General features: G+C 73.1%; 48 protein-coding genes and 1 other RNA gene (1 of these 49 running past the window's edge). 11 read left to right on the forward strand and 38 right to left on the reverse strand.

The features are described from left to right. Nucleotides 1–390 precede the first annotated feature (390 nt). Nucleotides 391–1,482, forward strand: coding sequence for a galactokinase (galK, locus tag VGE38_RS13605; protein ID WP_331143089.1), 1,092 nt, complete (start codon nt 391–393; stop codon nt 1,480–1,482). Between the two features lie 23 nt (nt 1,483–1,505). Here galK and VGE38_RS13610 read toward each other — a convergent pair whose 3' ends face one another. The 3 genes from VGE38_RS13610 to VGE38_RS13620 are packed head-to-tail and all read right to left on the reverse strand — an operon-like array spanning nt 1,506 to nt 4,832. After that, the gene (locus tag VGE38_RS13610) at nt 1,506–2,567 is read right to left on the reverse strand and encodes a CDP-glycerol glycerophosphotransferase family protein (RefSeq protein WP_331143090.1); all 1,062 of its coding nucleotides are present in this window, start codon (nt 2,565–2,567) and stop codon (nt 1,506–1,508) included. Beyond that, complete coding sequence (locus VGE38_RS13615; RefSeq protein ID WP_331143091.1) at nt 2,564–3,370, reverse strand: HAD family hydrolase; 807 nt, start codon at nt 3,368–3,370, stop codon at nt 2,564–2,566. Before VGE38_RS13615 ends, VGE38_RS13610 begins: the two co-directional genes overlap by 4 nt. After that, nucleotides 3,357–4,832 carry a mannitol dehydrogenase family protein gene (locus VGE38_RS13620; RefSeq protein WP_331143092.1) on the reverse strand — a complete coding sequence of 492 codons (1,476 nt, stop codon included), beginning with the start codon at nt 4,830–4,832 and terminating at the stop codon, nt 3,357–3,359. Before VGE38_RS13620 ends, VGE38_RS13615 begins: the two co-directional genes overlap by 14 nt. Before the next feature lie 219 nt (nt 4,833–5,051). Between VGE38_RS13620 and VGE38_RS13625 the strand changes: the two genes are divergently transcribed. From VGE38_RS13625 to VGE38_RS13635, 3 genes are read left to right on the forward strand one after another with little or no spacing between them, the layout of a single operon-like run. Further along, a complete protein-coding gene (locus VGE38_RS13625) occupies nt 5,052–6,146 on the forward strand; it encodes a zinc-dependent alcohol dehydrogenase (protein ID WP_331143093.1) in 1,095 nt (364 codons plus the stop codon). 10 nt (nt 6,147–6,156) lie between these two features. After that, nucleotides 6,157–6,732: a hypothetical protein gene (locus VGE38_RS13630; RefSeq protein ID WP_331143094.1), complete on the forward strand. Its 576-nt coding sequence runs from the start codon at nt 6,157–6,159 to the stop codon at nt 6,730–6,732. A gap of 11 nt (nt 6,733–6,743) precedes the next feature. Next, entirely contained in the window at nt 6,744–7,298 is a 555-nt protein-coding gene (locus tag VGE38_RS13635; protein WP_331143095.1) for a GNAT family N-acetyltransferase, read from the forward strand. A gap of 196 nt (nt 7,299–7,494) precedes the next feature. On the opposite strand, the gene VGE38_RS13640 is transcribed toward VGE38_RS13635, so the two are convergent. The 16 genes from VGE38_RS13640 to VGE38_RS13715 all read right to left on the reverse strand — a co-directional run bounded on the left by VGE38_RS13640 (nt 7,495) and on the right by VGE38_RS13715 (nt 30,654). Then, the gene (locus tag VGE38_RS13640) at nt 7,495–9,084 is read right to left on the reverse strand and encodes a hypothetical protein (RefSeq protein WP_331143096.1); all 1,590 of its coding nucleotides are present in this window, start codon (nt 9,082–9,084) and stop codon (nt 7,495–7,497) included. A gap of 77 nt (nt 9,085–9,161) precedes the next feature. After that, on the reverse strand, nt 9,162–9,965 hold the full coding sequence (locus VGE38_RS13645) for a hypothetical protein (protein ID WP_331143097.1): 804 nt from the start codon (nt 9,963–9,965) through the stop codon (nt 9,162–9,164). 163 nt (nt 9,966–10,128) lie between these two features. Continuing rightward, nucleotides 10,129–10,485, reverse strand: a complete 357-nt coding sequence (locus tag VGE38_RS13650) for a hypothetical protein (RefSeq protein ID WP_331143098.1) — start codon at nt 10,483–10,485, stop codon at nt 10,129–10,131. 108 nt (nt 10,486–10,593) lie between these two features. After that, nucleotides 10,594–11,064: a DUF6973 domain-containing protein gene (locus VGE38_RS13655; protein WP_331143099.1), complete on the reverse strand. Its 471-nt coding sequence runs from the start codon at nt 11,062–11,064 to the stop codon at nt 10,594–10,596. Beyond that, nucleotides 11,061–11,969: an oxygenase MpaB family protein gene (locus VGE38_RS13660; protein ID WP_331143100.1), complete on the reverse strand. Its 909-nt coding sequence runs from the start codon at nt 11,967–11,969 to the stop codon at nt 11,061–11,063. The genes VGE38_RS13655 and VGE38_RS13660 overlap by 4 nt, the downstream gene beginning before the upstream one ends. A 54-nt stretch (nt 11,970–12,023) precedes the next feature. After that, entirely contained in the window at nt 12,024–13,076 is a 1,053-nt protein-coding gene (locus VGE38_RS13665; protein WP_331143101.1) for an Ig-like domain-containing protein, read from the reverse strand. A gap of 44 nt (nt 13,077–13,120) precedes the next feature. After that, complete coding sequence (locus VGE38_RS13670) at nt 13,121–13,645, reverse strand: GNAT family N-acetyltransferase (protein WP_331143102.1); 525 nt, start codon at nt 13,643–13,645, stop codon at nt 13,121–13,123. A gap of 91 nt (nt 13,646–13,736) precedes the next feature. Further along, complete coding sequence (locus VGE38_RS13675; RefSeq protein WP_331143103.1) at nt 13,737–16,595, reverse strand: AfsR/SARP family transcriptional regulator; 2,859 nt, start codon at nt 16,593–16,595, stop codon at nt 13,737–13,739. A gap of 44 nt (nt 16,596–16,639) precedes the next feature. Next, entirely contained in the window at nt 16,640–20,110 is a 3,471-nt protein-coding gene (locus tag VGE38_RS13680; RefSeq protein WP_331143104.1) for an ATP-binding protein, read from the reverse strand. Next, on the reverse strand, nt 20,107–20,847 hold the full coding sequence (locus VGE38_RS13685) for a DUF4194 domain-containing protein (RefSeq protein ID WP_331143105.1): 741 nt from the start codon (nt 20,845–20,847) through the stop codon (nt 20,107–20,109). Before VGE38_RS13685 ends, VGE38_RS13680 begins: the two co-directional genes overlap by 4 nt. Continuing rightward, nucleotides 20,844–22,343: a DUF3375 domain-containing protein gene (locus VGE38_RS13690; RefSeq protein WP_331143106.1), complete on the reverse strand. Its 1,500-nt coding sequence runs from the start codon at nt 22,341–22,343 to the stop codon at nt 20,844–20,846. The genes VGE38_RS13685 and VGE38_RS13690 overlap by 4 nt, the downstream gene beginning before the upstream one ends. 119 nt (nt 22,344–22,462) lie before the next feature. Then, entirely contained in the window at nt 22,463–23,209 is a 747-nt protein-coding gene (locus VGE38_RS13695) for an IclR family transcriptional regulator (RefSeq protein ID WP_331143107.1), read from the reverse strand. Nucleotides 23,210–23,390: 181 nt separating this feature from the next. After that, nucleotides 23,391–23,972 carry a TetR/AcrR family transcriptional regulator gene (locus tag VGE38_RS13700; protein WP_331143108.1) on the reverse strand — a complete coding sequence of 194 codons (582 nt, stop codon included), beginning with the start codon at nt 23,970–23,972 and terminating at the stop codon, nt 23,391–23,393. 46 nt (nt 23,973–24,018) lie between these two features. Beyond that, nucleotides 24,019–27,021, reverse strand: coding sequence for a bifunctional [glutamine synthetase] adenylyltransferase/[glutamine synthetase]-adenylyl-L-tyrosine phosphorylase (locus VGE38_RS13705; RefSeq protein ID WP_331143109.1), 3,003 nt, complete (start codon nt 27,019–27,021; stop codon nt 24,019–24,021). A gap of 46 nt (nt 27,022–27,067) precedes the next feature. Further along, entirely contained in the window at nt 27,068–28,405 is a 1,338-nt protein-coding gene (gene glnA, locus VGE38_RS13710; RefSeq protein WP_331143110.1) for a type I glutamate--ammonia ligase, read from the reverse strand. A 161-nt stretch (nt 28,406–28,566) separates the two neighbouring features. Further along, nucleotides 28,567–30,654: an NAD(+) synthase gene (locus VGE38_RS13715; RefSeq protein WP_331143111.1), complete on the reverse strand. Its 2,088-nt coding sequence runs from the start codon at nt 30,652–30,654 to the stop codon at nt 28,567–28,569. Between the two features lie 120 nt (nt 30,655–30,774). Here VGE38_RS13715 and VGE38_RS13720 point away from each other — a divergent pair, with 120 nt between their 5' ends. Both VGE38_RS13720 and VGE38_RS13725 read left to right on the forward strand, forming a co-directional pair. Continuing rightward, on the forward strand, nt 30,775–31,539 hold the full coding sequence (locus tag VGE38_RS13720; protein ID WP_414690956.1) for an ABC transporter ATP-binding protein: 765 nt from the start codon (nt 30,775–30,777) through the stop codon (nt 31,537–31,539). Next, on the forward strand, nt 31,539–34,103 hold the full coding sequence (locus tag VGE38_RS13725; RefSeq protein ID WP_331143112.1) for an ABC transporter permease: 2,565 nt from the start codon (nt 31,539–31,541) through the stop codon (nt 34,101–34,103). The genes VGE38_RS13720 and VGE38_RS13725 overlap by 1 nt, the downstream gene beginning before the upstream one ends. A 12-nt stretch (nt 34,104–34,115) precedes the next feature. Here VGE38_RS13725 and VGE38_RS13730 read toward each other — a convergent pair whose 3' ends face one another. After that, entirely contained in the window at nt 34,116–34,871 is a 756-nt protein-coding gene (locus VGE38_RS13730) for a class I SAM-dependent methyltransferase (RefSeq protein ID WP_331143113.1), read from the reverse strand. Between the two features lie 140 nt (nt 34,872–35,011). Between VGE38_RS13730 and panB the strand changes: the two genes are divergently transcribed. Further along, complete coding sequence (gene panB / locus VGE38_RS13735; protein WP_331143114.1) at nt 35,012–35,872, forward strand: 3-methyl-2-oxobutanoate hydroxymethyltransferase; 861 nt, start codon at nt 35,012–35,014, stop codon at nt 35,870–35,872. Between the two features lie 69 nt (nt 35,873–35,941). On the opposite strand, the gene VGE38_RS13740 is transcribed toward panB, so the two are convergent. Then, on the reverse strand, nt 35,942–36,871 hold the full coding sequence (locus tag VGE38_RS13740; RefSeq protein WP_331143115.1) for a hypothetical protein: 930 nt from the start codon (nt 36,869–36,871) through the stop codon (nt 35,942–35,944). A 187-nt stretch (nt 36,872–37,058) separates the two neighbouring features. Between VGE38_RS13740 and VGE38_RS13745 the strand changes: the two genes are divergently transcribed. Beyond that, nucleotides 37,059–38,201 carry a PQQ-dependent sugar dehydrogenase gene (locus VGE38_RS13745; protein ID WP_331143116.1) on the forward strand — a complete coding sequence of 381 codons (1,143 nt, stop codon included), beginning with the start codon at nt 37,059–37,061 and terminating at the stop codon, nt 38,199–38,201. A 3-nt stretch (nt 38,202–38,204) separates the two neighbouring features. On the opposite strand, the gene VGE38_RS13750 is transcribed toward VGE38_RS13745, so the two are convergent. The 3 genes from VGE38_RS13750 to VGE38_RS13760 all read right to left on the reverse strand — a co-directional run bounded on the left by VGE38_RS13750 (nt 38,205) and on the right by VGE38_RS13760 (nt 39,176). After that, a complete protein-coding gene (locus VGE38_RS13750; protein ID WP_331143117.1) occupies nt 38,205–38,465 on the reverse strand; it encodes a hypothetical protein in 261 nt (86 codons plus the stop codon). Continuing rightward, entirely contained in the window at nt 38,462–38,662 is a 201-nt protein-coding gene (locus tag VGE38_RS13755) for a hypothetical protein (RefSeq protein WP_331143118.1), read from the reverse strand. Before VGE38_RS13755 ends, VGE38_RS13750 begins: the two co-directional genes overlap by 4 nt. A gap of 97 nt (nt 38,663–38,759) precedes the next feature. Continuing rightward, nucleotides 38,760–39,176 carry a tetratricopeptide repeat protein gene (locus VGE38_RS13760; protein WP_331143119.1) on the reverse strand — a complete coding sequence of 139 codons (417 nt, stop codon included), beginning with the start codon at nt 39,174–39,176 and terminating at the stop codon, nt 38,760–38,762. Nucleotides 39,177–39,386: 210 nt separating this feature from the next. Between VGE38_RS13760 and rnpB the strand changes: the two genes are divergently transcribed. The 3 genes from rnpB to VGE38_RS13775 all read left to right on the forward strand — a co-directional run bounded on the left by rnpB (nt 39,387) and on the right by VGE38_RS13775 (nt 41,501). After that, nucleotides 39,387–39,771, forward strand: an RNA gene (gene rnpB / locus VGE38_RS13765) — RNase P RNA component class A. A gap of 122 nt (nt 39,772–39,893) precedes the next feature. Continuing rightward, nucleotides 39,894–40,493 carry a hypothetical protein gene (locus tag VGE38_RS13770; protein ID WP_331143120.1) on the forward strand — a complete coding sequence of 200 codons (600 nt, stop codon included), beginning with the start codon at nt 39,894–39,896 and terminating at the stop codon, nt 40,491–40,493. 69 nt (nt 40,494–40,562) lie between these two features. Further along, nucleotides 40,563–41,501: a S1C family serine protease gene (locus tag VGE38_RS13775; protein ID WP_331143121.1), complete on the forward strand. Its 939-nt coding sequence runs from the start codon at nt 40,563–40,565 to the stop codon at nt 41,499–41,501. A gap of 29 nt (nt 41,502–41,530) precedes the next feature. Here VGE38_RS13775 and VGE38_RS13780 read toward each other — a convergent pair whose 3' ends face one another. From VGE38_RS13780 to VGE38_RS13845, 14 genes are all read right to left on the reverse strand, one after another. Continuing rightward, entirely contained in the window at nt 41,531–42,577 is a 1,047-nt protein-coding gene (locus VGE38_RS13780; protein ID WP_331143122.1) for an NAD(P)/FAD-dependent oxidoreductase, read from the reverse strand. Between the two features lie 29 nt (nt 42,578–42,606). After that, a complete protein-coding gene (locus VGE38_RS13785; protein WP_331143123.1) occupies nt 42,607–43,524 on the reverse strand; it encodes a DMT family transporter in 918 nt (305 codons plus the stop codon). Beyond that, the gene (locus tag VGE38_RS13790; protein WP_331143124.1) at nt 43,521–44,954 is read right to left on the reverse strand and encodes an aldehyde dehydrogenase family protein; all 1,434 of its coding nucleotides are present in this window, start codon (nt 44,952–44,954) and stop codon (nt 43,521–43,523) included. The genes VGE38_RS13785 and VGE38_RS13790 overlap by 4 nt, the downstream gene beginning before the upstream one ends. Further along, nucleotides 44,951–46,117 (reverse strand): Glu/Leu/Phe/Val family dehydrogenase, encoded by a 1,167-nt coding sequence (locus VGE38_RS13795; RefSeq protein WP_331143125.1) that lies wholly within the window; start codon nt 46,115–46,117, stop codon nt 44,951–44,953. The genes VGE38_RS13790 and VGE38_RS13795 overlap by 4 nt, the downstream gene beginning before the upstream one ends. Beyond that, entirely contained in the window at nt 46,114–47,718 is a 1,605-nt protein-coding gene (locus tag VGE38_RS13800) for a thiamine pyrophosphate-binding protein (RefSeq protein WP_331143126.1), read from the reverse strand. The genes VGE38_RS13795 and VGE38_RS13800 overlap by 4 nt, the downstream gene beginning before the upstream one ends. Before the next feature lie 3 nt (nt 47,719–47,721). Beyond that, complete coding sequence (locus VGE38_RS13805) at nt 47,722–48,525, reverse strand: SDR family oxidoreductase (protein WP_331143127.1); 804 nt, start codon at nt 48,523–48,525, stop codon at nt 47,722–47,724. Beyond that, entirely contained in the window at nt 48,522–50,642 is a 2,121-nt protein-coding gene (locus tag VGE38_RS13810) for an acetate--CoA ligase family protein (RefSeq protein WP_331143128.1), read from the reverse strand. Before VGE38_RS13810 ends, VGE38_RS13805 begins: the two co-directional genes overlap by 4 nt. Further along, entirely contained in the window at nt 50,639–51,808 is a 1,170-nt protein-coding gene (locus VGE38_RS13815) for an acyl-CoA dehydrogenase family protein (RefSeq protein ID WP_331143129.1), read from the reverse strand. The genes VGE38_RS13810 and VGE38_RS13815 overlap by 4 nt, the downstream gene beginning before the upstream one ends. Before the next feature lie 70 nt (nt 51,809–51,878). Beyond that, nucleotides 51,879–53,021 carry an ABC transporter ATP-binding protein gene (locus tag VGE38_RS13820; protein WP_331143130.1) on the reverse strand — a complete coding sequence of 381 codons (1,143 nt, stop codon included), beginning with the start codon at nt 53,019–53,021 and terminating at the stop codon, nt 51,879–51,881. Nucleotides 53,022–53,047: 26 nt separating this feature from the next. Then, a complete protein-coding gene (locus VGE38_RS13825; protein WP_331143131.1) occupies nt 53,048–53,872 on the reverse strand; it encodes an ABC transporter permease in 825 nt (274 codons plus the stop codon). After that, nucleotides 53,869–54,804 (reverse strand): ABC transporter permease, encoded by a 936-nt coding sequence (locus VGE38_RS13830; RefSeq protein ID WP_331143132.1) that lies wholly within the window; start codon nt 54,802–54,804, stop codon nt 53,869–53,871. The genes VGE38_RS13825 and VGE38_RS13830 overlap by 4 nt, the downstream gene beginning before the upstream one ends. Then, a complete protein-coding gene (locus VGE38_RS13835; protein WP_331143133.1) occupies nt 54,801–55,754 on the reverse strand; it encodes an ABC transporter substrate-binding protein in 954 nt (317 codons plus the stop codon). The genes VGE38_RS13830 and VGE38_RS13835 overlap by 4 nt, the downstream gene beginning before the upstream one ends. Nucleotides 55,755–56,025: 271 nt before the next feature. Beyond that, nucleotides 56,026–56,622, reverse strand: a complete 597-nt coding sequence (locus VGE38_RS13840) for a TetR/AcrR family transcriptional regulator (RefSeq protein ID WP_331143134.1) — start codon at nt 56,620–56,622, stop codon at nt 56,026–56,028. A gap of 122 nt (nt 56,623–56,744) precedes the next feature. Then, on the reverse strand, nt 56,745–57,272 hold the 3' portion of the coding sequence (locus VGE38_RS13845) for a TetR/AcrR family transcriptional regulator (RefSeq protein ID WP_331143135.1). The gene runs 120 nt beyond the window's last position; 528 of the gene's 648 nt are visible here — the last part of the coding sequence; its start codon lies off the right edge, out of view; the stop codon is at nt 56,745–56,747.

The following is a 57,272-nucleotide window of genomic DNA, read 5'->3' on the forward strand; positions in this document are numbered from 1 at the left end:
TGGTCGAGCAGTGAGGCCGCCCGCGGCCGAACGTGTCGAGACCACCGCAACCCCGGCACCCGCTGTACCCCACGTCCCAGCACCACCCACCGAGGTCTCGACACGCCTCGCCTAACGGCTCGGCGGCTCGACCAACGAACCCCCGCTGGTCGAGCAGTGAGGCCGCCCGCGGCCGAACGTGTCGAGACCACCGCAACCCCGGCACCCGCTGTGCCCCAGATCCCAGTTCCACCCACCGAGGTCTCGACACGCCTCGCCTAGCGGCTCGGCGGCTCGACCAACGGGAAAAGGGCGGCTCGACCAACGGAGAACGCGGCTCGACCAACGGAGGCGCGGCTCGGCCGCTCGACCGGCGCGGGCACCAGCCGGGGTGTCACGTAGGTTCGCGGCATGACTGTGCGCTGGCGGGCCCCGGGTCGGGTCAACCTGATCGGGGAGCACACCGACTACAACGCGGGGCTCGCGCTGCCGTTCGCCATCGAGCAGGGGTGCACGGCCACCGTCTCGGTGGCGCAGCACGGGTTCACCGTGACGTCCGCCCAGAACGGCGAGCAGGTGACCGTCGACGATCTGCACGAGCTTCCCGACGGTTGGGTGCGCTACGCGCTCGGGCCCGCGGCGGTGCTGGCGAGCCGCGGTGTCGACGTACCTCCGCTCCGGGTCGAGATCGACAGCGACGTCCCGCTCGGCGCGGGCCTGTCGTCGTCGGCAGCCGTGGTCTGCTCGGTCACGACGGCGCTCGATGACCTACTCGGGCTCGACCTCTCCCCCGACGACCTGCTCGCGGTCAGCCGCGCCGCCGAGAACGATGTCGTCGGCGCACCCACCGGCGGCCTGGACCAGCTGGCGTCACTGCGCTGCGAGGCAGGTCAGGTGCTGCGCTGCGACTTCGCCGACTTCTCCACCGAACTGGTGCCCTTCGATCCTGCCGCGCACGGGCTGACCGTGCTGGTCGTGGACACGCGGGTGGAGCATGGCCACGCGGGTGGCGAGTACGCCGCCCGGCGCCATGCCTGCGAGCAGGCCGCCACCCGGCTCGGGCTCGGCTCACTGCGCGAGGTCACCGACCTGCCAGCGGCACTGGTCGCGCTCGACCGGCCCGAGGACGGTGAGCTACGGCGCTGCACCCGGCACGTGGCGACGGAGAACGCCCGGGTCCAGGAGGTGGTCGAGCTGCTGCGCGCCGGCGACGTACCCCGCATCGGGCCGCTGCTGAGCGCGTCGCACGCGTCCCTGCGCGACGACTTCCGCGTCACGGTCCCGGAACTCGACCTGGCCGCTGCGACCTTGGAGGAGGCCGGGGCGCTGGGTGCCCGGATGACGGGCGGCGGCTTCGGCGGCTGCGTGATCGCCCTGGTCCCGGTCGACCGGGTGGACGCCGCCGTACGGGCCGTCGAGCGGGCCTTCGCCGGCGCCGGCCACAGGGCCCCGGTGTCGTTCACCGCCCGGCCCTCGGCCGGGGCGTCCCGGCTGGACGCCTAGCCCGGCAGAGCGTCCGGGACAGTTCAGAGCCCGAGCCGCGCGAGCACGCGGTCGGTGGCGTGGCCGTCCTCGGCCGACGTGTAGGTCTCCCGGAAGGTGGCGTACCGGTCGGCGTACGCCTTCTCGTGCGTCTCGAGATCGCCGAGCGCCGCGGCGAGATCCGCCGTGGTGGAGACGACCGGCCCCGGCGCCTCGGGAAGCAGGTCGAAGTAGAACCCGCGGACCGAGTCCCGGAACCGGTCGAGGTCGTAGGCGTAGTACAGGATCGGCCGTCCGGTGATCGCGAAGTCGAACATCACCGAGGAGTAGTCGGTGACCAGCACGTCCGCCAGGCAGTAGAGGTCGCGCACGTCGGGGTAGAGCGAGACGTCCCGCACCGACGGCGCGTTGGGGATCCGGGAGCGCCCGGTGACCATGTTGTGCGCCCGCACCAGCAGCACGTGCTCGAAGGACAGCCGCCGGCTGAGCTCGACCAGGTCGAGCATCACCGGCACCTCGGGGTCGCCGTCGGCGAACACCTCGTCGTCGCGCCAGGTCGGCGCGTACAGGATGACGGTGACGCCGGCCGGGATCCCCAGTTCCGCCCGTAGCCGCGCGGCGACGTCCCGGCTGCGGGGATCGCTGAGGAGGTCGTTGCGCGGATACCCGGTCTCCAGCACCTCGCCGTCGTACCGGAAGGCCTGGCGCAGCCGCGGCGTGCTCACGGCGTTCGGCGAGAGCAGCAGGTCCCACTTCGCGACATCGCCGTCCAACCGGTCCAGGCGGCCCTCCGGCGCCCACAGCACGTCGCGATGGATCCGCTTCAGCGGTGTGCCGTGCCAGGTCTGGACGTACGTCGTGCCGGGCTGCTTCTCCCAGGCCACCTCGGTGTGCGTATTGGCGATCAGCAGGTCGGCGTCCTCCAGCACCGCCGTGGCGTCGGGGCCATCGATGTCGACGGTCTCCACACCGGGTGGGAAGGCGGCGAGGTGTGCCCGGTCGGCCAGCCACGTGTGCCGCAGGCCAGGTCGGTCCGCCAACCGCTCCCACAAGGCCCGGGGATTGTCGGAGAACCGGCCGTGGAAGCTGTTCCACACGATGTTCACGCTCGGACCTCCTCTGCGATGCCCGGCTCCGCCGGGTCCCCGACGGGGCCACAGGCCGCCGTCGCCTCGATCAGCTCCACCACGCCTGCCCAGCTCGCCGTGACAGCGAACGCCCCTGCCGCGCGCAACTCGGCCGCGCGCTCCGCCCGCTCCGGCGGCGGCACGAAGCAGACGTTGCCGATCGTCCGGATGCCCGCCCCGACAGCGCTCCTGACACCGGCGGCGGCGTCCTCGACGGCCAGCGCCTCCCCCGGCTCCAGGCCGAGCCGTTCGAGTGCGAGCCGATAGACGGCCGGGTCGGGCTTGCTCGTGGGCAGCGCCAGCGAGTCCTGGGCACTGACGTGGTCGCCCGGTGGGAGCAGCATGTCGAGTGCGGTCGCCCTGACACAGGCCGCCAGTCGCACCAGGGCGCTGGAGCTGACCACGATGAGCTCGAACCGCTCGCCCAGCCGCTCCAGCGCTCCGCTCACACGCGGGTCCGGCCGCAGCACCTCCGCGAGGTGGCGGGTCACCGCACGCTGCTCGCGCGCCACCCACTCCTCCAACTCCTCGTCGCCGAGCGCGACCCCCAGATCCCGGGCGAAGTCGCCCGCGAGTGCCCGGAAGTTGCGACCCAGCGCCGCGCGACGCAGCTCGTCAGCCTCCCACCGCCGCCCGGAGCCGAGGCGAGCCAGCAGGTCGTTGGTCACCCTCGTGGAGGCGGCGAACGCCGGCTCCTCCGACGGGAAGAGGTTGCCGTCGGCGTCGAGTAAGACGGCCCGTACGGCGCAGGTCGCCCCAAGGACTGGTTCACGACGCGGCACGGCCGCTCCTCTCCAGCATGACGAGCGCCGCCTGCAAGGACGCCACGAACGCCTCGTCGTGGCGCACCCGTTCGAAGCCGGGCGCGGCAGCGAGCAGCGGTCGGACGTCATCGGTGGCGGTGGCGGCCGGACCCAGCAGCGCTGCCGCGTCGGGATCCTCCAGCCGTGCCATGACCTCGGCGTGCGTGCTGGTGCCGGCCGCGATGTCGGCCGCCGCGCGCGCCAGGTCCTCGACCCAGGCGGCGACCACCGCGGTCAGAAGCGAGCACGGGCGGCCCTGGTCGAGCGCCCGATCCAGTGACGGCAGGACGTAGTTGCGCACCCGCACGGAGCCGCGGCGACGCAGCCGGCACAGCGGATCGGCGATCGCAGGGTTGCGCAGGCGGGCCAGCACGCTGGCACGGTAGTCGCGTACGTCGACGCCGGGCGCCGGCTCCAACACCGGCTCGACCTCCTCGGCGAGGAGCCGCTCCACCGTCGCACCCAGCGCCGGGTCGCCCATCGCGCTGTCCGTCGACGCGTGCGGTGTCCTGGCCCCGAGGTAGCCGAGCGCGACGTGGGCGGCGTTGAGCATGCGCATCTTCATGTCGACGTACGGGCCGACGTCGGCCACCAGCTGCACCCCCACCTCCTCCAGAGGCGGTCGGGCGGCCGAGAACATGTCCTCGACGACCCACTGGCTGAACGGCTCGGTCACCACCGGCACCCGGTCGTGGATGCCGAAGCGCCGGTGCAACAACCGCACGTCGTGCTCCGACGACGGAGGCGTGATCCGGTCGGCCATGCTGTTGGGGAACGCGACGTGCTCCTGGATCCACCGTTCCAACCCGGGGCTGCGGCGCGAGGCGGCCGCCAGCACGCACCGACGCAGGGCGTCGCCGTTGGCCGGCAGGTTGTCGCACGAGAGCACGGTGAACGGTGCGATCGCCGCGCGGCGACGCTCGTCGAGCGCCCGGGCGAGCAGCTCGAAGGTCCGGGTCGCCCGGCCCTCGTCGTACGACGGCGCGGTGATGGTCACGGTCACCAACCGTGTCTGCGCCGACCGCAGCCGGGCGGCGACCGCGGCGGGCTGCTCAGCGGCGGAGAGGTAGTCCCGGAGCGAGCCGACCACCCGGGCACGCGGATCGGGAGCACCGAGCTCCAGGACGGTGTAGAGGCAGTCCTGCGAGGTCAGGTCGGCCCGAAGGCGAGCGCTGCGCGGTCCGACTCCGACGACACCCCAGTCCAGCGACACCCCCTGCGCGGCGAGCCGGTCGAAGTACACCGCCTGGTGGGCGCGGTGGAAGGAGCCGACACCGAGGTGGACGACGCCCGGCCGCAAGGCCGCGACGTCGTACGTCGGTCGCTGCACGTCGCGGTGCAACGATCCGAGCGCGGCCAGCGACAGCGAGCGCAGCACGGTCTCGCCGCCCCCGGTGGCGCCGGCGCTCGAGCGCAGCGTCGTGAGGACGGGTCGATCCATGGGCACCTCCCGGGACGAACACCCCGAGCGGCGCGCGGGAACCCTGCGGTGCCCAAAGCGGGTCTTGGGTATGTGTCGGCGTTCTCCGGTTTCGGCCACGCCACACGGGATACCCACACGGGGTCGGGCGGTCGTCGACGCCGCCCGTCCGGGAGGGAGAGGCCAATGCGCGCGATGGTCTACCGCGGGCCCTACCGGGTCCGGGTCGAGGAGAAGCCGATGCCTCGCATCGAACACCCCAACGACGCGATCATCCGGGTGACGCTGGCGGCGATCTGCGGCTCCGACCTGCACCTGTACCACGGCATGATGCCGGACACCCGGGTCGGCACCACCTTCGGCCACGAATTCATCGGGGTGGTCCACGAGGTCGGCCCGTCGGTGCAGAACCTCGCGGTCGGCGACCGGGTCATGGTGCCCTTCAACGTCTACTGCGGCTCGTGCTACTTCTGCGCCCGGGGTCTCTACGCCAACTGCCACAACGTCAATCCCAACGCCACGGCCGTGGGCGGCATCTACGGCTACTCCCACACCTGCGGCGGGTACGACGGCGGGCAGGCCGAGTTCGTCCGCGTGCCGTTCGCCGACGTCGGTCCGGCGCTCATCCCTGAGTGGCTCCCCGACGAGGACGCCGTACTGCTGACCGACGCGCTGGCCACCGGCTACTTCGGCGCACAGCTCGGCGACATCCGCGAGGGCGACACCGTGGCGGTCTTCGGTGCCGGCCCGGTCGGGCTGTACGCCGCCCGCTCCGCCTGGCTCATGGGTGCCGGCCGGGTGATCGTCATCGACCACATCGAGGAACGGCTGGAGAAGGCGCGGACCTTCGCCTACGCCGAGACGGTCAACTTCACCGAGCACGACGACGTCGTCGTACACCTCAAGCGCACGACCGGCCACCTCGGCGCCGACGTGGCCATCGACGCCGTCGGCGCGGAGGCCGACGGCAACCGCACGCAACACATCACCGCCACCAAGCTCAAGCTCCAGGGCGGCTCACCCGTGGCGTTGAACTGGGCGATCGACGGGGTGCGCAAGGGCGGCACCGTGTCGGTGATGGGCGCCTACGGGCCGATCTTCAGCGCCGTGAAGTTCGGCGACGCCCTCAACAAGGGCCTCACGCTGCGGATGAACCAGTGCCACGTGAAGCGGCAGTGGCCGCGGCTCTTCGAGCACCTCCGCAACGGCTACTTCACACCCAGCGACATCGTCACCCACCGGGTGCCGCTGGAGCACATCGCCGAGGCGTACCACATGTTCTCGGCCAAGCTCGACGGCTGCATCAAGCCGCTGATCGTCCCCGACGCCGGCTGAGGAGGCCGCCATGCCCTATACCGCCGACAAACCCGTGCCGCCGCCGTCGAGCGACGACCTGCGCCGACGCATCCCCGGCTGGGGCGCCGACCTCGATCCGGCCGACCGCCCGGCGGTGCCGCGCGAGCGGTTCGACCCCGGTGCGACCGGCGCCCACTGGGAGCTGCCGGAGCAGCAGCCGCAGACCGGCCCGCGGGAGCGCTCGATCGAGCACGGTCGGCTCCCACCGGTCTTTGGAACGAGCGTTCCCCTCAAGGGCCTGTCCGGGGCCATCCGCGGGCTCGCCTACCGCCGCTACAGCGAGGGCCGGGCGGCCCACTGGCTGCTGTTGCTCGCCGCGGACCGGGTCGACGTGCTGGAGAGCGCCGCGCGGTCCGTGGCCACGCCGCGGCCCGACAACCCGATCACGCAGACCGGGATCCTCAGCGAGCCGCGCCGGCACGGCTGGTCCTCCCGGGTCGGCCGCGGCCGCGCCGACACCGGCCACCACCTGATCGACCCGGTGATCGTCGGCCTGCCGTGGGCGGCGGCCGGCGGCGCGGCGTACGCCGCAATCCGGATGCTGCGCCGGGTCGTCGGCTCGTAGAGTCCGGCACCATGGCCGTGCCGCTCGCCAACGCTCCCCTCACCACGGATCGTCTGCTCGTGCGCCCGTGGCGACACGACGACGCCGAGCGGATGCTCGACATCATGAGCCGGGTCGAGGTGACGAAGTGGCTCGGCGACGGTGCGCCGTACGTCATGAGGGACCTCGACGAGGCCCACGCCCGCATCGACCGCCTCGCCGAGCGCAGCGCGACGCCGCCGCTGCTGTACTGGGCCGTCGAGGTCCGCGCGACCGGCCAGGTCGCCGGATCGGTGCTGCTGCTCACGCTGCCGAACGCCGAGGACGGCGAGGTCGAGATCGGCTGGCATCTGCACCCCGACTCGCAGGGCCGCGGGTACGCCACCGAGGCCGCCGCCGCGCTGATGGCCCACGGGTTCGCCGGTGGCCTGCCCGAGATCCACGCGCTGACACACCTCGACAACGCGCCGTCCCAGAACGTCTGCCGCAAGCTCGGCATGCATGACCTTGGGGTGGTCGAGCGCTGGTACGACGGGCCGTCGCAGCACTTCCTGATCACCGCCCAGGAGTGGCGCGCCCGGCACTGACGCCTCGCCGCTGCCGGCTCCAAACTGTCACCGTGACACTTCGCGGTAGGGGTGACCCTTCAAACCGTCACCCTCGACGGCAACTGTCACGGTGACAGTTTGGGAAGACGGCGCCGACTGGTGCGCCGGCGGGGTCCGCCCGCCCCCGGGGGAAGGCGGGCGGACCGGCTCTGGGCCCGGCTGTCCGTCAACTGGGTCAGGCCACCACCCTCCGCCGACGGAGGAGCAGCACGCCGCTCAGTGCCCCGAGCAGCAGCCCGGCCAGCAGGGCCCAGCCGGCAGCCATCGCCGACCACGCCACTGAGGCGCTACCGGCCGGCGCGGGAAGCGCCGCCACGCCGGAGTCGACAGCGAGCGGCAGCCCGCCGGCGTACGCCGGAGCCGGACGCGCCAGGCCGGCGCTGGTGTCGTCCGAGCCGTCGCCGGAGGTACCGGCACCGCCCGCGGTCGACCCCGGGAGCCAGCCCGGGAACGCATCCCCGTTGCCCGGTCCGGGCACGACCGACTCGTCCGGCGTCGCGCCGGTGTCGCCAGCCGCCGGACCGCCGGGCGTGAGCCCGCCGCCGTCACCGTCACCATCGCCGATCACGATGATCTGGTTGAGCCCGTTGGGGACCGGCACCTCGTTGTCGGCCATGACCGTGCCGCCGGCCGAGGCCGGGTTGCCGTCGCCAATCACCACAACCTGGTTGCCGGACGTCTCGCCGGGCAGGGCGGTCGCCGGGTCGTCACCGGTCGGTGTGCCGTCGGCAGTGTTGCCGTCACCGATGACGACGACCTGGTTGCCGGAGCCGTCGACCGGCACCACGGCGTCGAGCGGCGTCTCCGGCGCGGTGCCACTCGGGTCGGTCGCATCGGTCGCGCCGTCCGAGACGTTGCCGTCCCCGATGACGATCACCTGGTTGCCCGAGAGGTCCACGGGAACCACCGCCGACAGCGGGTCGTCGCCACCGGTGACGGCGCCCGAGTCGGTGTCGCCGGCGGCGGCGTTCTCGTCGCCCAGGACGATCACCTGGTTGCCGGAGCCGTCGACCGGTACGAGGGCATCGACCACCGTCCCGGAGCCGTCCGCCGTCCCGTCGGTCGCGCCGGCGTCGGTCGCACCCTCGGAGACGTTGCCGTCACCGATCACCACCACCTGGTTGCCCGTCACATCGAGCGGCGCGATCACCGACAGGAGGCCGGCGTCACCACCGGTCACCGCGCCGGAGTCCGTGGACCCCTCGGAGACGTTGCCGTCACCCAGCACGATGACCTGGTTGCCGGTCGCGTCGACCGGCGCGAGGGCGTCGATGGCGGTGTTCTCGCCGCCGGTGACGCCGCCACTGTCGGTGGACCCGGCGTTGGTGTTGTCGTCACCCAGGACGGTCACCTGGTTGCCCGAGAGGTCGACGGGCGCCTGGAGGTCCACGCCGTCACCACCGGCCCCGACGGTCACCCGGTCGTCGGTGCCACCGGAGTCCGCGTTCGTGTTGTCGTCCCCCAGCACCGTGACCTGGTTGCCCGAGACGTCCGCAGGGGCGCTCACCTCGAGCCCGCCTTCGTCGGCGTTCACCGTGACGGTCTCGGTCTCGCTGCTGGGTGTCACCGACACCGGCTCGCCGGAGTCGGTCGTGGTGCCGGTGGAGTTCTGCTCCCCCAGCACCGTCACCTGGTTGCCGGAGAGGCTCCCCGGAAGCTCGATGTCCTCGGCCGAGGCGGCTGGGGTCCCCCACAGGTAGCCGAGGACCGTGATCCCTCCGGCTACTGCGAGCGCGCCCAGGCCCCGGCGTACGTTGGTACGCATCTGACTGGTTCCCTTCTGCTGATCTGCTGGTGCCGGCCGTGGCGGTCGCCGACGGCCCGGTGAGGTCGCCAGGCAGGTCAGTCAGGGGTGTGACCGGGCAGGGGTCCGGTCGTCCCTGCGCGCAGTCGATGCTGCGCGAGCACCCCGGCGGTGGGACGGTCCGCCGGGGTGGCAAACGATGAGGTGAGTACGGCGGTCCCGGCCGCGCCGGGTGCCCCGCTCGCGGCGAGCACGGTCTCTCCCGGCTCGCCGTAGGGGCCGGCCGGCGGATCGGGCTGGGGCGTCGCCTCGGCCGTCGCGGACGGGGCGGCCGACGGGCCGGCCACGTGTGCGGCCCACGCGGCGATCGGCTCGACGGCCGGGCGGCTCGCCGCAGCCACCGGCGGCATGATCGAGGCGTCCGACGCGGAGCGCGAGGCCCGGTCGACCGCGCCGACGGTCGGGGCCGCCGACGTTGCGGCGGTGTCCTGGTCGGCGATGTCCGTGAGCGGCCGGAGCCGCTCAGGACGGACCGCGGTCGCCAGCGCGGTCTCGGTCCGCGCCACGGCGACGACCAGGTCGTCGGTGGCGCGCTCGGTGGTCTGCTCCAGCCGCGTCGCCAGCGTCTCGACCGGCTCGCGCAACGGCCGGGCCGCCGGCACCGCCGCGGTCCGACGTACGGCGGAGGTCGCGGCCGTCACGGCCGGACGCGCGGTGTCCTGGACCAGCCGCGAGGTGAGCTCGTGCAGCGGCCGCGGTTCTTCGGCGGCCTGCGCAGGCTGGGCGGCCAGCAGCAACCACACGACGACTCCGGCGGCACCGGCCAGCGCATACCCGAGGTACCGGAGGTACCCCCGAGGGGCGGCTGTCGCGCCCGGGTAGCTCGCTGCGGTCCTGTCCACGTGGCTCTCCACTGATGGATCGGTCGGCGGATCGGTCGCCGGTCACTGTCGTCCTCTCGGTGTCCCACCTACGGACCGGTCATTCCTCTGGGAACCACGACGGCCGCCCGGAAGCCGGGCGGCCGTGCGAGGAGTGCGGGCAGTGCAGGTGGGTCGATGCTGCTCAGGCGGGCCAGCTCGATCCCGGTCGCGTGGGGCCGGCGCTGTCGGTGCCGGCGCTCCCGGCGGCACCCGTGTCGCCCGGGCTGCCCGCCGGGCTGCCCGAGTGGCCGCCGGAGTGACTGCCGGAGTGGCTGTGCGACTGCACCTTCTCCTGGATCTTGTCCTTCGCCGCGGCCCCCTGCTCCCGGACGGCGTCCTTGACCGCGGAGGTGGCCTCCTGCTTCTTGTGCTGGACGCGGGGGTCCTCCCACATCCGGCGCGCACTGCTCCGGATCTGCTCGTACCGCGCTCGGCCGGCCCGGCTGCCGAGCACGTAGCCCGCGCCCGCCCCGACCAGTAGTGCCAGCTTGCCCTTCATCACGAGCCTCCCTCGGTCGATGTCGTGTGGTCGCCCTCCGGTGCCCGGTGGCGGACGAGACCATGACCGGCGCCGCGGCGGTAGCCGCGCGCCACGCGGGATCACGCGTCAGGAGCGGGAGGTCGCCGTGGGGGCGCTGCGCTCGACGCGGCCGCCACGGACGGCCCACAGCCGGCCGGCGCGCCACCGGCGACGTCCGATCCCGGAGATGCGCCACAGGGCCAGCGGGTCGTCGGCGAGCGCGTCACGGTGGCGGTCGGCGTACGCTCTGCCGGCGGTGTTGTTGCGGAGATCGGCCTCGCTGTCGAGGGCGTCCACGGAGTGGCGTTCGTGCTGGTCGGTCAGGCGCTCGGCCGTCGCACTGCCGTACCGGAGGCTGAGCCAGGCCGACCAGGTGAAGTGGCGTACGGCGTTCTGCATCCGCGGCCGACCGCGCGCCCGCACGATCCCCGCACCCAGTGCGAGCGCGGCGGCGATGACGACCCGGGCCGCGTCGCGGCGGCCGAGCAGGTCGCGGGCGGCCCGGTACAGCCCCGGTGCGGCCGCCGTCACCGACCGGATCCGGCGCAGCGGGCTCATCGTGGCACCTCCGGCGCCGGCGCGGCCGCCGGCCCGTGCGGGACCGGACACCCAGCCGGGAAGGTGCCGAGGTCCTCGACGCGATAGCCGTGCGGGTAGCTGCGGACATACGACAGGTCGCGAGCGCGGAACGGACGCCGCCGGGGCGGTAGCCACCGCACGAGCCGGCCGCGGAGCCGGATGAGCGAGCGGCACGCCCGCTGCACCGGGACGGGCGGCTCGGGATAGCCGAAGGCCCGGCACAGCTCGGGCCCCATGAGGGAGCGCAGCATCGCGGTGACGAGTGGTCGCGGCAGCAGGTGGTTGGGCGGGATGGTGCCGAACAGCTCGATCGTGGCGTCGGCGACCGCCCGGCCACCGGCGTCGAAGGCGAAGTGCTCGCGCTCGTAGTCGTCGAGCAGTCGCGCGAAGCCGGCGTAGTCCTCGGGCAGGTCCCGGATGCCCATGTGGCGGCCCAGCCGGCGGTAGTAGGTGGTCTGGGCGACGATCTCGGTCGGCGTGAGGCGGCGCCAGCCGAACTCGTCGATCCACCGCACCGGGGTCACGACGAACGTCGCGAGCACGTAGCGCAGATCGTCGTTGGCGATGTCGTAGGCGCGGTGCATCTGGTTCATCCGGCGTATCGCCGCGCGGCCCTCGCTGCTGCCCAGCCCGTGCTCGAGGATCGCGTCGAGGATCAGCACCGTGTCGTCGTGGCGCTTCTGCGTCCGGGCGGTGAACTCACCCGTCTCGTGGAGCAGCCGTCCGATCGAGGGCACCGCGAACGTGCGGAACAGGGCGAAGCTGAGCGCCTGGGTGACGTCCCAGGGGAACTCGTAGGTCGCTACCAGCCGGGAGATCTCCTCGTGGTCGGCGACAGGGTCGAGCCGCTCGATGCGGTCGCGGATCGCGAAGCGGCGGGCCATGTGCCATTCCTACCCCACCGCCGGCGCCCCGGCACGTGTCCCGCACGTCTCGAATCAGCGCAGTCGCAGCGTCCTGACCGGCGAGGACGAGGCCTTCACCTTGGCCGAGCCGAGGTACTGGGCGACGAGGCGGTGGGTGCCCTTGCCCAGCTTCGCGATCCGCACCGTGACGCTGCCCCGGGCGCGGGCGGTGAGCTTGGCACGACCCACGACCTTGCCGGCCTTGGCCAGGTCGCGCACCACGACGGTGCCGGTCGGTGCCTTGGCACCGCGCACCTTGACCACGGCGCGGCCGGGCTTGGTGGCACTGACCCGGTAGCTGGCCCGGACGCTGGAGGCCGCGGCGCCGGGGGCCGAGGTCACCGCACCGGGGATCGGCGTGCCGGGAGTGCCCGGCACCGGCGTGCTCGTGCCCGTGCCGGCCTTGGCGGCGAACAGCGGGACGTACGGGATGACGGCGTCCTGCGTGCTGCTGTGGCCCTCGGTGAAGAACGCGACCTGGAGGTGGTCGCCCGACTCCGCGGCGGGGCACGGACCGCGGCTCTGGTTGAACAGCGGGCAGCTCGGCACCCGGGTCGCGCCGCCCTTCAGCTCGCGGGTCGCCTTCACCGGGAACCGGAACTCGAAGACCTGACCGCGGGTGATCTCGAAGGCGTACTCGCCCGCGACATCGGCGGTGAGCACGACCCCGCCGTTCGCGCCGTTGAACACACCGACCGGCTCGGTGCCGAAGGTCGGGGTGGTGTCGCTGATGTCGTTGATGCCCCAGGTGACCGGGCCCGGCAGTGCCTCGATGCCCTCGGGCAGCATGATCTCCGGCAGCACGACGACGCTGCCCTTGGCGTTGCACGGCAGCCCGATCAGCCCGGCGTAGCCGCGCAGGAGGAACGACTCCCCCACCTTCGGCACCGTGCCGGTCGGTGACCACCACCCGACGTTGGCGCTCACGCCGGTCGAGTAGTCCTGCGTGATGCAGTTGTAGAGGGTGTCGGACGCCGAGTAGCCGTCCTGCCACTCGCCGGTGGCGGCCTGTGCCGGCGCGAGGACCGAGAGGCCCAGCAGGGCGGTGGTGGTGGTCGCCGCCAGCACGGTGAGTCGGTGCTTCATGGACGTGTCTCCTGAACGGTTCTGGTCGGCTGTCTGGCGGGGGCTCATGCCGGCTCGCCCACCAGGTCGGGAAGGGCGAGCCACTCCGGCCAGGTCAGGTCGCGGCCGACGTACCGCGGCGCGCGCAGCGGCCACTGGCCCGCGATCCACTGCGGCACGAACGCGTCGAGGGCCGCCTCGAGCAGACCGTCCACTTCCCGGTCGACCACCCACCAGGAGATCTCGGCGTCCGCGCCGACCTTGGCCGGCGGGTCGACGTAGACGCAGCCCAGCAGCTCGGTCTCGGCGCTGTCGAAGAGGCCGTAGAGGAACGACTCGTGGGCGGCGATCTCGGCCTCGTGGTGGGCCAGGTCCTCGATGTCGGCCTCCCGGGTGAGGTCGACCGGCGGCCAGCCCCACGCCTCGCCGTAGATCGACCAGAGCCGATCGCGCGAGCCGCGCACGGCGGGCAGGTCCAGGTCGACGTCGGCGGGTCCCATGGGGCGTAGGTGGTAGCCCTCGGCCAGCGGGACCAGGGTGGGGTGGTCCCAGTCCTCCGGCAGCCAGGAGGCGGGGTCGTGAGTGGTCATGCGACCACGCTCGCCCAGGGCGCCTGCGGCGCGCTTGCGGCCACCTTGTGGGCCGCTTGCCGGGCCCAGCGGCCGGTGCCCGGTCGTACGGCTAGGTCAGGGCGTAGCCGATCATCGCCTCGACGTCGAGGGCGTGGCCCTGTGCCTCGTCGGCGGCGTACTGCTCCTCGCCTCGCCCCTCCCGCGCCGCCTTGACGGCCGCGGCGATCATCGCCTCGTCGGGACGGTAGTAGCCGTAGACGTTGGCGCCCACGCCGGAGCGCAGCGCCTCCACGGCGCCGGAGAGCACGCCGACCCGCTCGAGCCGGCCGTCGAGCGCCTCCACGGTGGCCAGCGCCTCGAGGAAGTAGGCCAGGTTGGCGTGGTCGCCGGTGTCGCGGCTGAGCAGGATCCCCTCCTCCAGCTGGGTCCGGGCGCGGGCGAGGTCGCCGGCGGCCACGGAGATCTGCACGGCGGTGAACAGCGCGATGTAGACCGCGAGCCGGTCCTCGCGAGCCCGGCCGGCCGCGATGGCGGTGTCGACGAGCGCCGCGGCCTGCTCCGGCCGGCCGCGCAGCAGCTCGATGGTGCCCAGCCACACGTGCGAGAGGGTCCACATCCACTGGCCCCGCAGGTCGGCCGCCTCGGTGAGCCGGATCGCGGCGTCGCAGGCCGCGGCTGCCTCGTCGAGCCGCTCCTCGGCCAGCGCCACCAGTGCCTCGCCGGCGACGCAGTGCGCCTCCCCGTCCAGGTCGCCAGTACGCCGGCCGAGGGCCGCGCCCTCGCTCCAGATGCGCGCGCCGGCCAGGTCGCCCTGGGCGAACGCCATCGCGCCGACCACGGCGGCGGCCCGGACCCGCACCGGGTCGGATACGTCGTGCTCGAGGACCGCCTCCATCAGGCGGCGGCCCTGGCGCAGGTTGCCGCGCAGCCACCAGAACAGCCACAGGTTCCACCCCAGCCAGCCGCCCTGCTCCACGTGACCCGGCTCGCCGGAGGCCAGCGACCACTCCAGAGCGGCCACGAGGTTGGCGTGCTCCCGCTCGACCAGCGCCAGCGTGCTGACCGTGCCGGGGCCGCGGAAGGCCGGCTCCACCGCCACGGCCAGCGCGACGTAGTGCGCGAGGTGCGCGTCCCGCGCGGTGCGCGCCTCGTCGGGTTCGAGCCGGGTGGCGGCGTACTGCCCCACCGGCTCCAGCAGCCGGAACCACGGGCCGTGCTCGTCGGTCGGCTCGGCCACCAGCAGGGACTGCTCGACCAGCGACTCCAGCACCGCCAGCACCTGCGCCGGCTCCACCACGTCGGCCAGCACCGCCGAAGCGGCGTCGAGCCCGAAACCGCCCACGAAGACCGAGAGCCGCGGGAAGACCCGCTGCTCCAACGGCGAGAGCAGGTCGAAGCTCCAGCCGATCGCCGAGCGCATGGTGCGTTGTCGCGGCGGCAGGTCGCGGAAGCCCTCGGCCGCCATCACCTCGTCGAGGCGCGCCAGGATGTCCTGGGGGCGCAGCATCCGGACCCGGGCCGCCGCCAGCTCGATGGCCAGCGGGATGCCGGCCAGCCGACGGCACAGCGCGGCCGTGGTGTCGTCGGCACCGGCGAAGTCGTGCCGCACGGCGCGGGCGCGCAGCGTGAACAGCTCGACGGAGGACTCCGGGTCCAGCGGCGTCACGGGGAACAGCACCTCGCCGCGCACCCGGAGCGGGATCCGGCTGGTCACGAGCAGCCGCAGCCCCGGGGAGAACGACGCCAGCGTCGCGAGGTCGGGCCACGCGTCGACCATGTGCTCGGCGTTGTCGACCAGCACCAGCTGCCGCCGCTCGCGCAGCAGCTCGAGCAGGGCGCCCAGCGGGTCGGCGCCCTCGGGGACGCCGAGCACCCGGGCGAAGGTCGGGATCACCGCCGACGGGTCGGTCAGCCGCGCCAGCGGCACCAGCGCCACCCCGTCGGGGAAGTACGGCGCGGCGGCCTCGGCGACCGCGTGCGCGAGCCGGGTCTTGCCCGCCCCACCCACACCCGTGAGCGTGACGAGTCGCGAGTCCGGCGAGCACAGCAGGTCCACGAGGTGCTCGATCGCCTCGTCACGACCGATCAGCTCGCCGAGCAGGTCGGTGGCCGGCAGTCCCGCGGGCGGCCGAGGGCGAGCGCCGGCCTCATTGCGGACCGGCGCCGGCCGGCTGCGGGGTACGACGGCCGGGGGCCCGCTCGACGGCGCCGGCCGCAGGCCCGGGTCCTGCTCGAGGATCTGCTGGTGCAGCCGCTGCACGTCGGGTCCGGGGTCGACCCCGAGCTCCTCCACGAGGGTGTCGCGCAACGCGGCGTACTCGGCCAGGGCGTCGGCCTGCCGGCCGCCGAGATACAGCGCGCGCATCAGGCTGCCACGGACCGTCTCGCGCAGCGGGTGGGCGGCGGCCAGCGCCTGCAGCCGGTCGATCGCCGAGGCGGCGTCGCCGAGCTCCAGGTCGACCTCGGCGGCGGCCTCCTCGGCGGCCTGACGAAGCCCGTCGAGCCGCAGCGCCTCGGCACGGGCGAAGGCCTGGCTGATCCCGGCGAACGCCTCCCCGCGCCACCAGCCGAGCGCCTCGACGAGCAGCTCGCGAGCTGCCGGCAGGTCGCCGTCCTCCCGGGCTCGGCGCGCCGCGGCGGTCGCGACCTGGAACCGCTCGAGGTCGGTGGCCAGCGGCGGCAGCTCCAGCCGGTAGCCGGGCAGCACGGTGGCGATCTCGAGTCCGGTCGTGCGGAGCCGGGCGCGCAGCCGCGAGATGATCGCCTGCAGGTTGGCGAGGGTGCCGCCGCGGCTGCGCTCGCCCCACACGCGGGTGAGCAGTCCCTCGGTCGAGACCACCTTCCCGGCGTCGACGGCCAGCGCGGCCAGCACCTCCACATGGCGGGGTGATCCGACGTCGATCGGCGTACCGTCGGCGCCCATGACCTCCAGCGGGCCCAGGACGCGGAGGGGCACGCGGGAGCTCACCGTCGCAGCCTAGGTGCTGGATCGCCCGCGGGTCGCCGAAACCGTCACCCGGCCGCGGTGATCGGCGTGATCCAGGCCTGGTGGGTCTGGGGGCTCTTGGTGATCGCGAGCAACTCGTCCATGTGGGGCTCCAGACCCGTGACCTTGTCGAGCGGGACGCCGATGACGAGCTGGAAGCCCAGTCCCTTCCACGCCTGCACCGCACGACCGGCGAACTCCGAGTCGGCCTTCACGAAGCCCTCGTCGAGGAACACCGGCGCGAACCGCGGCCGCGACCGCATCTCGTCGCCCAGCCGGAAGCGCAACGCGGAGCCGACGATGAAGGCCACCAGCTCCTGGGACTCGCCGCCACTCTTCTCGCCCAGCGTGCGGTAGGTCGCCCGCAGCTCGCCGGTGAGGTGGTCGTAGCGCTCGGCGCTGATCTCGACATGACGGCGCACGTCGAGCAGCCGGTCCCGGTCGCTCACGCCGTCGAGGAGGTGCTCCGGCTTGCGCAGCTGCTGCATGAACCGGCTCAGCTGCGTGAAGCGGGCCTCCAGCGCCGTCTCGTCGAGGTCCTTGGCGGTGCCGGAGGACAGCGCGCGCAGGTCCTTGAGGAACGCCTGGACGTGGGCCGGCGCCAGTCGACGCAGCCGGATCCGCAGCCGGTCACCGGTCGCCCCGAACTCCAGGCGGCGCAGGATCGCGTTGATCGGCTCGAGCCGGTCCTCGATCTCCTCCACGCTCGACGCCATGGCCCCGAGCAGCGGGACGAGGTCCTGGCCGCTCCACTCGGTGAGCCGGCGCCGCCACTCGGCTCGCCGGTCCGCGAGGCCGGTCGCCCGGATCTCCTCCAGGATGCGGGCGTAGTCGGGATAGCTCTCCGGTGTCGCACCCAGGTTGGGCGACTCCCACTGGAACTTGTAGGTCCGGAAGATGGTCGTGAGGTCCTCGTCGACCCGCCGCAGCTCGGCCTGGGCGTCCGCGACGGCCTGTCGCAGCCGTTCGTCGAGGCGCTGGGAGTTGGCGTGGAAGCGGTCGAGGTCGTCGGGGTCGTCGGGCGCGGTCACCGCGGCGAACTCCGCAGCCAGGCTCGCCTCGTGCTCCTGACTGAGCGCGACCTTGCCCGAGCGCCCCATGGCCTCGACCCGGTCGTTGACGACGTCCTCGGAGTCGACCAGCTCCAGGTGCTCCTCGGCCAGCCGCTTGTGCTGCTGCTCCAGCCCGAAGCGGAGCTTGCGCGCCTGCTCCAGCCGGCTGTCGAGATCGGCGATCTGCCGCTCCAGCGCCGCCAGCTGGTCGTCGGCCCCGAGCAGCTCCTCGCGCCGGGACTCGATGTCGCCGATCCGGCGGTCGCTGCCGGCGACGTCGATGTCGTCGAAGCGGACGACCGCGACGGCGTCGTACGCCGCCCGCTGCCTGCCCAGGACACCGAGCTCGGCGTCGAGCCGGGCGACCACGCCGTCGAGTTCGGTGAGCTCCTCCTCCAGCCCGGCGAGCTCCGCGTCGATCTCGGCGATCGCCTCCTCGTTGGAGAAGCCGATGATGCTGCGCTGGTCGTTGCGACCGTGCGAGCCGCGGCGGCCGTTGCGGGTCTGGCCCGCCTCGGTGACCCGCAGGCCGGGTCCGGCCAGGCCGTCGGGCGTCTCGACGCACAGGGCGTTGCGGGTCGGCTCGGCGACATGGGCCTGCACCCAGCCGCTAAACCGCGAGTCCTTGAACAGCAGCTTGCCCGCCACCCGGTCCGGGTCGGCCGGCGCGCCACCGGGCAGGTCGCGCTCGGCGCCCTCGAAGGTGAGCCGGCCGCGCAGCCGGAGGCCGTCGATGGCGGCGGAGAACTGCTCCAGCCGGTCCAGCGGCACCAGCATGACCCGCGCGGACCCGCCCAGGACCGTCTCGATCGCCGTGCGCCAGCGCTGCTCCTCGGGAGCGACGTCGATCAGCTCAGCGACGAACGGCAGCTCCTCGACCCCGATCCCGGACGCCTTCGCCACCTCGGCGCGCAGCTCGTGCAACACGATCGGGACCCGCCCGGCGCGGCTCTCCAACGAGGCGCGCTCGCGGACCAGCTCGGAGCGGCGGGACTGCAGGGGGAAGCGGCGGCCGACGGCCTCGTCGCGCGCCCGCGTCAGCTCCTCGTGGCGGCCGTCGTGGCCGGCGAGCCAGGCACGGGCCGCCTGCTGGAGCGCCGCGAACTCCTCCGCGGCGTCGAGCGCCGCCTCGGTCCAGCCGCCGTCGGGGTCGGTGACGTCCAGGATCGGCAGCAGCCGCTCGCGCAGGTCGGCGCGCCGCGCGAGCCGCGCCGCCCGCGTGATCTGCTCCTGCTCCAGCGTTCCCGCGAGGGCTTGCAGCGTCGAGCCACCGGCGTCGCGGTGGGCGGCCTTCGCCGCCTCGAGGTCACGCTGCAGCGCCGCCTCGGCGGACGTGCCGGCGGCGAGCGCCTCCGCCGTGGCCGCGCGCTCGGCGCGGTTGCGCTCCGTGGCGGCTGCCAGCAGCCGCTGGTGCGTGCGCAGCAGCCACAGCCGCAGCGGTGTGTCACCCGACAGCGTGACGCCGTATGCGTCGAGCTCGCCGAGGCGCCGCTCGGCGGCCACCCGCCGCTCGTGCAGGCCGGTGATCGGACCGAGCACCTCGAGCTTCTGCTCCTCGGTGCGCATCGCGGAGTACGCGGAGTCGAGGTCGTCGAAGTGCTCGATGGCACGGTCGGCGGCGGCGTACGTCGCGGGCCGCTCCAGCACCATGTCCTTGTAGAGCTCATCGACGCTGCGCACCTGGTTGCCGGCCTGGATCCGGGCCAGCAGTCGCAGCGCCTTCGATCCGTCGCCGTTGGCGCCGATGCCGAGCCGGGCGTGGAGGACGGCCGAGAACTCGGCGTAGGTGCGGTGCACGCGGATGCCGGGGAAGAGCTTCTTCAGGGTGGTGGCGTGGAACCGGTCCGGCACGGCGACCTCGACCGACTCCAGCGAGAGCGGACCCTCGAGCGTGGCGAGCGTCATCGGCACCTCGCCCGAGCGGGCGGCGCGGCGGGGGACGTAGTAGGTGCGCAGCACCGTGAAGCGACGGCCCTGGTCACCTGCGAACGTCATCGCCAGGGCGCCCCAGGTGTCGGATCCCTTGCCCCGCAGCAGCTTCTCGACCGGTCGGCCGGTGCGCGGGTCGTCGACGACGTCGACGGCACCGCGCAGGTAGGACAGCAGGTTGCGCTGGCCGACGCCGCGCGCCCGGCCGGCGACCGCGTCGTTGGACGCCCCGTTGAACTTGGTGTCGGAGGGCATCATCAGCGCGGTGTAGGCGTCGAGGATCGTCGACTTCCCGACGCCGGATGCGCCGGAGATCATCGTGGCGTCGCCGTGCAGCGGCACCCGGGTCAGCCCTCCGAAGCCGCCCCAGTTGACCAGCTGGAGCAGCTCGGCGCGCCACTGGAGGGTGTCGTCGCCGGGCGTGGCCACGCTGGCGTGCTCGAAGAGCCCGTCGTTGGCGCTCGCCTCGTCGAAGCCGGTCTCGTCGAGCTCGTGCTCGTCCTGCTGGGTCGTCACTCCGCCTCCTGCTCCTCGGTCGCCGGCTCGAAGAGCCCGGCCGGCTCCGGATCGGGCGCGGCCTCGGTGTCGTTGGCACGCCGCAGTGCCTCGAGCAGCTCCTGCAGCAGCTCCAGCGGCAGCAACGACTCCACCGCCTCGCTGATCTCGAAGCGGTCCTCGTGCGCGCCGGGGATCAGCAGGCCCGCCTTCGCGAGGCTGGTGATGGCGTTGCGGGCGCGCTTCTCGTCACCGGCCTCGTCGGTGGCATGGGCCGGACGGAAGCCGGCGACGTACTCGAGGACGTCCTCGCGGTCCACGAAGACCCGCGTGTCGCCGCCGGCCAGGCCCGCCCGCAGCCGGTCGCGCAGGTGGACCAGGACGATGGTCTCCTCACGGCTCCAGGCCGCGTCGTAGAGCAGCGTCGGGAAGCGCTCGCCCGCCTCGCCGGTGGCCTGCCGCTTCCAGGCGACCTCCCGCGCCGGGTCGACGGCGAGCTCGAGGAAGAGGTCGTTGAGCCGGGACTCCACCACCCGGCGATGCTCGACGAGGACCTGCCAGTCGCGCGGATGGGTGCGAGCGCTGATGAAGCGCTGCTTGAGCAGCGTCACCAGGCAGCGGCGCTGGGCGAAGTCGAGGCCGCCCTCGTCGCCCTCCCACAGCGACACGGAGGTCGCGTCGGCCAGGTCGGCCTCGAACTCCCCCATCGCGGCCACGGGCGTCTCGCCCGGGCCGTCGAGCTCCCAGGTCTCGGTCATCGCTCCTCCTGGAGGTCCGGGTCGGGGTCGGGCAGCGGCAGACGCGGTACGTCGAAGACGCGCCGCGAGCCGTCGGGTCGTACGGCGGCAAACGGCTCGGTCTGCTCGGCGGCCGCCCACCCCTGCTCGGCGGCGAGGTGCAGCAGGCCGAAGATCTCCACGGGCCGCCGCAGCGACGGCTCCAGGCTCTCGAACAGCTCGCCGAGCGACGCGGCGGGGTGCGGGCCGGACAGCGCGGCCTCGAGCCGCTGTCGCAGCGCCGGCAGCTGCGGGCCGCCCTGCGCGATCACGTCGGCCAGCGCCAGCCCGGGCGCCTCGGCGGTGTCGGCGACCGTGATCCGCTCCGGCAGCACGTCGTCGGCGGGGTCGTAGAACCGCTCCCGCAGGTGCTCGACACCCGCCCGGGCCGGCAGCAGCGCGACGTCGTGGGTGGCTCGAGGCCCGGTGCTGCCGATCCACGTCATCAGCTCGGACTCGACCTCGCGCAGCGTCTGCGCCAGCTCGCGGTCGCGGACCGCGTCGTGGGAGACGATGTACTCCTTCAGCGTCGCCGTGACGCGGGACCGTTGCGCCAGCACCCGGTCCAGGCCGTCGCGGACCAGCTTCACGGTGCCGCGCAGCTCGGTGCGCTCGGCCTCGCCGAGGATCCGGTCGGACAGGGGATGGTCGAGGAGCGCGGCCAGGTCCTCGCGCAGCTGGGTCACGAGGGCGTCGTCGCGCAACAGCCCGAAGGCCCCCTCGAAGGCGCGACCCTCCTGTGTGGCGGTCATCAGGGCGTCGGCCCGGGCGAGGTAGTCGTCGATGACCTCACCGACGGGCCGGTGCTCGGAGCGGAAGGCGGCGAGCAGCTCGCTGCGGATGTGGGCGAACCGCTCCTCCACGCGCGCGAAGTCGGCCGGCAGGGCCGAGATCAGGGAGAGCAGCTCGGTGAACCCCTCGAGCATGTAGTCCTCGGTGGCGCCGACCAGCTCGGCCCCGTCGAGGAGCCGGTCGCGCTCGGCCTGCAGCCGCGCGATCTCGGCGGTGAGGATCGTGACGCGGGCACCCCGGTCGGGGTTGGCGTCGGCGTTGAAGCGCCGGACGGTGCCGAGGATGGTGGCGATGCGGTGCTCGCTGAGGGTCGCGCGGTCGCGGGAGAGGTTCTTGACCAGCTCCAGCGCCTGCTGGGCATGGGAGGTCAGGGTGTAGACCTCCTGGCCGGTCTCGTCGAGCGACCGGACCAGCCACTGGCCGCGCATCCACCGCAGGCACAGGTCACGGCCGCTGCCGTGGGGGACGTCGGCCTCCCCCGCCTGGCGGATCTCGGCGAGGTGCTCCTCCACCTGGGTGTGCAGCCGGGCGGTGGGGATCGGGCGGTTGTCACGACCGAAGGCGGCGCGGAAGATCGTGATGACGACCGGCGCCTGCCGCTGGTGCAGGAGCGTGAGGGTGGGCTGGGCGAAGGCGCCCTTGACCCGGGCCAGCTCGCCGGCGATGCCCCCTGGCTGGTCGCTCATCGGCCCTCCCCTCCTGACGTCCCGGTCGCACGTGCGGCTGCGTGCGGTGCGCCATCGTTCCAGAGCCGACCGACAGATGCGCACCGGAGGGGCGGCGGCGGACGGTTCACCGCCCGGCGTCAGCTCCCGATGGCGTCCAGGTCCTGCCGGATCGCGGCAGCGGTGGTGCGCAGCTGGCCGACCCAGCCGGCGACCTTGTCGCGGCCGAACCGGCTGGCGGGCATGGAGAGCGCGATGCCGGCGAACGGACGGCCCTCGGCGTCCGGGACGGCGAGGCCGATCGCGGCAAGACCGGTCTCCACCTCCTCGTCGTTCACGGCGAATCCGCTACTGCGCACCGCGTCCAGCACCTCGCGCAGCCGCGCCAGGTCGACGTCCTCACGCGCGGCGTACAGGCGGGCGACGTCGTCCGCCGGGAGTCCCGCGAGGATCACCTTGCCCACCGCGGACTGGTGCGCCGGCAGCGAGAACCCCGTGCGGTCGCCGATGCGGACCGGCTGGTCGGACTCCACGCCCGCCACCACCCGGACCTGGGTCCCGGCGCGCACGGCGAGGTTCGCGGTCTCGTGCACGCTCGCGGCGAGCCGGGCCAGATGCGGCAGGCCCGCGCGGCGCAGCGCGCGCAGCGGCGCATGACTGGCCTCGCGCGGCTCCAGCAGCGGGCCGGCGGCGTACCGGCGGTCGGGGAGCTGGACGGCGAAGTCGCGGTAGACGAGCATCGCGAAGAGGCGGTGGGCGGTCGAGACCGAGACGCCCACGAGCTCGGCGGCGTCGGTGACGCGCTGCGGCCCCTCGTGCTGCAGGATCGAGGCCAGCAGGAGCGCCTTGTCCACGGACTCGATGGCGTACGTCGGCTTCTTCTTCACCCTGCTGATCCGGATCCCTGTGCCTGCGGCGGTCGCGTCGCGCCCACCCGATGTGCGCCGGACGCCAGTCGGCGGACTGGGACGGCTCTCCGCGGCGGAAACTATCACCCGATAGGGGCGGTTCCGAATCGGCGCTCTTTACTCGCCAACCAGCCGCGGCAAGCCCCCGATCAGCCCCTGATCAGCCCCCGATCAGACGCAGCGCACCCGCGGCGACCTCGGCCGCCGTGGCGTCCGGGTCGAGCTCCGGGTCCACGACGCGGCGCAGGACGGTGCCCTCCACCAGCGCGAACACCGACGTCGTGAGCCGGTCCGCGTCCCCGTCCAGGCGCCGCTCGGCGAGGACCTCGGCGACCAGGACCCGGTAGGCGTCGTGCAGCACCTTCTGGTGCGACGCGAGCTGGGCGGCCACGCCGGTCGCTCGCACCTCCGGCAGATAGGCGAGCAACCCGCGGTTGGCCGCGCCGGAGCACAGCAGGCGGACGTCGAAGCTGACCAGCGCCGAGAGCCGCTCGACCGCCGAGAGCGTCGGGTCGGCCTGCAGCCGCGCGGACTCCTCCAGCGAGGGTCGCAGCGCGTGCAGCAGCACCTCGAGCAGGAGGTCCGACTTCACCGCGAAGTGGGCGTAGAGGGAGGGCTGCTTGATGCCGACGGCCGCCGCGATGTCGCGGGTGCTGGTCCCGCCGTAGCCCCGGGTCAGGAACAGCACCGTGGCCGCGTCGACGATGCGCTGCCGCGTCGCGCTCCCCGGCGGCTGGTCCATGGGCCGAGAGTAGCGACAGCGGTTCTGGTGGACGGAAATCCTGGGGTCAGGCGTCGTCCCAGAACACCCGGTCGACGACGCCGTGCGCGAGGCGGGTCAGCCGCAGGTGGTCGTTGCTCAGCTCGTCGGTGGCGCCGTCGGGATAGCCCAGCACGGCGGCCACGGCGCGCCGCTCGCGCGCGTCCGTGGGCAGCTGGTCCGCGGGACGGCCGCGCACCAGGGTGATCGCGTTGCGCAGCCGGCTCGAGAGCCGCCACGCCGCCGTCAGGGTCGCGGCGTCGTCGGCGGCGAGCAGCCCGGCCTCGTGGGCGGCGGTCAGTGCCGCCAGCGTGCGGGGCGTCCGCAGCCCGGGCACCTTGGCAGCATGCCGCAGCTGCAGCAGCTGCACTGTCCACTCCACGTCGGCCAGCCCGCCGCGGCCGAGCTTGAGGTGGGTCGCGGGATCGGCGCCCCGCGGGAGCCGCTCGGCGTCGACCCTGGCCTTGATGCGCCGGATCTCCCGGACCTGGTCCTCGCTCAGCCCACCGGCGGGGAACCGCACCGGGTCGATGACCTCAGTGAACGCGCGTCGCACGTCAGGGTCGCCGACGACCGCGTCGGCCCGCAGCAGCGCCTGGGTCTCCCAGACCTCGTGCCAGCGGGCGTAGTAGGCGGCGTAGGAGTCCAGGGTCCGCACCAGCGGTCCCTGCCGTCCCTCCGGACGCAGGTCGGCGTCGACCTCGAGAGCAGGGTCGGCACCGGGCAGCGCCAGCAGCCGGCGCAGCTCCCCCACCACGGTCCGGGCGAAGCTGGTCGCCTCGTGCTGGTCGGCTCCGTCGACCGGCTGGTGCACGAACATGACGTCGGCGTCGGAGCCGTAGGACAGCTCCAGGCCGCCGTACCGGCCCATGGCGACGATCGCGATCCGGGTCGGCGGCTCGTCGAGTCCCTGCTGCGCGAGGACCGCCGCGGTCACGGCGGCCAGCGTCGCCTCGAGGGTCGCGTCGGTGAGCCGGGAGAGGCCGGCGCCGACCTCGGCCACGTCGACGAGTCCGAGCAGGTCGCCGGCGGCGATGCGCAGCAGCTCGCGACGGCGTACGGCGCGCAGCGCCCGCACCGCCTCCTCCGCGTCGCCCCGCCGGCTGCCCGCGGCGCGCATCTCCTCGGCGACCGCCTCGCTGAGCCGCGGCTCGAGCGGGTCGCCGAGCATCCGCACCCCCTCGGGCTCGCGCTCGAGCAGGGCGGTGGCGTAGCGCGACGTGGACAGCAGCCGGGCCAGCCGCTCGGCCACGAGACCCTCGTCGCGCAGGGTGCGCAGGTACCACGGCGTGCTGCCGAGCGCCTCGCTGATCCGGCGGAAGCCGAACAGGCCGGCGTCGGGGTCAGGACCCTCGGCGAACCACTGCAGCAGCACCGGCAGCAGCGCCCGCTGGATCGTCGCGCGGCGCGAGACGCCGGCCGTCAGCGCCTCCAGGTGGCGCAGCGCGGCCCGCGGGTCCTCGTAGCCGAGAGCGGCCAGCCGGGTGCCGGCGGCCTCGGGGCTGAGCCGCGCCTCCGAGCCCGGGAGGCTCGCCACCGCGCTCAGCAGCGGGCGGTAGAAGAGCTTCTCGTGCAGCCGGCGGACCTCGCGGCGGTGGTGCTGCCAGGTGCGGTCCAGCGTGGCCACCGGGTCCTTGAGGAAGCCCATGCTGCGGCCCAGGCGGCGCAGCGACTCCTCGTCCTCGGGGACGACGTGCGTACGCCGGAGCCGGTGCAGCTGGAGCCGGTGCTCGAGGGTGCGCAGGAAGGCGTAGGCGTCGCGGAGCGCCTCACCGTCCTCCCGGCCGACGTACCCGCCCTCGGTCAGCGCCCGCAGCGCACCCAGCGTGTCGGGGCGGTGCAGGCCCGCGTCGGCACGGCCGTGGACCAGCTGCAGCAGCTGCACGGCGAACTCCACGTCGCGCAGCCCACCGGACCCGAGCTTGAGCTGGCGCTCGGCCTCCTTGGCGGGGATGTGGGCCACCACCCGGCGCCGCATCGCCTGGGTGTCGGTGACGAAGCCCTCGCGCTCGGCGGCCGACCACACCAGCGGCTCGACCGTCGCCACGAACTCCGCGCCCAGCGCCAGGTCGCCGGCGGCGGGCCGGGCCTTGAGCAGCGCCTGGAACTCCCAGGTGCTGGCCCAGCGCTCGTAGTAGCCGCGCATGCCCGCGAGGGTCCGGGTGAGCGGGCCGGCCTTCCCCTCCGGCCGCAGCGCCGCGTCGACCGGCCAGATCGTGCCCTCGCCGGTGAACGCGGTGCACACCGTCATCAGCCGGCTCGCGAGCTGGGTCGCGGCCCGCAGCGCGACGTCGGGGTCGGCGCCCTCGGCCGGCTCGTGGACGAAGAGCACGTCGACGTCGGAGACGTAGTTGAGCTCGTGGCCGCCGCACTTGCCCAGCGCGATCACGGCCAGCCGGGCGCTGTCGGCGTCCGGAGTGACGCTGCGGGCCACGGCCAGCGCGGCCTCGAGCGTGCCGGCGGCGAGGTCGGAGAGCTCGGCGGCGGCGTCCTCCACGGCGAGGCCGTGGCCGAGATCGCGGGCGGCGAGCCGGAGCAGCAGGCGGCGGTACTCCACGCGCAACGCGTCGGTGGCCTGCTCCTCGGGCAGGGTCGCCGTCGGGGACGCCGTGTGCGGGTCGGCGCCGACGGCGCGCAGCAGCGCCTCCCGCAGGGCGTACGCCGGCGGCCGGCTCGTGCCGAGCGCCGGATCGGTCAGGTCGCGCCACTGCTCGGGGTGACGCACCAGGTGGTCGCCGAGCGCCTCGCTGGCGCCGAGCACCGCCAGCAGCCGGGTCGCGGCGCCCTCGTCGGCGGCCAGCTGCTCGACCAGTCCGGGCAGTCCGCCGTCGCTGCCCTCCTCGCTCGCCGCCTCGACGACGCGTGCCAGCGCGCCGACCGCCAGGTCCGGGTCGGCGGTCAGCCCCAGGACCGGCAGCAGCGGGTCGGCGTACGGGCCGAGCCGAGCCAGCGCCGCGACGGCCGCGTCGGTGTCGGCGAACCCCAGGCGCAGCAGGGTGCCGCGCCGGTCGAGCCGGCCGGAGCGGCTCACCGGTCCGCCGGCTGCCGGATGCTGGCTGCTCGCATCACCCAGCGCCTCAGATGACCGGCAGCATCCGGTCACGCTCGAACGCGGTGACCTGGAGCCGGTACTCCGCCCATTCCGCGCGCTTGTTGCGCAGGAAGTAGTCGAAGACGTGCTCGCCGAGCGTCTCGGCGAGCAGCTCGGAGGACTCCGCGACCTTGATCGCCTCGGACAGGTTGGTCGGCAGTGGGTCGATGCCGAGGCTGTGGCGCTCCCGGTCGGTGAGGGCCCAGACGTCGTCCTCGGCCTCGCGCGGCAGCTCGTAGGCCTCCTCGATGCCCTTCATGCCGGCCGCCAGGACCGCCGCGAAGGCGAGGTAGGGGTTGCAGGCGGCGTCGAGCGTGCGCAGCTCGATCCTCGTCGACTGGCCCTTCGCCGGCTTGTACATGGGCACCCGCACCATGGCGGAGCGGTTGTTGTGGCCCCAGGAGACGTAGGAGGGGGCCTCGCCGCCGGCGGCCATGCGCTTGTAGGAGTTCACCCACTGGTTCGTCACCACGCTGATCTCGGGGGCGTGACGCATCAGTCCCGCGATGAACTGCCGCCCGGTCGCCGAGAGTCCGTACTCCGCGCCGGCCTGGTAGAACGCGTTGGTGTCGCCCTCGAAGAGGCTGACGTGGGTGTGCATGCCGGAGCCGGGGTGCTCGGTCAGCGGCTTCGGCATGAAGGAGGCCCAGATGTCCTGGCTCAGCGCGACCTCGCGGATGACGGTGCGGAAGGTCATGATGTTGTCGGCCGTCGACAGGGCGTCGGCGTAGCGCAGGTCGATCTCCTGCTGCCCCGGGCCGCCCTCGTGGTGGCTGAACTCCACGCTGATGCCCATCGCCTCGAGGTAGGTGATGGCCTCGCGGCGGAAGTCGGCGCCCATGGATTGGGCGGTGTGGTCGAAGTACCCCGAGGAGTCGACCGGGACCGGCGGCACGCCGTCGGTGGGCCGGTCCTTGAACAGGTAGAACTCGATCTCGGGGTGCGTGTAGAAGGTGAACCCCTTCTCGGCGGCCCGGCTCAGGGTCCGCTTGAGGACGAACCGCGGGTCGGCGTACGACGGGGAGCCGTCCGGCATCACGATGTCGCAGAACATCCGCGCCGTCGCCGGGCCCTGGTCGCGCCACGGCAGGATCTGGAACGTCGCCGGGTCGGGCTTGGCGAGCATGTCGGACTCCTGCACCCGCGCGAACCCCTCGATGGCCGAGCCGTCGAAGCCGATGCCCTCCGCGAACGCCCCCTCCAGCTCGGCCGGAGCCACCGCGACCGACTTCAGGAAGCCCAGGACGTCGGTGAACCACAGCCGGACGAACCGGACGTCGCGCTCCTCGAGCGCGCGGAGAACGAAGTCCTCTTGCTTACCCATGGCTGCACCCTATCGACGGCCAGGCCGGTCGACCGCCCTGCCTGTTCATCGAGGTATGCAGCCAGAGCTGCACTTCCCACGCGGAACTCCGCACGGGAAGTGCCAGTTCAGCTGCATACCTCGATGAACAGCCGCTCCCAGCGGCACCAGCTGCCTGAGCGCTAGAAGAACGGCACCTGCTCCAGGTCGGCGAGCCAGGCGGCGGGCGAGGCGTCGGACGGCATCCGCCAGTCCCCGCGCGGGGAGAGCGCGCCGCCGGCGGCGACCTTGGGGCCGTTGGGTAGCGCCGAGCGCTTGAACTGGTGGGCGAAGAAGCGCTTGATGAACACCTCCAGCCAGGACCGGATCTCGTCGAGGTCGTAGTCCTTGCGGCCGGCCTCGGGGTACGCCGGCGGCCAGTCCCCCTCGGCCGCGTCCCGCCAGGCGTGCCAGGCGAGGAACGCGATCTTGCTGGGCCGGTAGCCGTAGCGCAGCACGTGGAAGAGCGTGAAGTCCTGCAGTGAGTACGGACCCACCTTGGCCTCGGTGCTCTGCGGCTTCTCCCCCTCGGCGACCGGGATGAGCTCCGGCGAGATCTCCTGGTCGAGGATCTCCGCCAGCACCGCGTTGGTCGCCTCGTCGAACTGGTCGTGGGAGATGACCCAGCGGATCAGGTGCTGCATCAGCGTCTTGGGGACGCCGGCGTTGACGTTGTAGTGCGACATCTGGTCGCCGACGCCGTACGTGCACCAGCCCAGCGCCAGCTCGGACAGGTCGCCCGTGCCGAGCACGATGCCCCCGCGCTGGTTGGCGGCCCGGAACAGGTAGTCGGTGCGCAGGCCGGCCTGGACGTTCTCGAACGTCACGTCGTAGACGCTCGGGTCGCTCGTCGAGCCTGTCGAGCCTGTCGAGGCGAACGGATGCCCGAGGTCGCCGAGCATCTGCAGGGCGGCCTTGGTGATGTCGATGGTCTCGTACGTCGTCCCGAGGGCCTCCATCAGCGCGACGGCGTTGCCCTTGGTGGTCTCCGAGGTGGCGAAGCCGGGCAGCGTGAAGGCGAGGATGTCGCTGCGTGGCCGGCCGAGCCGGTCCATCGTCTTGGCCGCCACGATGAGCGCGTGGGTGGAGTCCAGGCCACCGCTGACGCCGATGACGATCTTCGGCTGCGACCCACTGCCCTGCCCGATGGCACGCAGCCGCTGCTCCAGGCCGGAGACCTGGATGTTGTAGGCCTCGTAGCAGTCCTGCTCGAGCCGGGCCGGGTCGTCGGGCACGAACGGGAACCGGTCCACCTTGCGGCGCAGCCCCCGGTCACCGGCCAGCAGCCCCTCCTCCAGGCCCAGCTCGAACTCGATGACGTCGAAGCCCGAGGTCTGCTCCTCCAGGGCGCGACGGTTGTCGTCGAAGGTGCCGGTGCGGATCCGCTCCATGCGGATCCGGTCCAGGTCGACGTCGACCACGGTGCGCCGCGGGCCGTCGGGGAACCGCTCGCTCTCCCCCAGCAGCTGACCCATCTCGTAGACCATCGTCTGCCCGTCCCACGACAGGTCGGTGCTCGACTCGCCCTGGCCCGCCGCCGCATAGACGTACGCCGCCAGGCACCTGCTCGACGCCGAGCTGGCCAGCAGCTTGCGGTCGTCGGCGCGACCGACGGTGATCGGGCTCCCGGAGAGGTTGGCCAGCACCGTGGCCCCGGCCAGCGCCGCCCGGGCGCTCGGCGGCACCGGCACCCACATGTCCTCGCAGACCTCGACGTGGAGCACCAGCCCGCGCACGTCGGTGGCCGCGAACAGCAGCTCTGGCCCGATCGGGACCTCCTCGCCCGCAACGCTGATGTAGCCGTCGATGTCGTCGCCGGGAGCGAACCAGCGGCGCTCGTAGAACTCCCGGTAGGTCGGCAGGTACGACTTCGGTGCCACGCCGAGCACCTGGCCGTCGTGGATCACGACGGCGGTGTTGAGGACCCGGTTGCAGTGCACCAGCGGCGCACCGACCACCAGCAGCGGCGTCAGCTCCTCGGAGGCCGCCACGATCTGCGCGATGGCGGCCTCGACCGCCCGGAGCAAGGTGTCCTGGAGGAACAGGTCGTCGACGGCGTACCCGCTCAGGCACAGCTCGGGGAAGATCGCGACCGCCGCCCCGTCGTCGTGGCAGGCCCGCGCCTGCTCGATCACGGTGCGGGCGTTGGTCTCGGGGTCGGCCACCGCGATCGGCATGGTGACGGCGGCGACCCGGGCGAACCCGTGGGCGTAGGCGGAGTAGAAGTCCACGCCGTGAGTCTAGGGACGCGACGCCACGGGCCCCTGGAGGCGACCCCCGGGCCCCGTCGGGGTCGACCTCAGGGGGAATCCGGATCGCGCGCCGACGTGACGGTGCGGGAGGGTTGACCCATGACCACCCTTCAGGACGCGCCCGCCGTCGCGGCGAGCGCTCGTGACCTGCACAAGACCTACGGCTCCGGCGACTCCGAGGTCCGCGCCCTCGACGGCGTGACCATCGACTTCCGGGCCGGTGAGTTCACCGCGATCATGGGGCCGTCCGGCTCGGGCAAGTCGACCCTCATGCACTGCCTGGCCGCGCTCGACACCCCCACCGCCGGTGGTGTCGTCGTGGACGGCGTCGAGGTCGGCTCGCTGGGCGACAAGGCCCTCACCAAGCTGCGCCGGGAGCGGATCGGGTTCGTGTTCCAGGCGTTCAACCTGGTGCCCACCCTCTCCGCCAAGGAGAACATCCTGCTCCCCCTCGACCTGGCCGGCCGCAAGCCCGACCCCGCCTGGTTCGACACCGTGGTCGACACCGTCGGCCTGCGGGACCGGCTGGGCCACCGACCCAGCGAGATGTCCGGCGGCCAGCAGCAGCGCGTCGCGTGCGCCCGCGCCCTGATGAGCCAGCCCTCGATCGTCTTCGCCGACGAGCCGACGGGCAACCTGGACTCCACCTCGGGCGCGGAGGTGCTGCGCTTCCTGCGCCGCAGCGTCGACGAGTTCGGCCAGACCATCGTCATGGTCACCCACGACCCGGTGGCGGCGTCGTACTGCGACCGCGTCGTGTTCCTCCGCGACGGACGCGTCGTCGACGAGCTCTCCCGCCCCAGCCGTGAGCAGATCCTCGAGCGCATGGCCTCGCTGCAGACCGTCTCGCCGGGTGTCGCCTGATGCTCAAGCTCACCCTTCGCAACCTGCTGGCGCGCAAGGTGCGCCTGCTCATGAGCGGGCTCGCGATCGTGCTCGGCGTCGCGTTCCTCTCCGGCGTGCTCGTCTTCAGCAACGGCCTGTCGGCGACCTTCGACAGCATCGTCAAGGGCACCACCGCCGACGGCCTGGTGCGCGTCGAGGGCGCCGAGTCCTTCACCGCCGGCGAGGCCGGCGTCAGCAGCGCCACGCTCGGTCCCGAGGACGTCGCGGCGCTGGCCGCGCTCCCGGAGGTCGCGCGCGCCGACGGCAACGTCGACGGCTTCGGCATGAACCTCCTGGACACCGACGGCAGCGTCGTCGGCGGCACCGGTGCCCCGACATTGGCGTTCAACCACACCGCCGCGCCGAACATGGCCGGCGAGCAGATCCTGGTGCTCCAGGACGGCCGCTGGCCCGAGCAGCCTGACGAGATCGCGCTCGACGAGGGCGCCGCCGAGCGCGGTGGCTACGAGATCGGCGACGAGGTCGGTCTGCTGGCGCCGTACGGCGAGCTCGAGCGGACCGCCACGCTCGTCGGCACCGCGGAGTTCAACGGCGGCGGTACGGCGGGCTCGACGCTGCTGATCTTCGACACCGCCGGTGCCCAGCAGATCTTCCTCGGCGGCCAGGACGCCTTCACGACCGTCAGCCTCACCGCCGCCGACGGGGTCTCGCAGGAGGAGCTGGCCGAGGCGGCCGCCGCCGTACTGCCCGACGGGTTCGAGGCCGCCACCGGCGACACGGTGGTGGAGGAGTCCGAGAGCGCCATCAACGAGTTCCTCGGCGTGATCTCGGTCTTCCTCCTCGTCTTCGCGATCATCGCGGTCGTGATCGGCGGCTTCATCATCGTGAACACCTTCACGATCCTGGTCGCCCAGCGCACCCGCGAGCTGGCCCTGCTGCGGGCGCTCGGCGCCTCGCGTCGGCAGGTCACCCGCTCGGTGCTGGTCGAGGCTGCCGTCATGGCGGTCGTGGCCGCCACCGTCGGCATCGGGCTGGGCTGGCTGCTGGCGCGCGGCCTGGCGGCGCTGTTCCGCTCCGTCGGCCTCGACATCGCCAGCTCCCAGCTGGTGCTGACGCCGCGCACCATCGTCGTCAGCTACCTGGTCGGCGTCGTCGTCACGGTGCTCGCCGCCTACCTGCCCGCGCGCCGCGCCGGCAAGGTCGCGCCCGTCACCGCGATGCGGGGCGAGAGCGCCGGTGCCCGCGGGTCGCTGCGGCGCCGGACGCTGATCGGCTCCGTCGTGCTGCTGCTCGGCGCCGGCCTGGCCGTCGCCGGACTGCTCGACGCCCCCGGCTCGGACGCCGCCTGGGTCGGCGCGGGCGCGCTGCTGTGGGTGCTGACGCTGGCCGCGATCAGCTCGGTCGCCGGGCGCCCGGTGCTGCTCGCGTGCCGCGCCATCTTCGGCCGGCTCTTCGGCACCACCGGCCGGCTGGCCGGTGAGAACGCGCTGCGCGACCCGCGCCGTACCGGCGCCACCGCGTCGGCGCTGATGATCGGGCTGGCGCTGGTCTCGACGATCGGCGTGCTCGCGGCGTCGATGAACAAGACCGTCGACGACATCGTCGACGAGCAGTTCACCAGCGACTTCCTGGTCCAGAGCACCAACTTCATGCCGTTCCCGACCGGGGTCGGCGACGCGCTCGAGCATGTGGACGGCGTCGGCACCGTGGCCCGGCAGCAGTGGGCCAGCGCGCTGCTCCTCGACGACGCGGAGAAGGGGCCGGGCGAGACGACGTACGTCGCCGGCAACGACGCGACCTTCGACGACATCTACAGCCTGGAGATGGTCGAGGGCGAGCAGCGGCTGAGCGGCGACACCGCACTGGTCGACGCCGACCTCGCGAAGGAGCGCGGCTGGACGGTGGGCGACGCGTTCACCCTCGGGTTCCCGGCGGGACGCACGCTCGACCTCACCGTGGGCGGCATCTACGAGCCGACCGAGGTGACCGGGGCGATCAGCCTGCCGTTGGAGCGCCTGGCCGAGGCCGGCATCAACCGCCAGGACACCTCGATCAGCATCGACCTGGCACCGGGCGCCGACGCGACCGCCGTGCACGAGGCGCTCGACGCGGCGGTCGAGGACGCGAAGATCATCGCGGTCTACGACCGCGAGGAGTTCGCCGAGTCGATCCGTGGCCAGGTCAACCAGCTGCTGTACATGATCTACGGCCTGCTGGCGCTGGCGATCGTCATCGCCGTCATCGGCATCGTGAACACGCTCGGCCTCAGCGTGATCGAGCGGACCCGGGAGATCGGGCTGCTGCGCGCGATCGGCATGTCGCGGGCCCGGCTGCGGCGGATGGTCACCCTGGAGTCGGTCGCCATCGCGGTGCTCGGCGCGGTGATGGGCATGGTCGTCGGCGTCGTCATCGGCGTGATGCTGCAGCGCACCCTGGCCGACCAGCTCACCACCCTCGGGCTGCCGTTGGGCCAGCTCGTGGCGTTCCTGGTCATCGCCGTCGTGGTCGGGGTGCTGGCCGCCGTGCTCCCGGCCGTTCGCGCAGCTCGCCTCAACGTGCTGCAGGCGATCGCCACGGAGTGACCGGGCGGCCGGTCAGGCGCGGCCCACGACGACCCACGCCGTGGCAGTGAGGTCGAAGCCGTCACCGAGCCGGCCGCGACAGATCCTCCGGATCTCGTCGCGGTCGGCCTCGGGGAGGCCGCGCACGAACTCGCCGGCGGGCCCCACCCCGAAGGTGTAGGGCTCCCACCACTCCTCGAAGTCGGGGTGGTGGACGGTGACCGTGAGCTCGGTGTCCTCGACGACCTCGAGGCCGGCGCCGGCGAAGAGCTCGGCGAGCTGGCCGCGCCGCGACCCGACGGCCGTGCCCTCGTCGACGACGTCGGGCCGGACCTCGTGCGCGGCCGCCCAGAACGGCGACAGCGGGCCCCGACCACCGTCGTGGTCCCACACCGAGGCGGCGACCCGTCCCCCCGTCCTGGCCACCCGCCTCATCTCTCGCAGGCCGGCGACCGGGTCGGGGACGAAGTTGACGACGAGCTGGGCGGTGACGAGATCCAGCTCGCCGTCGCCGAACGGCAGCTCCTGGGCGTGGCCCTGCCGCACGTCGACCGCTGGGACGCGCTGCCTGAGGTGCTCGGCGAAGGCCGGCATCGGCTCGACCGCCGCCACCGCCCCGGGTCCGAGCCGCTGCGCGAGGCGCGTGACCAGGGCACCGGTGCCGGCGCCGACGTCGAGCGCCCGCTCGCCCGGCTGCGGATCGAGCAGCTCGACGAAGCGGTCGGCCAGCGGCTCGGCGTACCTGCCCATGAACGCGGCGTAGGCGTCTGCGCTGACGTCGAACGACATGCCGGCACCGTAGCCCCCCCCCCCCGGGTGACCAGGGCCACAGGGTCAGTGGGCTCCTCTCCCCAGGACTGGGGTCCTAGATTGAGAAGCGGTCCGTGGACTTCAGCAGGGAGCCGCGAGATGACACGAGAGGCTCGACGATGAGCAACGCCCCCGAAGAGACCGCGCCGTACGGCGGCGGCTCGACCGCCGACAAGGCACCGGCGATCCGCAAGATCCGCACCCATCACCTCCGGGAGATGAAGGAGCGCGGCGAGAAGGTCACGATGCTGACGGCGTACGACATGTACACCGCGCAGATCTTCGACGAGGCCGGCATCGAGCTGCTGCTGGTGGGCGACAGCGCCTCCAACAACGTCTTCGGCAACGAGACCTCGCTGCCCGTCACGGTCGACGAGCTCATCCCGCTCACCCGCGCCGTCGCACGCTCGGTGAAGCGCGCGATGGTGGTCGGCGACCTGCCGTTCGGCTCCTACCAGGCCTCCCCCGAGCAGGCCTACCTGACCGCGGTGCGCTTCATGAAGGAGGGCCTGGCCCACTGTGTGAAGCTCGAGGGCGGTGCCGAGATGGCACCCACCATCGCGAAGCTGGTCGCCGGCGGCGTCCCCGTCATCGCGCACATCGGCTTCACCCCGCAGTCCGAGCACGCGCTGGGCGGCTACCGGGTCCAGGGCCGCGGCGAGGCGGCCGACAAGATCGTCGCCGACGCCCGGGCCGTCGCCGACGCCGGCGCGTTCGCGGTCGTCATGGAGATGGTGCCCGGCGAGGTCGCCGAGCGGATCAGCAAGGAGCTGACCATCACCACCATCGGCATCGGCGCCGGCAACGGCTGCGACGGCCAGGTGCTGGTGTGGCAGGACGCCTTCGGGCTGCGGTCGGGCCGGATGCCGCGCTTCGTCAAGCAGTACGCCGACCTGCGCGCGACGCTCCTCGACGGCGCCCGTGCCTACGCCGCCGATGTGAAGGACGGCTCGTTCCCGGGTCCCGAGCACACCTTCTGACGCCCCGCCCGATTGAGTGGAGCCTTCTGCCACCTCTAGCGCCGGATAGGTGGCAGAAGGCTCCACTGATCAGGCGGCACGCTGCTTGGTGCGCCCCAGCCGCCTGCCGAAGGCCGCCGTGCCGGCCTCGCTGAACAGCGACGCCCGCACCAGTGCATGCCACGGCCGGACACGACGCGGGTCGTGCGGCAGCCCGAGGGCAGCCTCCGCGTTCCGGATGATGCCGATCGCCTTGGCGAGAACCTCCTCGGCGACGTAGCCGTGCCGGACGTACCCGGCACCGGCGAGCCGGCTGTCACGACGACGGTCGCGGCGGTACCGCGACCGCTCGAGGTGGTCGGCGCCGTCGTACTCCTGCAACGTGGTGGTCCCGCGGATTCGCAAGTCAGCGCGGCCGAGGAAGACGCCGGTGTCGTCGTGCAGTTCCGGCTGCGGCTCGACGGGCACGTCGCAGGCCAGGTGCAGCAGGCGCAGCAAGGTCTCGTACGGCGACTCCGACCGCGCGTCGGCGTGGTCGATCGCGCGCCGTAGCCGCGGGGCACCCTTGCGGCGGGGTGCCGCGACCGCTCTCAGGTCGGCCACCGTGCACAGCCCGAGGTGGAGCGCCGAGTCGACGAGGACCACCAGATCGAGGGTCCCGAGGTCGCGGGCGCAGGCCAGCAGCGTCGCCGGCACCGGAGCGACCCGCAGGCCGTCGACCAGCTCCGACCGAGGTGACGGCGTCTCGCGCGACACCACGACCTGCGCCCGCTTCGAATGCGTGGCGGAGCGCGGCACCGCGACGAACAGCGGGAGGTCGGCTGGCATGGGCGGCACCCACAGCCCCCGGAGTCGGGCGGCCGTCAGCCCGGTGAAGACGGCGCCGTCCGGGAGCCGCTCCGCCCAGGCGTGCAGGTCCGTGAGGAACACGTCGCTGGCCTCGGCAGGGCGGTGCACGCCTTGGGCGAGACGGACCCAGGCCGGTCCTCTCCGGCGCACCCTGCGTTGCTGGTCGGTCATGCCCCGAGACTCGGTCGGATCGTCCCCCGGTCGCGGGCTGGTCGTTCGGTGCTGGGGACGACCGCTGCCGGCGGGCCGCTGTGCACGGGAAGTGGAGCCTTCGGCCATCCCGCGGCGGGGTGAGCGGGGCCAAAGGCTCCACTTCCGAGGCCGTTACGCGGCGACTCGATCGGGCTACCGTGGCGGCATGCGACGCAGCCTCGGAACGCTCGCCACCGCCGTCGCCGGCACGATGGTCGCCGGCCTGCTGACCGCCCTGGGGACACCACCGGCCGAGGCGGCGCTCCCCCGGCTGCGCGTCAGCACCGTCGTCGGCGGGCTCGACCACCCGTGGGACGTGGAGCCGCTGCCGAAGGGCCGGCTGCTGGTCACCGAGCGCGGCGGGCGGCTCAGCATCGTGCGGGCCGGCCGCAAGCGCCCCGTCCGGCTGGCCGGAGCGCAGCTGGTGTCGCGCGGCGAGACCGGTCTGATGGCGGTCGAGGCCGACCCCCGGTTCACCAGGAACCGGCGCATCTACACCTGTCAGGGATGGCGGGCCGGCGGCAGCCAGGACGTCCGCGTGACGGCGTGGAAGCTGGGTCCGAAGCTGCGCCGCGCCCGCCTGGTCCGGACGTTGGTGAGCGGGATGCCGATCAGCCGCAGCGGGCGACACGGCGGCTGCCAGCTGCTGATCGCGCGGGACGGATCGCTGCTGGTCGGCACCGGCGACGCGACCGACGAGACCAACCCGCGCAACCTGTCGTCGCTGGGCGGCAAGACGCTGCGGCTGCACCGGTTCACGGGCGCCGCCTGGCCGGGCAACCCGTTCCTCAGCAGCCCCGACGCGCGGACCCGGCTGATCTTTACCTACGGCCACCGCAACGTGCAGGGCCTGACCCAGCGCGCCGATGGGACGCTGTGGTCCATCGAGCAGGGCACCGACCGCGACGACGAGGTGAACCTGCTGGTGCGTGGTGGCGACTACGGCTGGCAGCCCGGGCCCGGCTACGACGAGGACGTGCCGATGACCAACCATGCGCTGCCGGGCACCCAGCAGAGCGCACGCTGGAGCTCCGGTGTCCCGACCGACGCCACCAGCGGCGGCACGTTCCTGCCGCGCAGGGGCTGGCGCGGCCTCAACGGCTGGCTCGCGGTGGCTGCGCTGAAGCACAGCAAGCTGATCCTGCTGCGGTTCGACCGCTCCGGCCGGCTGACCGCCGAGCGCTCCGCGCTGACCGGCCACGGCCGCCTGCGGACCGCCGTGGTCGCCCGCAACGGCGACCTGCTGGTCACCACCGACAACGGCGACGGGGAGGACCGCATCCTGCGGGTACGCCGCCCCAGCCGGTGAGCCTCAGGCGGACCAGCCGAGCCAGGCACCGCCGGCGTTGACGACCGCGAACCAGACCGCGACCAGCGCGACGGGCAGGAACGGCACCCAGCCGGGCCGACGCGACCACCAGCGGCAGGCGACGACGAACGCCACCAGCCACACCGCGACCAGCCCGGCGACCGCCCAGGGCGGGGCGAGCAGCCCGCTGGCGGCGTACAGGAAGAGCACCGCGGCCATGCCGCCCATGCCGACGAACGGCCACTTCGAGACCGGCTCGCTCACTCCTGCGGCTCGTCCTCGTCGTTCCAGGCCGGGTCGTGGTCCCACGCCTCGTTGCGCTCCTCGACCTTCGCCAGCGCCAGCTCGGCCTCGGCGCGCGTGGGGTACGGCCCGAGCCGGTCGCGGTTGGGGCAGCCCTCCCGCTCCTCGACCTGCTGGTGCTTGAGGCAGAACCAGAACTCCCGCGTGTCGTAGTCCATGCCCCGAAACTACACGGGCGTACGGCGGCTCAGTGGCCGCCGAGCTGGCCCGAGAGCCGACCGGGCATCGCGTCGGAGGACGTCGGCGCCGCGACGCTCAGTTGCTCGGCGCGGAGAGTCGCCGCTCGACGCGCCGTACCGCCGCGTGATGGTCCGCGTCGTCGCTCATCACGGCCGCGAGCCGCAGCTGTGGGAGCGCCTCGGAGAGCCGGTTCTGCCGTTCCAGCACCCGGCCCAGCGCATGGCGCGCCCAGACGTCGTCGGGGGTGTCCTCGACCAGTCCGCGCAGCTCCTCCTCGGCCTTGCCGAGCTGGGCGCGCAGCAGGTAGGCCCACGCCCGCAGGCTGCGCAGCCCGGTGTTGCGAGGGTCCTCGGCGAGGGCAGGCTCCAGCACCTCCAGCGCCTCCACCGGCGCGCGGCGCGCCAGCAGGTCGTGGGCGGTGCGGTACGCCGCCGCGGGCCCGGCCTGGTCGGGGAACACGATCGCAGGCGGCTGCAGCTCGAACTCGTCCATGGGCTCCTCCGTGGTCACGGTGCGAGAACACCTCGCGGCGGGCTGGCATTCCGACGTACCGGTGCGCGCCTGTTCGTCGAGGTATGCAGCCGAACCTGCACTTCCCGTGCGGAACTCCGCACGGGAAGCGCCCATGTCCCTGCATACCTCGACGAACATGCACCCGAGGTGCGGGACGACGCCGGGCGCCGTACCCTTGCGAGCGCGTGACGGGCTGGCCGGGCGACCGCGTCCGACTCCGGGTGACCGGAGGAGGTCGAGGAAAGTCCGGGCTCCACAGGGCAAGGTGGTGGGTAACGCCCACCCGGGGTGACCCGCGGGACAGTGCCACAGAAAGCAGACCGCCTCCCTGCGTGCAGGGCGGTAAGGGTGAAACGGTGGTGTAAGAGACCACCAGCGGGCCGGGTGACCGGTCCGGCTAGGTAAACCCCACCTGGAGCAAGGTCAGACAGGATGCGACGGTGCTCGTCACCGGGAGGGCTGCCCGCCCGAGCATCCGGGTAGACCGCTGGAGGCCACCGGCAACGGTGGCCCGAGATGGATGGTCGCCCCCTCGCGAGAGGGACAGAACCCGGCTTACAGGCCAGCCCGTCCGCGCACGCCTCCTGTCCCAGCCGGACGCGGTGCGGGCTATGGACCGCCGCGACCGACGGATCTAGCGTCGGAAGTCGGACACGAGACCACCTCACCCGGAGGCGGCCTTGAGAAACGGAGGCCATGGTGTTCATTCAGATCATTCAGGGAACGTGCACGCGGCAGGACGAGCTGCACGCGCTGGCCGACCGGTGGCAGGAGGAGCTGGCGCCCGGCGCCGACGGCTGGCTCGGCGGCACCTATGGCTTCACCGACGACAACCAGTTCGTCGGCGTGGTCCGGTTCGAGAGCCGCGAGAAGGCCATGGCGAACTCCGCCCGACCCGAGCAGGGCGCCTGGGCCGAGCAGATGATGGCGCTGATGGACGGCGAGGTCACCTTCCACGACTCCGACGACGTCACGCTCATGATGGGCGGCGGCTCCGACGACGCCGGCTTCGTGCAGGTCATCCAGGGCAAGGTCGACGACCCGTCGCGGCTCAAGGCGCTGATGACGTCCGACCCCACCAGGTTGCACGAGATGCGGCCCGACATCCTCGGCGCCACGCTCGCCATCGAGCCGGACGGCACCTTCACCGAGACCGTCGCCTTCACCGACGAGGCCAGCGCCCGCAAGGGCGAGCAGACCGAGCCGCCCGAGGACGTGCGGGCCGAGCTGGACTACGCCATGAGCGGCGCCCGGTTCTACGACCTGCGCCATCCCTGGTTCAGCTCAGCCGGCTGAGGCGACGCGGGCCTGCGGGACGGCTGCGCCGGCTGGAACACCGGACCGGGCCGAGGCGTTCGACCTGACATGCCGAGCGATCCCGGCGACGACCCACTGGACGCCTACTCCGCCATCGTCACCTCCGTCGCGGCGCAGCTGACGCCCCGCGTGGCGGCGCTGCGCATCCGGTCGAGCCGGGGCGAGGCCGGCGGCTCGGCGGTGGTGCTCACCGATGAGGGCCACCTGCTCACCAACGCGCACGTCGTGGGCGATGCCGACGGGGGCAGCGCCGAGCTCGCCGACGGCACCGTCGCCCGCTTCTCGGTCATCGGCCGCGACCCGCTCTCCGACCTCGCCGTCGTGCGCGCCGACCGGCCACTCACCAGCCCACCTGAGTACGGCGACGCCGACACCCTGCTGGTCGGCTCGCTGGTCGTGGCCGTCGGCAACCCCCTGGGGCTGTCCGGCACCGTGACCGCCGGCGTGGTCAGCGCTCTGGGCCGCAGCATGCCGGCGCGCACGCGCACGACCGCGCGCCTCATCGAGGACGTCATCCAGACCGACGCGGCCCTCAACCCCGGCAACTCCGGGGGCGCGCTCGCCGACAGCCGCGGCCGCGTGGTCGGGATCGCCACCGCCGTGGCCGGCATCGGGCTCGGCCTGGCCGTCCCGATCAACGCGACCACGCACCGCATCATCGCGGCGCTGGTCAACGACGGCCGGGTACGGCGGGCCTACCTCGGCCTGGTCAGCACGCCGGCCTCACTGACACCCGGCCAGGCCGAGCGGTTCGGTCAGCGGCGGGCGCTACGCGTGGTCGAGGTGATCGAGCGCAGCCCGGCAGCGGCCGCGGGCCTACACGCCGGCGACGTGGTGTTGGCCGTCGACGGCGTCCCGCTCGGCGATGCCCAGTCGCTGCAGCGGCGGCTCTTCGCCAACGCCATCGGGCAGCGCATGGAGATCACCGTGCTGCGCAACGGGGCCCTGGTCGACGCGGTGGCGGTGCCCTCCGAGCTCGCCGACTGAGACGATCCGGGCCGACCCGTCCGAGGGGATCAGCCGACGCCCCGGACCGCCGCCGCGGAGCGGGTCGCCAGGGCGGGGGCGATCTGGATGCCGTAGCCGCCGAGGCCGGCCAGCCAGAAGAGTCCGTCCGCGTCGGCGTCCCACGCCGCCACCGGCTCGCCGTGCGGCGCGAAGGTGCGCAGCCCGGCCCAGGTGGTGCGGACGCTGCGCAGGCCGAGCGTCGTGACGTCGTTGATCGCCTCCATGGCGCGCGCGATCTCGAGCTCGTCGGCCCGCGGGTCGCCGGGCTCGTGTGGGGATGCGTCCTCCGGGGAGCACAGGACCGCGTCACCCTCGGCCTTGACGTACCACCCGCCGGCGAGATCGCAGGTGAACGGAAGCCCGTCGACGGCGGCCGTGGTGGGCGACACGAAGACGCTGCGGCGGCGCGGCTCCAGGCCGTGCCCGCGGCTGCCGAGGAGGGCGCCGACCTGGTCGGCCCACGCGCCGGCGGCGTTGACGACGACGTCCGCGGTGAGCTCCTCCTCGGCGGTCGTCAGGTGCCACGAGCCGCCGGCGCGGCGGGCAGCCACGAGCGCGGCGGAGCGGCGTACGACGCCGCCGCGGGAGCGCAGGCCCCGCACATAGCCCTGGTGCAGGCCGTGCACGTCGAGCTCGGCAGCGGTGGGATCGAGTACGGCGCAGGTCACGGCGCCCGGGCGCAGCACCGGGGCGAGCCGCTCGGCCTCCTCGGGCGTCACCGCCGACCCGCCGGTGGCCGCGACCACGCCGTCGGCGAGGGCGGCGGCGTCGGCCGTCTCGGCCGTGCCGACGTAGAGGCAGGGCAGCGGCACGGCCAACGGCCCCGGTACGTCGAGCGGCGGGTCGTCGAAGAACGCACGGCTGGCGAGGGTGAGCTCCTGGACGACCGGCGGGCCGTAGCCCGCGACCCAGGTCGCCGCCGACCGGCCCGTGGTGTGTGCGGCCAGCTCACGCTCGGCCTCCAGGACGCAGACGGAGCGGTCCGCGGCAAGCTCGTGGGCGATCGAGACGCCCGCGATCCCGCCGCCCACCACCACGACGTCGTAGTGCTGCATGCTCTCCTCCGGTTCGGTGTCGGCCAGGGTCAGGGGTGCAACGGCGCCGGCTCGACCAGCGCCTCGTCGAGCTCGTCGGCCCGGGGTCGGGCGACCACCAGGACCATGGCGCCCAGGATCAGCGCGCCGCCGAGCACCGTGCGCACGTCGACCCGCTCGCTCCACAGCGCGACGCCGAAGGCGGCGGCCCACACCGGTTCCAGCACCATCAGGACCGCGGCGTGCGCCGACGAGAGCCGTGCCTGCGCCCACGTCTGCACCAGCAGCGCGCCCGCTGCCGCGATCACCGCGAGGTACAGGAACGCCGGCACGTCTCCCCGCGACGGCAGCTCGATCCCGTCCACGGCGCCCACCGCGGTGAGCAGCGCGCCGATCGTGACCAGCTGCACGAAGGTCAGCGTGAACGCCTGACCGGGTCGCGCCCACCGCGCCATCGCGAGGATGTGGACGGCGTACAGCGCGGCCGAGACGACGGTCAGCGTCTCCCCCGTGCCGAACGCCCAGCCCCGCAGCGACATCGCCGCCACGCCCGCGACCGCGAGCACCGTCGCCAGCAGCGTCATACGGTCCGGACGCACCCGCAGCACCACCGCGCTGAGCAACGGCGTGAACACAACGTAGAGCGAGACGACGAACGCGGAGACCGTCGGAGCGGTGTGGAGCAACCCCTCGAACTGCAGCAGCTGTCCGGCGGCGTAGATCACCCCCAGCCAGACGCCCGTGGTCACCAGGTCGCGCGTCAGCGACCGCAGCAGCAGCGGCCGCACCAGCACCACGACCGCCGCGGCCAGCAGGAACCGCGGGCCCAGGTAGTCGGTGACCGGCATCCGCTCGAGCAGGTCCTTGGACAGGGCGAAGGTCGAGCCCCACACCGCCGTCACGCCGACCAGGGCGCCGGCGGCCAGCCGCGCCGTACGACGATCCGGCCGGACCGCCGTGGCGGTCACAGCTGGACCGACTTGGTCTCCAGGAACTCCTCGATGCCGTAGCGACCCAGCTCGCGCCCGTTGCCGGAGCGGCCGTACCCGCCGAACGGCGCCGCGGGATTGAAGGCGGCGCCGTTCAGGTCGACCTGACCGGTGCGCAGCCGCCGCGCGACCGCGAGCGCCCGCTCCTGGTCGCCGGACCAGACCGCACCGTGCAGGCCGTACGACGAGTCGTTGGCCAGGGCGACCGCCTCGACCTCGTCGATGTAGCCCTGCACGGTGACGACGGGACCGAACACCTCCTCGCGGACGATCTCGGCGTCGCGGCCGACGTCGGTCACGACGGTCGGCGCGACGAAGTAGCCGCCGTCGCGCGGCTGGTCCACGCCGCCGGCGACCACACGGGCCCCCGCGGCTACCGCTCGCTCGACGAAGCCGGTCACGGTGGCCCGCTGGGTGGCCGACGCCACCGGGCCGAGCTCGGTGTCATCACGGCGGGGGTCGCCGACCGTCATCCGCCCGGCCTCGGCCGCCGCGCGCTCCAGCACCTCGGGCACCAGCGAGTGCGGCACCAGCAGCCGCGACCAGGCGCTGCAGGTCTGCCCGGAGTTCAGCATCGCCCCCTGCACGCTCGCCGGCACGGCGCGGTCCAGGTCGGCGTCGGGCAGCACGATGCTGGCCGACTTGCCGCCCAGCTCGAGGCAGACCCGCTTGACATCGGGCGCGGCCAGCTGCGAGATCCGCACGCCGACGCCCGTGGAGCCGGTGAAGGAGACGACGTCGACGTCGGGGTGGGTCACCATCGCCTCCCCCACCACGCGTCCGCTGCCCGGGACCAGGTTGAGCACGCCGTCGGGCAGCCCAGCCTCGAGGGCGGCGTCCGCCAGCAGGTACGCCGAGAGCGGCGTCAGCTCGGCGGGCTTGAGCACGACGGTGCTGCCGGCGACCAGCGCGCCGCCGATCTTGGCGAGCACCTGGTAGAGCGGCCAGTTCCACGGGGTGATGCAGGCCGCGACCCCGGCCGCCTCCCGGAACACCAGCGAGCTGCCGATGCGCTCCTGCCAGTGCACGGCGCGCGCCTCGTCCAGGTAGGCCCGGAGCACGTCGAGCGCCATGCCGACGTGGGCGTCCCGAGCCAGGGCCACCGGAGCGCCCACCTCGCTGACGATCGTGTCGACGAGCAGGTCGTGGCGCGCCTCGAGCCGGTCCAGCCAGCCCCGCAGGACGTGCAGCCGCTGCTCCAGCGGCGTGACCGACCACCCGGCGAACGCGCGCCGCGCCGCTGCGACGGCCGCGTCGACGTCCTCGGGCCCCGCGTCGGCGGAGGTCCCGACGACCGTGCCGGTCGCCGGGTCCTCCACCTCCGTGACACCGCCACCGACCGGACGCCGCCAGGCGCCGTCGACCAGGATCTCGGTGCGATCGCGCAGCGTGACCAGCGCGCTGGTCATCCCACGATCCCGACACGCTCCGTCACGGCGCGTGCGTTGTCGGCCGCGACCTCGAGCGCGCAGGCGCGCAGGGTCCGCCCGGACTCGTCGGCCGCCTCGGCGACGCGGGTGACGAGCCGGTGCATCACCGCGTCGATCTTGGCGAAGGAGGACGCCTCGGTCGGCTCGATGTCGCCGAAGACGATCCACCACCACCAGGCGTTGGTCATCACGTTGGCGAGGAAGTCGGGCACGACCGCGACACCGCGCTCGTGCAGCGCGGCCTCCGCCTCCGGCAGGGTCGGCATGTTGGCGCCCTCGACGACCAGGCGCGCCTGGATCCGGTCCACGTCGGCGGCGTCGATGACGTACGACATCGCGGCGGGCACCAGCAGGTCGCACGGTACGTCGAGCCACGCGTCCCGGTCGCCCAGCTCGACGTCGGTGAGCACCGACCGGTCGACGACACCGAGACCGTCGCGCGCCGCGAGCAGCGCCTCGACGTCGAGGCCGGCGTCGTTGCGGATGAGACCGTCCCGGTCGGCGACCGCGATGACCTTGACGCCGGCGCGGGCGAGGTAGCGGGCCGCGGCACCGCCGATCGAGCCGAACCCCTGGACGACGGCGGTGGGCTCGGCGATGCCCTCACGGGCGGCCATCTCGAGGGCCGCCCGCGCCACGCCGTAGCCGCCGACGAGGTCGCCGAGCGAGACGCCACCGACCATCACGGCGAACGCCTCGGCCAGCCGCTCGCGGGCCGCCGGCGCGTCGTCGAGCGTCGCGAAGACGGCCTCGACCGTGGACGGCAGCCCGAGGTCGGCGGCGACCTTGTCGATGGTCTCCTGCCGCAGCCCGAAGTCCTCGCCGGTGTTCCACTGCTCGCGGACCACCGGGCGCACGGCCGCGATGAACCGGGCCAGCACCTCGTGGGCCTGCGGGTCGGCCGGGTCGACGTCGATGCCGCCCTTGCCGCCGCCGAGCGGGATGTAGCGGTCGGCCGGGTCGTAGACCAGCGCCTCCTTGCGGGTCATGCCCTGGGCGAGCCCGCGCACCTCCTCCAGCGTGCAGCCCTTGCGCAGGCGCAGGCCGCCACTGGCCAGGCCTCGCACGAGGGTGTCGATGACGACGTACCCCCGGCAGCCGGTGACCGGGTCGGTCCAGGTGATCTCGAGCAGGGAGCTCATGCGGTGACTCCTTCGGGCATGCGAACGTGGATGACGGTGGGTCGGTCGGCGCGGAGCGCCGTCTCGATGGCGGCGGTGACGTCGGCGGGGTCGTCGACGCTGACGCCGTGGCACCCGAGCGCGCGGCCGAGCGCCGCGAAGTCCGGGGCCGGGAAGTCGACGGCGTGGACGGGGTCGTGCCGTTCGACCATCTCGTTGCGGATCTCGCCGTAGCCGCTGTTGTCGACGACGACGACGGGCAGGGCGATGCCGAGCACGGCCGCGGTGGCCAGCTCCTGGACGGTGAACATGACGCCGCCGTCGCCGAGCATGGCGACGACCGGTCGGTCGGGGTTGCCGACCTTGGCGCCGATCGCCGCGGGGAGGCCGTAGCCGAGCGTGCCGTAGCCGGTCGGGAACAGGAACGACGCCGGCGTGTGGGTGGCGACATTCGCCATCGCGCCGTAGTAGCAGGCCATGGCGTTGTCGGTCGACAAGATGGCGTCACGCGGCAGCGCCGGGCCCATCGCGTCGGTGAGCGCGGTCCACTCCGCGCCCTCACGGCGCGCGTCGGACCGCTTGCGCTCGCGCCACGCCGCCACGTCGGGCTCAGCCGGGGTCCGACCCAGCCGCTTGGTGAGCTCGCGCAGCGTCACGGCGGCGTCGCCCAGCAGCACCGTCTCCGCCGTGGCGTTGGTGACGGCACCGACCGGGTCGATGTCGACGCGGACCAGCTTGCCGGCCACCGGCAGCGGGCCGTACCAGAGGTCGGCCGGCGCCAGCTCGGTGCCGATCGCGACCACCACGTCGGCCTCCTCGACCAGCGCCCGCACGGCAGGCAGGTGCACGCCGGCGCCGAGGGCAAGCTCGTGGTCCTCGGGCAGCACGCCCTTGCCGTTGATGGTCGTGACCACCGGTGCGCCGAGGCGCTCGGCGAGCTCGCGGACCTCGGTCGCCGCCCGCTTCGCGCCGCCACCGACGATGAGCACAGGCCGCCGAGCGCCCTCGAGACGGACGGCCGCGTCGGCCAACGACCGCTCCGACGGCATCGGCGTCGCCTGCGGGACCGGTGCCACCGCGGCGACCTCGGCGGTCTCCTCGAGCACGTCGAGGGGCACCTCCAGGTGCACCGGGCGGGGCCGGCCGGCGGTCATCAGGGCGAACGCCTGCGCCACCGTGGTGGGGATCTCCGCGACGCTGGTCGCGCGCAGGCTGGCGGCGCAGACGGCGCGCAGCGCGGCGCCCTGGTCACGGGTCTCGTGGAGCAGCCCGTTGCCGGTCGCCGGGTGGCGCAGCGGCAGGCCGGGCGAGACCACGAGCACCGGCACGGAGTCCGACCATGCCTGGGCGACCGCGGTGGCGGCGTTGAGCAGGGCCGGGCCGCTCGTGACGACCGCGACGCCCACCTTGCCGGTGGTGCGGGCGTACCCGTCCGCGGCGTAGCCGGCGCCCTGCTCGTGGCGGGTGCTCACGTGGCGCACGCCCCGCAGCGCGAGGTGCTTGTAGATCTCGAGGTTGTGGGTCCCGGGGATCCCGAAGACGACCTCGACCCCGTGGTCGACGAGGGCGGCGACGAGGGCCTCGCCCCCGGTCATGGTTCCGGGCAGAGATGCGGTGGCCATGTCTCATCGTCCTCCGGAGGAGTCGGCGTAGACGACCTTGCCGAGCCACTGACCGCCGTCGACGCTGAGCACGTCGCCGGTGACGTACGACGCCCGGCGGTCGTCGAGCAGGAAGGCAGCCGACTCCGCCACCTCGGCGGGCGTGGTGAACCGGCCGGCCGGGACGCTGCCCAGCACGCGCTGGCGGTCCTCCTCCGTGGGCCACAGCGCCGCGCCGGCGCCCTCGGTCTCGGTGGGCCCGGGCGAGATGCAGTTGATCCGGACGCCGCGCGGGCCCCACTCCGAGGCCAGCGTGCGGGTCATCGCCAGCACGCCGCCCTTGGCGGCCGCGCTGTGCACGGTGCCGGGGTGGCCGTGCCAGGCGTAGCTGGCGATCACGTTGAGGATCGAGCCGCTGCCGGCGGCCAGCATGTGCTGGGCGGCGGCGCGGGTGGCGAAGAAGGTGCCGTTGAGCACGATGTCGATGACGGCCTTCCAGCCGTTCGGCGAGAGGTCCTCGGCCGGCACGACGAAGTTGCCGGCCGCGTTGTTGACCAGCGAGTCCAGGCGGCCGAAGTCGCGGACGACACCGTCGACCGCCTCGGTGACCGCCGCGGCGTCGCGGATGTCGCAGGACACGACGCCCGCGCGGACGCCATACTTCTCCACGATGCGCGCGGTCTCCTCGAGCGGCTCGACGCGCCGGCCCAGCACGACGACGTCGCCGCCGCCGGCGGCGTAGCGTTCCGCGATGCCGCGGCCGATGCCCGAGCCTCCTCCCGTGACGAGGGCGACCTTGCCTCGGAACTCGGTGGTCTGATCGATCATCGGCTGGCTCCTGTCAGCTCGGTGGGGGCGGTGGCGACGGCGGCGCCGTCGGTCGGGGTGTCCTGCGGTGGTCCTGCGAGGGTGACAAGCGCGTCGACGGCGACCGCCGCCTCCGGCCCGACGCGGAGCGGGTTGATCTCGGCCTCCACGACGTCGGCCCGCTCGGCCAGCAGGCGGGAGAGGGCCGCGACCGCGTGCGCGGCGGCCTCGGCGTCGACCCGCGGCCGGCCGCGCCAGCCGTCGAGCAGCGGGAAGGACCGCAGCGACCGGATCATGTCCAGGGCCTCGGCCTCGTCGACCGGCGCCAGGGCCAGCCGCACGTCCTTGTGGAGCTCGGCCTGCACGCCGCCGAGGCCGACGAGCACGACCGGCCCGAACGACGGGTCGCGGCGGGCGCCGACGATCAGCTCGACGACGTCGCGCTGGGCGTCCATCTCCTCCAGGACGTAGGCGCCCTCGCCCAGCCGGGCGTGCATGTCGGCGAACGCCTCGACGACCGCGTCGGCGTCCGCGAGACCGACAACGACACCGCCGACCTCGGTCTTGTGCTCGATCCAGCCGGCCTTCAGCACGTAGGGGCCGCTCAGCGCGGTGGCCGCCGCGCGCGCGTCCTCGGCCGTGCGGATCCCGGCGGCCCCCGGGTAGGAAACGCCGTAGGAGGCCAGCAGGGCGCGGCCGGCGAGGTAGTCGGCGGGCTCGCCCACCTCCGCCAGCGCCGGTACGGCGCGGCGTGCCTGGGTCGTTCCTGTCTCCGCCAGCGCCGCTGCCACGTCCACCGAGCGTGCGACCGCGTCGATGGTGTGCAGGGTGGGCACCGCCTGGGCGCGCATCGAGCGGACCGCCACGGAGTCGTGGCTCATGCTGTGCACGACCACCGGGAGGGCGCGGGTGCGGGTGACGCCGGCCAGGGCCTGCACGACCTCGAGCTCGCGCTCCTCCAGCTCGGGGGTGTCGGCGCCGTAGCAGCCGAAGTAGCCCGACATCACGACCGTGTCGACCTCGCCGCTGCCGGCGATGACGTCGACGACGCGGGCGTAGGTGGACAGGTCCTGCTCCCCCGCGCCGGCGAGGTCGACGGGGTTGGCGACCGCGGCGGCGGCCGGCAGCAGGTCCGCCAGCTGCTGGCGGGTGCCCTCGGTGAGCAGCGGCACCGCGAGGCCGTGCCGCGCGAGAGTGTCGGCGGCGATGGCCCCCTGGCCACCGCTGTCGCTGACGACGGCGACCCGGCGGCCAGCGGGCAGCGGACCGCCCACGAGCAGGTGCGCCAGGTCGATCGCCTGAGCCGGCGTCTCGACCAGGACCGCGCCCGCGGCGCGGCAGGCCGCCGCCACGACGTCGGTGGCGGCCGTCAACGCGCCGGTGTGCGAGCGGGCCGCGGCCCGGCTCGCCTCGCTGGCGCCGACGGTCAGCACGACCACCGGCTTGCCGGCCGCGCGCAGCCGGCCCATGGTCTCCACGAGGCCGCGCCCGTCCCGGAAGCTCTCCAGATAGAGCACGACGGCCCGGGTCTCGGCGTGGTCGACGAGGTCCTCGAGCAGCTCGGCGGCCGTCACGTCGACCTGGTTGCCGACCGAGACGAAGCGCGCCACCCCGAGCCCGGCGTGGGCTGCGAGGCCGGCCAGCTCCAGGCCGAGCTGGCCCGACTGGGAGACGATCGCGAGACTGCCGGGTGTGAACGTGCCCCAGGCCAGCTCGAGCTGGTTGGCGGCGTCGTACAGGCCGAGGCAGTTCGGCCCGACCAGGCGCGCACCGGCCGCCCGGATCCGGTCCGCCAGGCGTCGCTCGAGGCCCGGCTCGCCGGTGGCCCCGTCGAGGCCCGCGGTGATGCCGAGGAAGCCCTTCACACCGGCGGCGAGCGCCTGCTCGACGACGTCGGGCACCGTCGGAGCCGGCGCGCACAGCACGACGAGCTCCGGTGCCTGGTCCAGCTCGGCGAGCGAGCGGACCGAGGCCACGCCCTCGATGACGGCGCCCTTGGCGTTCACCAGGTGCACCTCGCGGCGCTCCCGGCCCCGCAGCGCACCGCGCGCGAGCCAGTAGCCCCACTTGGCCGGGTCCGCGGAGGCCCCGACGACCGCGACCGAGCGCGGGTCGCTGAAGACGGAGAGGTCACTCATCGCGAAGCGCCCACCGAGCGGGAGATGATGAGCCGCTGGATGTCGCTGGTGCCCTCCTCGAGCTCCTCGAGCTTGGCGTCGCGCACCCACTTCTCGACGAGGAACTCACGGCTGTAGCCCCAGCCGCCGTGGCTCTGCAGCGCGGCGTTGGTGACCCAGGTGGTGTTCTCGGACGCGACCAGCTTGGCGATCGCGGACTCCTGGGCGACGAACTCGCCCTGGTCGAAGAGCCGGGCGGCGCGCATCGTGACCAGGTGGGAGACGTCGGTGCGGGCCGCCATGTCGGCGATCCGGAAGGCGACGGCCTGGTGCTCGATGATCGGCTTGCCGAACTGCGTGCGCTCCTGGGCGTACTTCACCGTGGCGTCCAGGGCCGCCCGGGACAGACCGGTGGCGCCGGCACCGATGAGGATCCGGGAGGCGTCGAAGGTGCGCATCAGGCCGTAGAAGCCCTTGCCCTCCCCGCCGATGCGGTGGCTGGCCGGCACCCGGACGTTGTCCAAGAAGACCTCCGCGTTGACGATGCCGCGCTGGCCCATCTTCGGCATCGGCTGGCCGATGGTCACGCCGGGCATGTCGCGCTCGACGAGGAACGCGGTGACGCCCTTGGCGCGCAGGCTGGGGTCGACGGTCGCGAAGACGATGATCCACTGGGCGTACGGCGCGTTCGAGATCCAGGTCTTCTGGCCGTTGAGCACGTAGTCGTCGCCGTCCCGGGTCGCGCGGGTCTGCAGCGCGGCCGAGTCCGAGCCGACACCGGGCTCGGTCACCGCGAGGGCGGTGACCGGCGGGTTCGCCGTGGTGAGCGGCGTCAGCCAGCGCTTCTTCTGCTCCTCGGTGCCCATCGCCTCGAGCGGGCCGGCGAAGAACGCGCTGGAGGTGAGGAAGTTGCCGATGCCGACGTCGCCGTAGCAGAGCTCCTCCTGCACGAGGCACTGGGTGACGATGTCGGTCACGCCGCCGCCGCCGTACTCGGCCGGGAGCATGTACGACGCCAGCCCGATCTCGGCGGCCTTCTGCCACAGGTCGAGGGGGCTCTCGACGTCGGCCTCGTCCACCTCGCGGGCGCGCGGGCGGATCTCGTTGAGCGCGAAGTCGCGGGCCAGGGCGACGAACTCGCGCTGCTCCTCGGAGAGCTCGATGCCGTCGCGGAGCTTGTGCGTCATGGTGTGAAGTCCTTCTGTCTGTCGGAGGGTGCGCAGGAGCGTCTGGAAGTGGGAGGGAGGAGCGGGGGTGTCAGGCCGCCGACGCCGACCCGGCGTCGGGCCCGGGGTCGGACTTGGCGTCGGAGATGACGTCGTCGGCCACCGCGAGGGCGTGGTCGGGGTCCCAGTGGGCGACGACGCCCTCCCCGACCTGCGGCACGTGGATGCCACGGGTCCCGGTGCGGGCGATCACCCGGCGGCCGTCGGGCAGGTCGAGGTCCACCCGGAGCCCGGAGCCGAGGTAGGTGACCTCGCGGACGGTGCCGTTGATGGCGTTGCGGCCCGACGCGAGCGTCGCGCCGACGGCGGCGAGCTCGACGTGCTCGGGGCGCACGACGAGTGCGTCACCGACGTGGTGGTCCGCGACGGCGAACGACACACCCGTGGTCGTGTCGACGAACGTGCCCTGGTCACAGCGGCCGGTGAAGATGTTCGACTCGCCGAGGAACTCCGCGACGTACCGGCTGGCGGGCCGCTCGTAGAGCTCGACCGGCGTACCGACCTGGACCAGGCGACCGTCGCGCAGCACCGCGATGCGGTCGGACATGGCCAGCGCCTCCTCCTGGTCGTGGGTCACGAACACGAAGGTGGTGCCGAGCTCGCGGTGCAGGCGCTTGATCTCCACCTGCAGCTGCTCACGCAGCCGCTTGTCGAGCGCGCCGAGCGGCTCGTCCATCAGCAGCGCCTCGGGCTGGAAGACGAGCGCCCGGGCGAGCGCGACCCGCTGCTGCTGGCCGCCTGAGAGCTGGGCGGGGCGTCGCTCGGCCAGGCGGCCGAGCTCGACGACGTCGAGCGCCTGCTGCACCCGCTGCGCGATCTCGGCCTTGGCGACCTTGCGGCGTCGCAACGGGAAGGCGACGTTGTCGCGAACGTTCATGTGAGGGAACAGCGCGTAGTGCTGGAACACCATGCCGAGGTCGCGCTTGTGCGGAGGGACCTTGGTCAGGTCCCGCCCGCCGACGGCGACGCGGCCGGCGTCGGCGGAGATGAAGCCGGCGATGATGTTGAGCAGGGTCGACTTGCCCGACCCGCTGGAGCCCAGCAGGGTCAGGAACTCGCCCGGCTCGACCGTGAGCGACACGTGGTCGACCGCGGTCATGGTGCGGTAGCGCTTGACGACGCCGTCGATCTCGATCGAGACGCCGGTGCCGGCGAGGGCGTTGGTGTGGGCCATGGGCTTTCCGTTCCGTGAGGGTCGAATCAGGCGTTCTCGGCCGCGACGAGGGCCTTCTGCGCGCGGCGGGCGCCCAGGGCACGCACCAGGCCGGCGACGGCGAACAGGGCGACGGTGATGAGGAGGAGCATCGTGCTGACGGCGGCGACCGTCGGGTCGATCTGCACCCGGACACCGCTCCACATCTGCACCGGCAGCGTGCTGACGTCGGGGCCCGCCAGGAAGATGCTCGTGACCACCTCGTCGAAGGAGGTGATGAAGGCGAACAGGGCTCCCGCACCCATGCTGGGCAGGATGTTCGGCAGGGTCACGCGCAGGAACGTCGTGAGCCGACTGGCGCCCAGGTTCATCGCCGCCAGCTCGAGCCGCTCGTCGAAGCTCACCAGGGCCGAGCCGACGTTGATGACCACGAACGGCACGGCGAGCGCGGTGTGCACCAGCACGAAGCCGAGGATCGTCTGGGTCAGCCCCAGCTCCAGGAAGAGCGCGTAGACGGCCAGGCCGAGGATGACGTACGGCACCAGGATCGGCGCCACCAGCAGGGCGCCCACCGCTGCGCGAAGCGGGTACCGTCCGCGCACCATCGCCAGGGCGGCGGCGGTGCCGAGCACGACCGAGAGCAGGGTGACCCACACACCGATCTGCAGCGAGTTGAGCGCGCTGTTGACCCAGGCGGGGTCGGTGAAGAAGGACTCGTACCACCGCAGGCTCAGGTCCTTGGGCGGGAACTCCAGGAAGGAGCTGTCGTTGAACGACGTCGGCACGACGACGAAGACCGGTGCGACGAGGTAGATCGCCGTCAGGACGGCCACAGCGACCAGGCCGGCGCGGCACAGGAACCTGGTGGTCATCGCTCACCACCTCCGAGGAGCTTGCCGATGTTGACGAAACGGGAGACGAGCAGGAGCAGCACCCCGGTCACGACCAGGAGGATCACGGCGAGGGCGGAGGCGAAGCCCCAGCGCAGCACGGCCGAGATCTGCTGGACGATGAGCTCGCCGATCATGACGTCCTGCGGGCCGCCGAGCAGGGCGGGCGTGACGTAGAAGCCGATGGAGGAGATGAAGACCAGCAGCGACGCGGCGACGACGCCGGGCGCGGTCAGAGGGGCATAGATCCGCCAGAAGGCGAAGATCGGGCGAGCACCGAGGCCCTCGGCCGCCTGCACGAGCCGGCGGTCGACGCCTCGCATCGTGGCGTACATCGGCAGCACGGCGTACGGCAGCATCACCTGGACCATGCCGACGATCACGCCGGTCTGGTTGCGGATGAGCGTGAGCGGCTCGTCGATGAGCCCGACGGAGAGCAGGAAGTCGTTCACCACGCCGGTGTTGTTGAGCATGAGCACCCAGGCGAACGTGCGGACCAGCAGGCTGGTCCAGAACGGCACCAGCACGGCCAGCAGCATGACGCCGCGCCAGAAGGGCGAGGCCAGCGTCATCAGGTAGGCGTACGGGAAGCCCAGCAGCAGCGTCAGCAGCGTGACGGTCCCGGAGATCCGGAAGGTGTTGACCAGGACGTCGGCGTAGACGGCCGAGCCGAAGAAGTCGCGGTAGTTCTGCAGCCCCGGCGCCGGGTCGGTGAAGCTGCGGGCCAGGATCATGGCGAGCGGCGCCACGAAGACCAGCAGCAGGAACACCAGCAGTGGGAGCATCAGCCAGCCCCAGCGGTCGGGGACCAGCGCCTGCCAGAGACGGCCCGCCCGGCCGGGGCCGGAGGACTCTGCCTCCGGCCCCGGCGAGGGGGTGGCCTGCGGCCGCGCCTCGGTCATGGCGACGCTCACTTGGCGGCCCATTCGTTCAGCCGCTCGGAGACCTCGTCGTAGTTCTCCGCCCAGTAGGAGTAGTCGATGATCGTCGCCCGCTTGGCGGCGTTCTCCGGCGCGCTGGGCAGGAACGGCAGCACCTCGTCGTCGATCAGCTCGAGCGCCTCCTCGGTGACCGGGCTGTACGCCGTGGCGTTGCTGTAGCCGGCCTGCGCCTCAGGGCTCTCGACGAACCAGGCCGCCCACTCCTGCACCGTGTCGGCGTTCTCGGAGCCCTTCGGGATCACGAGCTGGTCGTAGGAGAGCAGGTGCTCGCCCCACTCGTTGGCGACAGGCTGCCCCTCCTGGGCGGCCGAGTAGACCCGCCCGTTCCAGGCCTGGATCAGCGGCGCCTCACCGCTCGCGACGAGCTGCTGCTGCTGCTCGCCGGTCTCGTAGAACACGATGTGGTCCTTGATCGTGTCGAGCTTCTTGAAGGCGCGGTCGATGTCGAGCGGGTAGAGGTCCTCCGGCGCGACCCCGTCGGCCAGCAGCGCGGCCTCGAACATGGCGCCGGTGGCGTACTTCCAGAACCCGCGCTTGCCCGGGAACTTCTTCACGTCGAAGAACTCCGCCCACGTGGTGGGGTGGCTGTCGGGGAAGACGTCGGTGTTGTAGCCGATGGTGAAGGCGTACTCGAGCACGGGGATGGCGCAGTCGGTCACCATCTCGTCCTTGAGCCGGCTGACGTCGATCTGGTCGAGATCGAGCTTCTCGGCCCAGCCGTTGTCGCAGGCGGTGTGCGCGAAGTTCGGCTCCACCTCCACGACGTCCCAGCTGACCTTGCCCGACTCGACCTGCGCGCGGAACTTGGCGTAGTCGCTCGGCGAGTCCTGCTTGATCGTCACGTCGTTGGCGTCCGCCCAAGGCTGCACGGCCGCCTTGACGTGGGTCTTCTGGTCCGCGCCGCCCCACATGACGACCGTCATCTCGCCACCCTCACCGGATGCGGAGGAACCACCCGCGGCGCCGCACGCCGCCAGCGCGACCATGCTCGTCGCGACGAATCCAGCAGTGAGAACCCGCTTCATGCCTGGTACCGACCTCTCGAAAGTTGATTGGTGCGTCAGTTATTTATTACGGCAAGCGTGAGCCACGTCACGGGCTGTGTCAAGGGTCACCACCGACGAATTTGCCGAGGAACGCACGAGGGGCCGACGGCAGCTGCCGTCGGCCCCTCGTCCGGGGCGGTGAGGGTGATCAGTCCGGCTCGGTCACCAGGGTCACGAAGAGCTCGCAGACCTCGCGCATCCGCTCCACCGTCATCGACTTCGACCCCATCAGCACCTGGAGGCTGAGCCCGTCGATCAAGCCGACGAGGCCGTTGGCCATATGGACGGCGTCGCCGTCACGGAACACACCGTGGTCCTGCCCGTCGCGGATGATCGCGGCGACCGTGCGGCGCCACTCGCCGTACACGCGCTCGTTGAGTTCTTGCAGGTCAGCGTCGTGTAGCGCCTCGACCCACAACTCGGCCCAGACGTGCCAGGCCGCCACCGTCGTGGGGTCGTGCGGCAGGTAGGAGTCGATGAAGGCGCGCAGCCGGCGGGCCGGGGGCTCCGCGCCCTCGAGCAGCTCGCGACGGCGCTCCAGGGAGCGGTCGAAGTTCCACTCGAAGGCGGCGTGCATCAGGTCGCGCTTGGTGTCGAAGTAGTAGTGGACCGACCCGGTGCTCATGCCGGCGCGCTTGGCCACATCGGCCACTCGCAGCGACTTGAAGCCGACCTCGGACACGACCTCGCAGGCCGCGCTGAGGATCGCCTCCTTGCGCTCGGCCTCGACACTGACCCTTGGCATGCTCGCCCCTCGGTGCAGGATTATTTGACTGGCCAGTCAATATACTGCCACCGCCGTTGTCAACCACCGCCGCGCCTCCGGCGCCGTCGAACCGCCCCGCCGCCGGGCTAGGTCACCCCGCGTCACTCTGGGTCGCGCGGCGCGAACTCCTCGGCCAGCATCGCCAGCAGACGCGTCAGCCCCTGCTCGAACACCTCGTCGGCCCGCTTGGCCGTGGCCGGTTGGGCGGCGAGGGCCGCGGCGAGCGCGGGCGCGTCGACTCCCTCGGGAATCTCCCACATCACCTCGGGTGCCGCCAGGTCCAGCGCCGAGCCGATCACGAAGTTCTCGACCACGGTGAGGATCGTCATCGCCTGCTCGGCGGGGATCCCGGCGTCCGCGAGGCGGATGACCATCTTGTCGTAGGCACGGATCACCCGCTCCGAGCGGATCGTCGCGGTCGTCAGCAGCGGGACCACCCGGGGGTGCGCGGCGAACACGTCGCGGTAGGACCGGAAGAAGCCCGCCAGCGCGAGGTCCCACCGCTCCTCGTCGAGCGGCGCCGGGTCCATGGCGTCGCTGATCTGCTCGCGCAGCAGCTCGATCACGCCGCCGCGGCCGTCGACGTGGTGGTAGAGCGACGCCGGCTGCACCCCGAGCGCCCGGGCCAG

This window comes from Nocardioides sp. (assembly GCF_036405735.1).
Taxonomy (GTDB): domain Bacteria; phylum Actinomycetota; class Actinomycetes; order Propionibacteriales; family Nocardioidaceae; genus Nocardioides.

Coding starts and splice junctions, on each gene's coding strand:
- glnA (WP_331143110.1), bottom strand. CDS start 28,405: ATGGGTAAGCAAGAGGACTTCGTTCTCCGCGCGCTCGAGGAGCGCGAC.
- VGE38_RS13660 (WP_331143100.1), bottom strand. CDS start 11,969: ATGGCCCGCCGCTTCGCGATCCGCGACCGCATCGAGCGGCTCGACCCT.
- VGE38_RS13810 (WP_331143128.1), bottom strand. CDS start 50,642: ATGAGTGACCTCTCCGTCTTCAGCGACCCGCGCTCGGTCGCGGTCGTC.
- VGE38_RS13725 (WP_331143112.1), top strand. CDS start 31,539: ATGCTCAAGCTCACCCTTCGCAACCTGCTGGCGCGCAAGGTGCGCCTG.
- VGE38_RS13730 (WP_331143113.1), bottom strand. CDS start 34,871: ATGTCGTTCGACGTCAGCGCAGACGCCTACGCCGCGTTCATGGGCAGG.
- VGE38_RS13685 (WP_331143105.1), bottom strand. CDS start 20,847: ATGACCGAGACCTGGGAGCTCGACGGCCCGGGCGAGACGCCCGTGGCC.
- VGE38_RS13620 (WP_331143092.1), bottom strand. CDS start 4,832: ATGGATCGACCCGTCCTCACGACGCTGCGCTCGAGCGCCGGCGCCACC.
- VGE38_RS13815 (WP_331143129.1), bottom strand. CDS start 51,808: ATGACGCACAAGCTCCGCGACGGCATCGAGCTCTCCGAGGAGCAGCGC.
- VGE38_RS13790 (WP_331143124.1), bottom strand. CDS start 44,954: ATGACCAGCGCGCTGGTCACGCTGCGCGATCGCACCGAGATCCTGGTC.
- panB (WP_331143114.1), top strand. CDS start 35,012: ATGAGCAACGCCCCCGAAGAGACCGCGCCGTACGGCGGCGGCTCGACC.
- VGE38_RS13745 (WP_331143116.1), top strand. CDS start 37,059: ATGCGACGCAGCCTCGGAACGCTCGCCACCGCCGTCGCCGGCACGATG.
- VGE38_RS13630 (WP_331143094.1), top strand. CDS start 6,157: ATGCCCTATACCGCCGACAAACCCGTGCCGCCGCCGTCGAGCGACGAC.
- VGE38_RS13665 (WP_331143101.1), bottom strand. CDS start 13,076: ATGAAGCACCGACTCACCGTGCTGGCGGCGACCACCACCACCGCCCTG.
- VGE38_RS13755 (WP_331143118.1), bottom strand. CDS start 38,662: ATGGACTACGACACGCGGGAGTTCTGGTTCTGCCTCAAGCACCAGCAG.
- VGE38_RS13775 (WP_331143121.1), top strand. CDS start 40,563: ATGCCGAGCGATCCCGGCGACGACCCACTGGACGCCTACTCCGCCATC.
- VGE38_RS13800 (WP_331143126.1), bottom strand. CDS start 47,718: ATGGCCACCGCATCTCTGCCCGGAACCATGACCGGGGGCGAGGCCCTC.
- VGE38_RS13690 (WP_331143106.1), bottom strand. CDS start 22,343: ATGAGCGACCAGCCAGGGGGCATCGCCGGCGAGCTGGCCCGGGTCAAG.
- VGE38_RS13640 (WP_331143096.1), bottom strand. CDS start 9,084: ATGCGTACCAACGTACGCCGGGGCCTGGGCGCGCTCGCAGTAGCCGGA.
- VGE38_RS13700 (WP_331143108.1), bottom strand. CDS start 23,972: ATGGACCAGCCGCCGGGGAGCGCGACGCGGCAGCGCATCGTCGACGCG.
- VGE38_RS13670 (WP_331143102.1), bottom strand. CDS start 13,645: ATGACCACTCACGACCCCGCCTCCTGGCTGCCGGAGGACTGGGACCAC.
- VGE38_RS13795 (WP_331143125.1), bottom strand. CDS start 46,117: ATGAGCTCCCTGCTCGAGATCACCTGGACCGACCCGGTCACCGGCTGC.
- VGE38_RS13840 (WP_331143134.1), bottom strand. CDS start 56,622: ATGCCAAGGGTCAGTGTCGAGGCCGAGCGCAAGGAGGCGATCCTCAGC.
- VGE38_RS13820 (WP_331143130.1), bottom strand. CDS start 53,021: ATGGCCCACACCAACGCCCTCGCCGGCACCGGCGTCTCGATCGAGATC.
- VGE38_RS13650 (WP_331143098.1), bottom strand. CDS start 10,485: ATGAAGGGCAAGCTGGCACTACTGGTCGGGGCGGGCGCGGGCTACGTG.
- VGE38_RS13720 (WP_414690956.1), top strand. CDS start 30,775: ATGACCACCCTTCAGGACGCGCCCGCCGTCGCGGCGAGCGCTCGTGAC.
- galK (WP_331143089.1), top strand. CDS start 391: ATGACTGTGCGCTGGCGGGCCCCGGGTCGGGTCAACCTGATCGGGGAG.
- VGE38_RS13740 (WP_331143115.1), bottom strand. CDS start 36,871: ATGACCGACCAGCAACGCAGGGTGCGCCGGAGAGGACCGGCCTGGGTC.
- VGE38_RS13805 (WP_331143127.1), bottom strand. CDS start 48,525: ATGATCGATCAGACCACCGAGTTCCGAGGCAAGGTCGCCCTCGTCACG.
- VGE38_RS13835 (WP_331143133.1), bottom strand. CDS start 55,754: ATGACGGTCGTCATGTGGGGCGGCGCGGACCAGAAGACCCACGTCAAG.
- VGE38_RS13770 (WP_331143120.1), top strand. CDS start 39,894: ATGGTGTTCATTCAGATCATTCAGGGAACGTGCACGCGGCAGGACGAG.
- VGE38_RS13760 (WP_331143119.1), bottom strand. CDS start 39,176: ATGGACGAGTTCGAGCTGCAGCCGCCTGCGATCGTGTTCCCCGACCAG.
- VGE38_RS13825 (WP_331143131.1), bottom strand. CDS start 53,872: ATGACCACCAGGTTCCTGTGCCGCGCCGGCCTGGTCGCTGTGGCCGTC.
- VGE38_RS13655 (WP_331143099.1), bottom strand. CDS start 11,064: ATGAGCCCGCTGCGCCGGATCCGGTCGGTGACGGCGGCCGCACCGGGG.
- VGE38_RS13635 (WP_331143095.1), top strand. CDS start 6,744: ATGGCCGTGCCGCTCGCCAACGCTCCCCTCACCACGGATCGTCTGCTC.
- VGE38_RS13625 (WP_331143093.1), top strand. CDS start 5,052: ATGCCTCGCATCGAACACCCCAACGACGCGATCATCCGGGTGACGCTG.
- VGE38_RS13780 (WP_331143122.1), bottom strand. CDS start 42,577: ATGCAGCACTACGACGTCGTGGTGGTGGGCGGCGGGATCGCGGGCGTC.